General features: G+C 35.0%; 57 protein-coding genes (2 of these 57 cut by a window edge). 35 read left to right on the forward strand and 22 right to left on the reverse strand.

All coding sequences use genetic code 11. The features are described from left to right. On the forward strand, window positions 1-1,004 hold the 3' portion of the coding sequence (gene mltG / locus ACEN25_RS01210) for an endolytic transglycosylase MltG (RefSeq protein ID WP_441801271.1). Its footprint begins 40 nt before the window's first position; only the last 1,004 of its 1,044 coding nucleotides appear in the window; the start codon falls outside the window, past its left edge; the stop codon is at window positions 1,002-1,004. Window positions 1,005-1,235: 231 nt separating this feature from the next. Next, window positions 1,236-1,892, forward strand: a complete 657-nt coding sequence (locus ACEN25_RS01215; RefSeq protein WP_028375710.1) for a hypothetical protein — start codon at window positions 1,236-1,238, stop codon at window positions 1,890-1,892. Window positions 1,893-1,945: 53 nt separating this feature from the next. Here ACEN25_RS01215 and ACEN25_RS01220 read toward each other — a convergent pair whose 3' ends face one another. The 3 genes from ACEN25_RS01220 to dnaA all read right to left on the reverse strand — a co-directional run bounded on the left by ACEN25_RS01220 (window position 1,946) and on the right by dnaA (window position 4,646). Then, window positions 1,946-2,665 carry an SAM-dependent methyltransferase gene (locus tag ACEN25_RS01220; RefSeq protein WP_441801272.1) on the reverse strand — a complete coding sequence of 240 codons (720 nt, stop codon included), beginning with the start codon at window positions 2,663-2,665 and terminating at the stop codon, window positions 1,946-1,948. 18 nt (window positions 2,666-2,683) lie between these two features. Then, window positions 2,684-3,139, reverse strand: a complete 456-nt coding sequence (locus ACEN25_RS01225; RefSeq protein WP_441801273.1) for a low molecular weight protein-tyrosine-phosphatase — start codon at window positions 3,137-3,139, stop codon at window positions 2,684-2,686. Window positions 3,140-3,215: 76 nt separating this feature from the next. Next, window positions 3,216-4,646 carry a chromosomal replication initiator protein DnaA gene (gene dnaA, locus ACEN25_RS01230; protein ID WP_441801274.1) on the reverse strand — a complete coding sequence of 477 codons (1,431 nt, stop codon included), beginning with the start codon at window positions 4,644-4,646 and terminating at the stop codon, window positions 3,216-3,218. Between the two features lie 200 nt (window positions 4,647-4,846). Here dnaA and ACEN25_RS01235 point away from each other — a divergent pair, with 200 nt between their 5' ends. Further along, window positions 4,847-5,245, forward strand: coding sequence for an acyl-CoA thioesterase (locus tag ACEN25_RS01235; protein ID WP_028375706.1), 399 nt, complete (start codon window positions 4,847-4,849; stop codon window positions 5,243-5,245). Here ACEN25_RS01235 and ACEN25_RS01240 read toward each other — a convergent pair. Genes ACEN25_RS01240 through ribD form a run of 4 tightly spaced genes read right to left on the reverse strand, consistent with a single transcriptional unit; the run spans window position 5,242 to window position 8,390 of the window. Continuing rightward, window positions 5,242-5,859, reverse strand: coding sequence for an IMPACT family protein (locus tag ACEN25_RS01240; protein ID WP_441801275.1), 618 nt, complete (start codon window positions 5,857-5,859; stop codon window positions 5,242-5,244). The two genes, ACEN25_RS01235 and ACEN25_RS01240, sit on opposite strands and share 4 nt — an antisense overlap. A gap of 2 nt (window positions 5,860-5,861) precedes the next feature. After that, a complete protein-coding gene (locus tag ACEN25_RS01245; RefSeq protein WP_441801276.1) occupies window positions 5,862-6,734 on the reverse strand; it encodes an EamA family transporter in 873 nt (290 codons plus the stop codon). Next, a complete protein-coding gene (locus tag ACEN25_RS01250) occupies window positions 6,731-7,345 on the reverse strand; it encodes an HAD family hydrolase (protein WP_441801277.1) in 615 nt (204 codons plus the stop codon). The genes ACEN25_RS01245 and ACEN25_RS01250 overlap by 4 nt, the downstream gene beginning before the upstream one ends. Further along, window positions 7,338-8,390: a bifunctional diaminohydroxyphosphoribosylaminopyrimidine deaminase/5-amino-6-(5-phosphoribosylamino)uracil reductase RibD gene (gene ribD / locus ACEN25_RS01255; protein ID WP_441801278.1), complete on the reverse strand. Its 1,053-nt coding sequence runs from the start codon at window positions 8,388-8,390 to the stop codon at window positions 7,338-7,340. Before ribD ends, ACEN25_RS01250 begins: the two co-directional genes overlap by 8 nt. Before the next feature lie 34 nt (window positions 8,391-8,424). Between ribD and ACEN25_RS01260 the strand changes: the two genes are divergently transcribed. The 6 genes from ACEN25_RS01260 (at window position 8,425) to ACEN25_RS01285 (ending at window position 14,000) form a co-directional block, all read left to right on the forward strand. Next, entirely contained in the window at window positions 8,425-8,904 is a 480-nt protein-coding gene (locus ACEN25_RS01260; protein ID WP_441801279.1) for a GNAT family N-acetyltransferase, read from the forward strand. Then, window positions 8,905-9,753, forward strand: coding sequence for a peptide chain release factor N(5)-glutamine methyltransferase (prmC, locus tag ACEN25_RS01265; protein WP_441801280.1), 849 nt, complete (start codon window positions 8,905-8,907; stop codon window positions 9,751-9,753). It begins immediately after the preceding gene. Beyond that, window positions 9,753-10,343: a TIGR00730 family Rossman fold protein gene (locus ACEN25_RS01270; RefSeq protein ID WP_441801281.1), complete on the forward strand. Its 591-nt coding sequence runs from the start codon at window positions 9,753-9,755 to the stop codon at window positions 10,341-10,343. Before prmC ends, ACEN25_RS01270 begins: the two co-directional genes overlap by 1 nt. A 54-nt stretch (window positions 10,344-10,397) precedes the next feature. Continuing rightward, a complete protein-coding gene (gene ligA / locus ACEN25_RS01275) occupies window positions 10,398-12,389 on the forward strand; it encodes an NAD-dependent DNA ligase LigA (RefSeq protein WP_441801282.1) in 1,992 nt (663 codons plus the stop codon). A gap of 96 nt (window positions 12,390-12,485) precedes the next feature. After that, window positions 12,486-13,175: a hypothetical protein gene (locus tag ACEN25_RS01280; protein ID WP_441801283.1), complete on the forward strand. Its 690-nt coding sequence runs from the start codon at window positions 12,486-12,488 to the stop codon at window positions 13,173-13,175. 135 nt (window positions 13,176-13,310) lie between these two features. Next, window positions 13,311-14,000, forward strand: coding sequence for a hypothetical protein (locus ACEN25_RS01285; protein ID WP_441801284.1), 690 nt, complete (start codon window positions 13,311-13,313; stop codon window positions 13,998-14,000). Between the two features lie 3 nt (window positions 14,001-14,003). Here ACEN25_RS01285 and ACEN25_RS01290 read toward each other — a convergent pair whose 3' ends face one another. Both ACEN25_RS01290 and ACEN25_RS01295 read right to left on the reverse strand, forming a co-directional pair. Next, on the reverse strand, window positions 14,004-14,912 hold the full coding sequence (locus tag ACEN25_RS01290; protein ID WP_441801285.1) for a metallophosphatase: 909 nt from the start codon (window positions 14,910-14,912) through the stop codon (window positions 14,004-14,006). 5 nt (window positions 14,913-14,917) lie between these two features. Beyond that, window positions 14,918-15,667: a 5'-nucleotidase C-terminal domain-containing protein gene (locus tag ACEN25_RS01295; protein WP_441801286.1), complete on the reverse strand. Its 750-nt coding sequence runs from the start codon at window positions 15,665-15,667 to the stop codon at window positions 14,918-14,920. A 66-nt stretch (window positions 15,668-15,733) separates the two neighbouring features. Here ACEN25_RS01295 and ACEN25_RS01300 point away from each other — a divergent pair, with 66 nt between their 5' ends. From ACEN25_RS01300 to ACEN25_RS01360, 13 genes are all read left to right on the forward strand, one after another. Then, window positions 15,734-16,249, forward strand: a complete 516-nt coding sequence (locus ACEN25_RS01300) for a DUF6913 domain-containing protein (protein ID WP_441801287.1) — start codon at window positions 15,734-15,736, stop codon at window positions 16,247-16,249. Window position 16,250: 1 nt separating this feature from the next. Continuing rightward, window positions 16,251-17,132 (forward strand): 4-hydroxy-tetrahydrodipicolinate synthase, encoded by an 882-nt coding sequence (dapA, locus tag ACEN25_RS01305; RefSeq protein WP_441801288.1) that lies wholly within the window; start codon window positions 16,251-16,253, stop codon window positions 17,130-17,132. Window positions 17,133-17,168: 36 nt separating this feature from the next. Beyond that, window positions 17,169-17,975 carry an outer membrane protein assembly factor BamD gene (locus ACEN25_RS01310; RefSeq protein WP_441801289.1) on the forward strand — a complete coding sequence of 269 codons (807 nt, stop codon included), beginning with the start codon at window positions 17,169-17,171 and terminating at the stop codon, window positions 17,973-17,975. Between the two features lie 18 nt (window positions 17,976-17,993). Further along, the gene (locus ACEN25_RS01315) at window positions 17,994-18,320 is read left to right on the forward strand and encodes a DNA-directed RNA polymerase subunit omega (protein WP_028375691.1); all 327 of its coding nucleotides are present in this window, start codon (window positions 17,994-17,996) and stop codon (window positions 18,318-18,320) included. 2 nt (window positions 18,321-18,322) lie between these two features. Further along, window positions 18,323-19,534, forward strand: coding sequence for a bifunctional phosphopantothenoylcysteine decarboxylase/phosphopantothenate--cysteine ligase CoaBC (gene coaBC, locus ACEN25_RS01320; protein ID WP_441801290.1), 1,212 nt, complete (start codon window positions 18,323-18,325; stop codon window positions 19,532-19,534). Beyond that, entirely contained in the window at window positions 19,527-20,411 is an 885-nt protein-coding gene (locus ACEN25_RS01325) for a DUF4835 family protein (protein WP_441801291.1), read from the forward strand. The genes coaBC and ACEN25_RS01325 overlap by 8 nt, the downstream gene beginning before the upstream one ends. A gap of 88 nt (window positions 20,412-20,499) precedes the next feature. Then, a complete protein-coding gene (gene recN / locus ACEN25_RS01330; protein ID WP_441801292.1) occupies window positions 20,500-22,152 on the forward strand; it encodes a DNA repair protein RecN in 1,653 nt (550 codons plus the stop codon). 39 nt (window positions 22,153-22,191) lie between these two features. After that, a complete protein-coding gene (locus ACEN25_RS01335) occupies window positions 22,192-23,013 on the forward strand; it encodes an enoyl-ACP reductase FabI (protein ID WP_028375687.1) in 822 nt (273 codons plus the stop codon). Between the two features lie 102 nt (window positions 23,014-23,115). Then, on the forward strand, window positions 23,116-24,114 hold the full coding sequence (locus ACEN25_RS01340; RefSeq protein WP_441801293.1) for a glycosyltransferase: 999 nt from the start codon (window positions 23,116-23,118) through the stop codon (window positions 24,112-24,114). Window positions 24,115-24,136: 22 nt separating this feature from the next. Continuing rightward, window positions 24,137-25,081 carry a CdaR family protein gene (locus tag ACEN25_RS01345; protein WP_441801294.1) on the forward strand — a complete coding sequence of 315 codons (945 nt, stop codon included), beginning with the start codon at window positions 24,137-24,139 and terminating at the stop codon, window positions 25,079-25,081. Then, window positions 25,078-25,671, forward strand: a complete 594-nt coding sequence (coaE, locus tag ACEN25_RS01350) for a dephospho-CoA kinase (RefSeq protein WP_441801295.1) — start codon at window positions 25,078-25,080, stop codon at window positions 25,669-25,671. Before ACEN25_RS01345 ends, coaE begins: the two co-directional genes overlap by 4 nt. Before the next feature lie 66 nt (window positions 25,672-25,737). Next, the gene (locus ACEN25_RS01355; protein WP_441801296.1) at window positions 25,738-27,309 is read left to right on the forward strand and encodes a sensor histidine kinase; all 1,572 of its coding nucleotides are present in this window, start codon (window positions 25,738-25,740) and stop codon (window positions 27,307-27,309) included. Between the two features lie 3 nt (window positions 27,310-27,312). Next, window positions 27,313-28,032, forward strand: a complete 720-nt coding sequence (locus ACEN25_RS01360) for a response regulator transcription factor (protein WP_441801297.1) — start codon at window positions 27,313-27,315, stop codon at window positions 28,030-28,032. Between the two features lie 20 nt (window positions 28,033-28,052). Here ACEN25_RS01360 and miaA read toward each other — a convergent pair whose 3' ends face one another. The 8 genes from miaA to ACEN25_RS01400 all read right to left on the reverse strand — a co-directional run bounded on the left by miaA (window position 28,053) and on the right by ACEN25_RS01400 (window position 34,637). Next, the gene (gene miaA / locus ACEN25_RS01365; RefSeq protein WP_441801298.1) at window positions 28,053-28,964 is read right to left on the reverse strand and encodes a tRNA (adenosine(37)-N6)-dimethylallyltransferase MiaA; all 912 of its coding nucleotides are present in this window, start codon (window positions 28,962-28,964) and stop codon (window positions 28,053-28,055) included. Then, window positions 28,957-29,802: an ion transporter gene (locus tag ACEN25_RS01370; RefSeq protein ID WP_441801299.1), complete on the reverse strand. Its 846-nt coding sequence runs from the start codon at window positions 29,800-29,802 to the stop codon at window positions 28,957-28,959. The genes miaA and ACEN25_RS01370 overlap by 8 nt, the downstream gene beginning before the upstream one ends. Window positions 29,803-29,815: 13 nt before the next feature. Continuing rightward, window positions 29,816-30,196, reverse strand: coding sequence for a hypothetical protein (locus ACEN25_RS01375; RefSeq protein WP_441801300.1), 381 nt, complete (start codon window positions 30,194-30,196; stop codon window positions 29,816-29,818). Continuing rightward, complete coding sequence (locus ACEN25_RS01380; protein WP_441801301.1) at window positions 30,197-31,564, reverse strand: exonuclease domain-containing protein; 1,368 nt, start codon at window positions 31,562-31,564, stop codon at window positions 30,197-30,199. Between the two features lie 39 nt (window positions 31,565-31,603). After that, window positions 31,604-32,266, reverse strand: a complete 663-nt coding sequence (locus ACEN25_RS01385; RefSeq protein ID WP_441801302.1) for a YggS family pyridoxal phosphate-dependent enzyme — start codon at window positions 32,264-32,266, stop codon at window positions 31,604-31,606. Between the two features lie 249 nt (window positions 32,267-32,515). Further along, complete coding sequence (locus ACEN25_RS01390; RefSeq protein ID WP_441801303.1) at window positions 32,516-33,403, reverse strand: 3-hydroxyacyl-CoA dehydrogenase family protein; 888 nt, start codon at window positions 33,401-33,403, stop codon at window positions 32,516-32,518. A gap of 90 nt (window positions 33,404-33,493) precedes the next feature. Continuing rightward, entirely contained in the window at window positions 33,494-33,790 is a 297-nt protein-coding gene (locus ACEN25_RS01395) for a putative quinol monooxygenase (RefSeq protein ID WP_441801304.1), read from the reverse strand. A 16-nt stretch (window positions 33,791-33,806) separates the two neighbouring features. Further along, window positions 33,807-34,637, reverse strand: a complete 831-nt coding sequence (locus tag ACEN25_RS01400; protein WP_441801305.1) for an SAM hydrolase/SAM-dependent halogenase family protein — start codon at window positions 34,635-34,637, stop codon at window positions 33,807-33,809. A 110-nt stretch (window positions 34,638-34,747) separates the two neighbouring features. Here ACEN25_RS01400 and ACEN25_RS01405 point away from each other — a divergent pair, with 110 nt between their 5' ends. From ACEN25_RS01405 to ACEN25_RS01450, 10 genes are all read left to right on the forward strand, one after another. Further along, window positions 34,748-35,701 carry a PhoH family protein gene (locus tag ACEN25_RS01405; RefSeq protein WP_028375673.1) on the forward strand — a complete coding sequence of 318 codons (954 nt, stop codon included), beginning with the start codon at window positions 34,748-34,750 and terminating at the stop codon, window positions 35,699-35,701. A 19-nt stretch (window positions 35,702-35,720) separates the two neighbouring features. Beyond that, the gene (locus ACEN25_RS01410) at window positions 35,721-36,674 is read left to right on the forward strand and encodes a phosphoribosylaminoimidazolesuccinocarboxamide synthase (protein ID WP_441801306.1); all 954 of its coding nucleotides are present in this window, start codon (window positions 35,721-35,723) and stop codon (window positions 36,672-36,674) included. A 71-nt stretch (window positions 36,675-36,745) separates the two neighbouring features. Then, a complete protein-coding gene (locus ACEN25_RS01415; protein ID WP_441801307.1) occupies window positions 36,746-38,116 on the forward strand; it encodes an alanine/glycine:cation symporter family protein in 1,371 nt (456 codons plus the stop codon). A gap of 206 nt (window positions 38,117-38,322) precedes the next feature. Continuing rightward, window positions 38,323-38,739, forward strand: a complete 417-nt coding sequence (locus ACEN25_RS01420) for a response regulator (RefSeq protein ID WP_028375670.1) — start codon at window positions 38,323-38,325, stop codon at window positions 38,737-38,739. Then, window positions 38,739-39,305 carry a heme NO-binding domain-containing protein gene (locus tag ACEN25_RS01425; RefSeq protein WP_441801308.1) on the forward strand — a complete coding sequence of 189 codons (567 nt, stop codon included), beginning with the start codon at window positions 38,739-38,741 and terminating at the stop codon, window positions 39,303-39,305. The genes ACEN25_RS01420 and ACEN25_RS01425 overlap by 1 nt, the downstream gene beginning before the upstream one ends. Beyond that, entirely contained in the window at window positions 39,277-41,640 is a 2,364-nt protein-coding gene (locus ACEN25_RS01430) for a PAS domain S-box protein (RefSeq protein ID WP_441801309.1), read from the forward strand. Before ACEN25_RS01425 ends, ACEN25_RS01430 begins: the two co-directional genes overlap by 29 nt. 2 nt (window positions 41,641-41,642) lie before the next feature. Further along, window positions 41,643-42,776 carry an FIST signal transduction protein gene (locus tag ACEN25_RS01435; RefSeq protein WP_441801310.1) on the forward strand — a complete coding sequence of 378 codons (1,134 nt, stop codon included), beginning with the start codon at window positions 41,643-41,645 and terminating at the stop codon, window positions 42,774-42,776. Beyond that, window positions 42,777-43,859: a sensor histidine kinase gene (locus tag ACEN25_RS01440; protein WP_441801311.1), complete on the forward strand. Its 1,083-nt coding sequence runs from the start codon at window positions 42,777-42,779 to the stop codon at window positions 43,857-43,859. Then, window positions 43,843-44,163, forward strand: coding sequence for an Hpt domain-containing protein (locus tag ACEN25_RS01445; RefSeq protein WP_441801312.1), 321 nt, complete (start codon window positions 43,843-43,845; stop codon window positions 44,161-44,163). Before ACEN25_RS01440 ends, ACEN25_RS01445 begins: the two co-directional genes overlap by 17 nt. A gap of 11 nt (window positions 44,164-44,174) precedes the next feature. Next, window positions 44,175-44,903 (forward strand): LytR/AlgR family response regulator transcription factor, encoded by a 729-nt coding sequence (locus ACEN25_RS01450; RefSeq protein ID WP_441801313.1) that lies wholly within the window; start codon window positions 44,175-44,177, stop codon window positions 44,901-44,903. A gap of 943 nt (window positions 44,904-45,846) precedes the next feature. Here ACEN25_RS01450 and ACEN25_RS01455 read toward each other — a convergent pair. Further along, window positions 45,847-47,895 (reverse strand): tetratricopeptide repeat protein, encoded by a 2,049-nt coding sequence (locus ACEN25_RS01455; RefSeq protein WP_441801314.1) that lies wholly within the window; start codon window positions 47,893-47,895, stop codon window positions 45,847-45,849. Window positions 47,896-48,225: 330 nt separating this feature from the next. Here ACEN25_RS01455 and ACEN25_RS01460 point away from each other — a divergent pair, with 330 nt between their 5' ends. The 3 genes from ACEN25_RS01460 (at window position 48,226) to ACEN25_RS01470 (ending at window position 51,568) form a co-directional block, all read left to right on the forward strand. Next, window positions 48,226-49,482 (forward strand): sugar isomerase, encoded by a 1,257-nt coding sequence (locus tag ACEN25_RS01460; RefSeq protein WP_441801315.1) that lies wholly within the window; start codon window positions 48,226-48,228, stop codon window positions 49,480-49,482. Window positions 49,483-49,618: 136 nt separating this feature from the next. Beyond that, window positions 49,619-49,927, forward strand: coding sequence for a hypothetical protein (locus ACEN25_RS01465; protein WP_441801316.1), 309 nt, complete (start codon window positions 49,619-49,621; stop codon window positions 49,925-49,927). Window positions 49,928-50,353: 426 nt separating this feature from the next. Continuing rightward, window positions 50,354-51,568, forward strand: coding sequence for a glycosyltransferase (locus ACEN25_RS01470; protein ID WP_441801317.1), 1,215 nt, complete (start codon window positions 50,354-50,356; stop codon window positions 51,566-51,568). 69 nt (window positions 51,569-51,637) lie between these two features. On the opposite strand, the gene ACEN25_RS01475 is transcribed toward ACEN25_RS01470, so the two are convergent. From ACEN25_RS01475 to ACEN25_RS01490, 4 genes are all read right to left on the reverse strand, one after another. After that, the gene (locus ACEN25_RS01475) at window positions 51,638-52,246 is read right to left on the reverse strand and encodes an alpha-ketoglutarate-dependent dioxygenase AlkB family protein (RefSeq protein WP_441801318.1); all 609 of its coding nucleotides are present in this window, start codon (window positions 52,244-52,246) and stop codon (window positions 51,638-51,640) included. Between the two features lie 82 nt (window positions 52,247-52,328). Further along, entirely contained in the window at window positions 52,329-53,804 is a 1,476-nt protein-coding gene (locus tag ACEN25_RS01480; protein WP_441801319.1) for a cellulase family glycosylhydrolase, read from the reverse strand. Between the two features lie 53 nt (window positions 53,805-53,857). Next, window positions 53,858-55,045, reverse strand: coding sequence for a hypothetical protein (locus ACEN25_RS01485; RefSeq protein WP_441801320.1), 1,188 nt, complete (start codon window positions 55,043-55,045; stop codon window positions 53,858-53,860). A gap of 41 nt (window positions 55,046-55,086) precedes the next feature. Beyond that, on the reverse strand, window positions 55,087-57,671 hold the 3' portion of the coding sequence (locus ACEN25_RS01490; protein WP_441801321.1) for a hypothetical protein. It continues 517 nt past the right edge of the window; only the last 2,585 of its 3,102 coding nucleotides appear in the window; its start codon lies off the right edge, out of view; it ends in the stop codon at window positions 55,087-55,089.

Raw genomic sequence — 57,671 nt, forward strand, 5'->3', positions numbered from 1 at the left:
GACTTATCATAGCTGGTTTTTTTGCCTATACCATCTACGGAAAATTTTTAACACCAAATACTTCATTTAATAATGAGGAAGCACACGTATATATTCCAACTAATGCGACCTATCAAGATGTGAAATCAGAATTGGAGCCTCTTTTAAAAGATCACACATCTTTTGATGAAGTAGCACAACGTAAAGGTTATATAGGAAATATTAAAGCTGGGCATTTTATTATAAAGAGAGGAAGTAATAATAATGAAATTGTAAATGCTATACGTAGCGGAAACATTCCTATAAAAATTTCCTTTAACAATCAGGAGCGATTAGAAAATCTTGCGGGGCGTATTTCTCAGCAAATAGAGGCAGATAGTATTTCATTAATAAAAGCATTTACAGATGCTCAATTTCTTGAAAATAATAAGTTTACTAAAGAAACAGCTTTAAGTATGTATTTACCTAATACGTATGAATTTTATTGGAATACTAATGCAGAGGAATACCGTGACAGAATGTTAAAAGAATATCAGCGATTCTGGACAGAAGAACGTCTTCAAAAAGCAGAAAAGCAGGGTTTGACGCCAGTAGAGGTTTATACTTTAGCTTCAATAGTTCAAAAAGAAACCGCAAAAAATGATGAGCGACCACGTATTGCTGGAGTATATCTAAATCGTTTGCACAACAATTGGACGCTAGACGCAGATCCTACAGTTATTTATGCAGTAAAGAAAGAATCAAACAATTTTGATCAGGTCATTAAACGTGTTTTATATAAAGATCTTGAAACGGTTTCACCTTATAATACCTACAAATACGCAGGTTTACCGCCGGGGCCTGTTTTTATGCCAGATCTTTCTGCAATCAACGCGGTTTTAAATCCTGAAAACCATGAATACTATTTCTTTGTTGCAAACGTTTCTAAACCCGGCTATCATTTATTTGCAAAAACGATGGCACAACATAATGCAAATAGAAAGCAATATATAGACTGGATTAATAATCAAGGAATTAACAGATAATTGAAAAACGTTAAATGTTTGATGTTTGTGTAATAGATTAGCATTAATTTGTTAAAAATACCAACATAATCATTTAAAACTAAGGAAAAGTAACGAATAATCGCGAAAACCTTAAATTTATAAAAACCTTAACCAATTCATTATCAGTAACTTAATTACAAGTTGTATATTTGCCGGGTAATATAGACAGGTGTATTAGTAGCGTTTTACTACCGGTCTGAAAAATTATTTATGACAAGAAACATAGTAAAATTAGCAGCGCTCCCTTCTGTATTTGGTCTTGTAGCACTTAGTATGTCTATAAAAGATGCAGAAATGCCTCTCGATAACTCTACAGATGGGTTAGAACTTTTTTACACAGTTCCTCAGGCAGACGAGTTAGATTCTTCTACTATTTTTGATGAGACAAAAAATTCAAGTTTAGCAACAACCGGAAAATCTTTTACCGGCTTTAAAGAAGCTTTAGGCTTTAAAGAGTCACAAAACGATTACAAACGTATAAATCAGTTTGGCTATCTAGGAAAATATCAATTTGGTAGAAGTACATTATTGTTATTAGGTATTTCAGATACTGATGAATTCTTAGAAAATCCTGTTTTACAAGAAAAAGCTTTTGTAGCTAATGCATCACGCAATAAATGGGTATTACGTAAAGATATTAAGCGTTTTGCAGGTAAAACTATGAATGGTATTACTATAACCGAATCGGGAATTTTAGCTGCGGCACACTTAGCAGGACCGGGTAGTGTTAAAAATTATCTTCGCTCTGGTGGTGTTGATGGTTTTAGAGATGCTTTCGGTACTTCGGTTCACAGTTACCTTAAAAAATTTGGAGGCTATGATGTCTCTTTTATTGTGCCTGATAAGAATGCAAAAGTTAATTTATAAAGTTAATTTTTAATAACCATAAAATTATAAAACGACCAATTCTGGTCGTTTTTTTATGCCTGAATTATAAATAACGCCGGCCTTTTATGTATATCGGGTTGTTTAGTTTTCCATACAGAAATGGGCTTGGTTACAATAAATTCTGAGGCTAGAGTAATGTCGCAGGCAATACAAAGTCGGGTAGCGGGGTTTAAGGTGCTGCATAGCTCTTCTATAAGCTTGTTATTCCGATAAGGCGTTTCTATAAAAAGCTGAGATTGCCCGTGGTCTCTAGATATGTTTTCTAAACGTTTTAATTCCTGGCGTTTTTCCTTTTGATCTATTGGTAAATAGCCGTTAAACGCAAAGTTTTGACCATTCATTCCGCTACTCATCATTGCCATTAAAATAGAGGAGGGGCCAACTAAAGGAACCACCTGTATTCCTTTTTCATGGGCTAGGCGTACCACTTCTGCACCGGGATCTGCTATACCGGGAACGCCGGCTTCAGACATAAGGCCAACAGATTTACCTGATAAACACGAATCGAGATAGGCGGGAACCTCGCTGCTGTCTGTGTGCTTATTTAAAGGATGCAGTATAAGGCTGGGTTGCGATTTATCTCTGCATAGTTGTTTTATAAACCTACGCGCAGTCTTTTCATTCTCAACCACAAATTCATCAAGATCATCTACAATTTTCTGAACCATACCGGGCATAACCTCTAGCGGTGCAGTATCACCCAATGTTGTAGGTATTAAGTAAAGTTTGCCTAATTGGGTATTGATATGCATAACTGTAGATTTTAGAGGTTACTTAAGACGTTCTGCTAATTTAGTAATTGCTTCATCAAGCATTTCAAAGACATTATCAAAGCCTCTTAGGCTATCATTGTAAGGGTCTGGTACATCAACCTTCTCTCCAGGGAAAAGTTCATCTAGAATAAGACTAACTTTTTCTTTATCTGCTTCAGTGCGTGCCAGATTTATCACATCTTCATAATTATAAGTATCCATTACAAAAATATGATCATATACATCAAAAAATGCAGGTTTAAACTGCATACCGCGCTGATCTGTAATATCTATTCCGTTTTTTTGTGCTACAGAGATGCTTCTGGAGTCTGGCAAGCTTCCTATATGCCAGGAACCTGTACCGGCAGAGTCAACTTCAAATTTATTAGGGTCTAGCTTAGATTTTAATAAACCTTCGGCAAGTGGAGATCTGCAAATATTACCTAAACAGACCATTAGAATGCGTGTCTTCATCTCACGTATTTTTTATGAAAGTGTATATTTTATTCTTGAAAATACGGAATAGCGTTTCAGATTTTAAACAAAAAACTTACATCGTAAGTTTTTTGTTTAAATCTTCTACGTATTTTCTAAACTGCTTGTCTGTTGCAGAAAGGTTATCTACCGTTTTACAAGCGTGCAGCACAGTTGCGTGATCGCGTTTTCCTATTTGAGAACCTATACTTGCTAAAGAAGCCTTAGTAAGTTTTTTAGCAAAAAACATAGCTAATTGGCGTGCTTGTACAATATGTCTTTTACGTGTTTTAGACTGAAGTGTATCTACATCCATCTGAAAATAATCACTTACAACCTTCTGAATGTATTCTATAGAAACCTCACGTTTAGTGTGTTTCACGTAATTATCTACAATCTTTTTAGCGAGTTCAAGGTTAATCTCTTTTCTATTAAAAGAAGAATGCGCAATTAACGAAATAATAGCACCCTCAAGTTCTCTAATGTTAGTTTTGATATTGTTGGCTAAAAATTCTATAATATCTTCAGGCATTTCAACACCATCCTGATAGAGTTTGTTTTTTATGATTGATACACGTGTTTCAAAACCGGGCTGTTGCAATTCTGCAGAAAGCCCCCATTTAAAACGTGAAAGTAAGCGTTGCTCAATATCCTGCATATCTACAGGAGCTTTATCACTTGTTAGAACGACCTGTTTTCCATTCTGGTGCAAATGATTAAAAATGTGGAAAAATACATCCTGAGTACCCGCCTTGCCTGATAATAATTGAATATCATCAACAATAAGGACATCTATAACCTGATAAAAGTGAATAAAATCATTGCGATTATTCTTCTTAACAGACTCAATATATTGTTGCGTAAATTTTTCCGCAGAAATATAAAGAACCGTTTTTTCTGGATATCTGTCTTTAATTTGAATACCTATAGCGTGGGCTAAGTGAGTTTTTCCAAGACCTACTCCTCCAAAAATGAGCAAAGGGTTAAATGATGTACCACCCGGCTTATTTGCAACAGCCATACCTGCAGATCGCGCGAGGCGGTTAGAGTCACCCTCAAGAAAATTATCAAAATTGTAATTAGGGTTTAATTGAGACTCTATCTGGAGATTACGTATTCCAGGAATTATAAATGGATTCTTAAGTTCTGGATTTTTATTTTTAAAAGGTGCATCAACCTCCTGAGACTTCATTGTAGAAGGGCGATTTGTACTAGGTATTTTTTCAGTAAATGGCTGTCTGTTGCCGTAGGTGTTTTCCATACGTATAACATAAACCAGTTTAGCACTTTCTCCCAGCTCTTTTGTAAGTGACACTTTTAGAAGTTTAACATAATGTTCTTCTAGCCACTCGTAGAAAAATTTACTCGGTACCTGTATACTTAAAGCATTATCTGTAAGTTTAACCGCTTTAATAGGTTCGAACCAGGTTTTGTAAGCCTGCGGGGTTATATTGTCTTGAATAAACAAGAGGCAATTATCCCAAACTGTTTGCGCAGTCATACTCATTCTAATGATTAAATTTTAAGTTATTTCTAATTTAGATCACTTGAAAAGTGAGAAAATGTAGAGATCTTCGTTTCTTTCAGTGCGGGGCAAATATGTGAACAAAATATGTAATAAAAAAAGAAAATTACATTGGTTTTGTAGAATTTTTATCGCATACTCTGCATATTATAAATTAGCCTTTTTTATATGTTAATAAGTCTATGAAAACAAGCTCAACTAACGTTAAAGTAAGATACGCAGAAACCGATCAAATGGGTGTTGTACATCACGCTAACTACCCTATTTACCTGGAACTTGCTCGTATTGAATGGTTAAACGATATCGGAATTTCTTACAAAGAAATGGAGAAAGAAGGTGTAATGCTACCTGTTTATGATATGCATTTTTCTTTTCTAAGTCCGGCCTTTTTTGACGATACTTTAACGATAAAAACAAGTCTTAAAAAAATGCCGCGTGCAAGCATTGTTTTTGATTATGAAATCACAAATCAAGATCAAAAATTGATTACAAAAGCACAAACCACTCTGGTCTTTGTAGATATGAAAACAAACAGACCTACGCGTTGCCCAGATTACATATTAGAGCTTTTAGAAAATTAAGATTTTTCGGTATTTACAGTTAAGCCAAAAACAGCATCAAAACGTTTTTTAATTCTTTTTAGATCCTTTTTACGTATGGCCAGGGTAATTGAGCAACTCAATTCCATTTCTTGCGAGGAGATAGTTAATTGCTCTTCTTTAATTATGCGCATAACCGTATGAAGCAATGCATACTCAAAGTCTATTTGTAAAGCTTCAGTAATAACTGCTGTTTTTATTTTTGCGGTTTCTAAAGCTAATTGTGCGGCTGTTTTATAGGCTTGTATAAGACCGCCTACACCAAGATTTGTCCCGCCATAGTAGCGTATCACGGTAACTAATATTTGGGTGACTTCAAAAGATTGTAGCTGGCCGTAAATAGGTAAACCTGCAGAATTATTGGGTTCACCATCATCATTTGCCCTATAGTGCTCATAATTTTTACCCAGTTGCCAGGCATAGCATATGTGTGATGCTTTACTGTGTTTATTTTTTAATTCAGTTAGAATGCTTTCAATTTCAGCTTCATCTTTGACGGGATGTGCCTGACCAATAAATTTGCTTCCGCGATCTTTAAATAAACTTTCGGAGCTTTTTTTTGCAATTGTTTTATAGATGTCTATAGTTGTACTCATAACTAGGCTTTAACAATAGCTATTAGAATGATACTAAAAACAGCAAGACCAAACCCGATCCAGTTTTTTGTTGAAAGTTTTTCTTTATAGAACACAATTCCTAAAAGTGTTGCAAGCATCAATATACCCACATTGTTTAGTGTAAATACTGCCGAACTTTCTAAATTAGGGTTTCTGAGCGCTTGAACCAGAAAATAAATCGAGAAGTAATTGGGAACACCTAACGCGATTCCTCCTAATATATTTTTAAACTGAAGTTTTTGCTGTCTATAATATAACTGAAAAATAAACACTAGAAGGCCTAAGGTAAAGGCGGTCGCAAATATTACAGCAGAGAATAAGGGGACATCTTCTTTTGCTACAAAACTTGCTTCTAAAAACTTGATAGTTGTATCAATGATACCGCTTCCAACAAAAACCAAAATAGGAAACAACAAATCGTTTTTTGATATAGATTTAGCCGTTGTTTTTTTAAGAGAAACTAGATATACTGCTATGAGAGCTAGACCTATTCCTGTAAGTTTTAAAAATCCTGCAGCTTCCTGATAATAAAAGAGACCAAAGCAAATAGGTATAACAACACTCATTTTAGTAGAAACAGATACTACCGAGAGTCCACTGCGTTGTGTAGTTATTGCCATAAGATTGAAAATAACAATAAATAAAAACCCTAAGAAGATAGTGCCGGGAAACCAGGCGTATTGCGGAATGTTTATTAAAATTATAGGTTGCCCATAAGCAACAAGACCAGAAACGCAGGCAATGAAATAATTAACTACAATAGCCTGAAATGTGTTTATTTTAAACCGGTTAAAAAGTTTAAATACAAGAAAGATAATACTTGAAGCAAGTATGCTAAGCAATAAATAGATCAAAAGAGCTCCTGTTTTTTTTTAAACAATTGCGTTACATCTTGAATACCCGGTTCAAGGTGCCAGGTTCTAATATTCATAGAAGCAGCAGCGGCTGTATTTAGGACTGTATCATCTATAAACAGGGTTTCTTCAGCAATTAAATTATCGTTTGTAAGTACATAATCGTAAATCTCAAGATCAGGTTTACGCAGATTAATTTGTTGTGATAGATAAAAACGTTCAAAACAGTTTTGAAACTTAGAGTATCTAAGTGCTCCCATGTTTTTGATTACCTGCTCAATGTGTAAATCATTTGTATTGCTTAATAATAATAATTTGTATTTACCTTCTTCTTTGAGTTTTAAAATCCAGTCTAGGCGATGCTGCGGAAAATCTAGAATTATACTATTCCAGGCATTAGTGAAAGAGATTCTAGTTAATGACGGAAATTTATCCAGATAGTATTTAGTTAACTCTTCTGTAGTAATTAGTCCCTTCTCATAAGTATTATGCCAGTCAACCATATCATTGTCGATCTCACGAATACCCATTTTGGCTAAGGCTTGTTCGGGGGCTTTCTTGTCAAGGTTTATAAAAACATCGCCAAAGTCAAAGAGTAAATTTTTAATCATTCGTATTTATATAATAGGTTAAGAGATCACCGGTATAAGCTGTAGTTTTTAATTTTTTAAATGCCTTTAACTGCGGAGATTTAATGCCACTCTTAAAATCTAAGTTTCCTTTAAATACTCTGGCTTCGTCCCATAAACCTGCATTTATAAAATGCTGTAAGGTTTGTGTACCCCCCTCTATAATTACAGACTGTAAACCTTTTGTATGTAAGATGTCGCAAATCTGCTTAGGCAAATTAGAATTAAAATCTGCCTTGTAATATTTTTTGTTTTCTGAATTGATTGCCTCAGTTTCGGTTATAATTAATGTAGCAGTACATGCATCAAGCAAATGACTCTCATTACTAAGGCTTAAGTTTTTATCGATTACAATACGAGTGGGAGAGTTGCCATACCATTCTCGAGTTGTAAGACTGGGATTGTCAGTTTTTGCAGTAGTAGATCCTACAAGTATACTTTGTTCTTCTGATCGCCATTTGTGAACAAGTTGTTTGCTTACAGAATTGGTTATCCAAAAGGGTTCTTTTTTGTCTCTTCTAGTACTATCGGGCGCAATAAAACCATCTGCGCTTTCTGCCCATTTTAAGATAATATAAGGTCTTTTTTTATTGTGGAATGTAAAAAAGCGTTTGTTTAGTTCTTGGCATAAACCTTCTAAAACTCCCACCTGTACTTCGCAACCTGCCTCGAGTAATTTTTTTATGCCTCTTCCTGAGACTTCGGCAAAAGGATCTACGGTACCAATAATGACTTTTTTTATTCCTTTGGCAATAATTAAATCGCTACAAGGTGGAGTTTTGCCATAATGACTACAGGGCTCTAAGCTTACATAAATAGTTGATTCTGACAGAAGTTCCTTATGTATCACACTATTAATAGCGTTTACCTCGGCATGTGGTTCACCAGATTTTTTATGCCAGCCTTCACCTATAATTTTATTGTTATGCACAATTACACTTCCTACCATAGGGTTTGGGTAGGTGGTGCCCAGTCCGTTTTTAGCCAGTTGCACGCAGCGAACCATGTATTTTTCGTGTATCTTCACAAGCTCAAAAATACCAATTAAAACTAAGATACGAATGCCTCTTATTAGACCTGTAAAACTCAACGATAATTTAGCTTTAGCAAAAACCATACGAGCGGTTTTAATTGAAATGGGAGTTCCTAAAGTAGGAACAGCCTATGCAGATGAAGCTTTAGATTGTATGTATGAGACGTATAATGCTGCAAAGAAGGAATATTTTGTGATTGAGGATCAAAATAGGCTTCTGGGCGGGGCAGGAATCGCACCGTTAGCCAATTATGAAGGTCCTGTTTGTGAGTTACAAAAAATGTATTTTCTTTCAGAAATACGGGGAAAGGGTTTTGGTTTGCAAATGATGCAAAGGTGTCTTGACTTTGCAAAAGAGGCAGGTTTTAAACAGGTTTATTTGGAAACTATGCCGTATATGAAAGATGCTCAAAAACTGTATGTGAAATCAGGTTTTTATTATATAGATGCTCCTTTGGGCAATACGGGACATAGTGCCTGTCCTGTTTATATGTTAAAAGATCTGTAGATGAAATTAGTAAAGTTTAAAGCGCAGTTTTTTAGGCGATTAGCGCCTAATTTTCCGCAGAGCGAAATCACTGCTTTTTTTAAAATATTAATTCAGAAATACCTGGGAATTCAGCCTGTAGATCTTGTTTTAAATCCTGACAAAAACATTAAGATTAAAGAGTTAGAACTCCTTTTAGCGGCTAGAGAACGTCTGTTTAATAATGAACCGCTGCAATATATTATAGGTGAAACAGAATTTTACGGCTATAACTTTACAGTTACACCAGATGTACTTATTCCCAGGCCCGAAACAGAAGAACTAGTAGAATGGATTCTATTAGATCTAAAAAACAATGAAACTTCTCAATTAAAAATTTTAGATATAGGAACCGGCTCTGGATGTATAGCTGTTAGTTTGGCTAAAAATACAGATGCAAAAATAACAGCTCTTGATGTTTCTGATAAAGCATTACAACTTGCTGAGCATAATGCAGAATTAAATAAGGTTACTGTACAATTTGTTAAGGCTAACATATTAGAGATGGCAGAATTGCCTCAAAAGTATACTGTAATCGTATCAAATCCACCTTATGTGCGTAATCTCGAAAAAGCTGAAATGCATCAAAATGTGCTGCGCCATGAACCGGAGTTGGCTTTATTTGTAGATGATGATAATCCGCTTATATTTTATAAAAAAATAAGTGATTTGGCTTATAAAAGTTTAGAAGTTGATGGAGTTTTATATTTCGAAATCAATCAGTATCTTGGGGATGAGACAGTAAACCTTGTAAAAGAAGCAGGTTTTAAAACTGTAGAATTGCGAAATGATTTTGCAGGAAAACCTAGAATGATAAAAGCAAAACGCTAATGAATAATTTAAAATCTATCTGTGTTTTTTGCGGAAGCAGTGAAGGTACAGATTCGGCAATCATAAAAGAGTCAGAATTGCTTGGCGCTAAATTGGCAGAGCGCGATATCACGCTAATTTATGGCGGTTCTAAAATGGGCATAATGGGCAGGGTAGCTATAGCCTGCCTTGGTAATAAAGGAAAAGCTATAGGCATTATTCCTGGTTTTTTAAAAACAAAAGAAATTGTACACGAAGGTCTTGATGAGCTTGTTACTACAGAAAACATGCACGAGCGTAAGCTCAAAATGCAAGAAATGAGTGATGGGTTTATAACACTTCCTGGAGGTTTTGGGACGTTTGAAGAGCTTTTTGAAATTATTACCTGGAGTCAGTTAGGATTACATCATAAACCTATAGGGATTTTAAATACAAATGGCTTTTACGATCATTTAATAGCTATGCTAGACGAGATGGTGAATAGAGGTTTTCTTAAAGCTGAAAACAGAGCTTTACTCATAGAAGATACAGATGTTGATAGTCTGTTGAATAAGATGGAGCACTTTGTACCTGATTTAACTTCAAAATGGCTAAAGCCCGAAAATACTTAATACGTATCAAATTTTTCGTTTAAAAATAATTACACTACATCTATCTAGTTTTTAATGGATACTCAGCAAAAAATACAAACACTACGCGAAGAATTGCGCCAGCATAATTATAATTATTATGTGCTTGATAAGCCGGAAATAGATGATTTTACATTTGATCAAAAACTAAAAGAGCTACAAGAATTAGAAAAGGCTCATCCTGAATTTTTTGATGCAAACTCTCCATCGCTCCGGGTGGGCGGACAAATCACTAAGAATTTTAATACCGTTAAACATGAGACGCGTATGTATTCTTTAGATAATAGTTATTCACTTGAAGATTTAGAAGATTGGGAAAAGCGTATAAAGAAAATGGTAGATGGGGAGGTCGAGTATGTCTGCGAACTTAAATATGATGGAGCTTCAATAAGCTTAACCTATGAGAAAGGTGAATTAATACGTGCGGTTACCCGTGGCGATGGCGTACAAGGTGATGATGTCACAAATAATATTAAAACCATACGCACAGTACCCTTAAAATTAAAAGGTGATTTTCCTGAAAAATTTGATATTCGGGGAGAGATTGTACTTCCTTTAGCTGGTTTTGCTGCTATGAATGCAGAGCGCGTTGAAGCCGGTGAAGAGCCTTATAGCAATCCGCGGAATACGGCATCGGGGAGTCTTAAATTGCAAGATAGTGCAGAAGTAGCCAAAAGACCTTTAGAGTGTTTGTTGTATAGTATTGTAGGTGAAAATTTAAATATAAAATCGCAATTTGAAAGTTTAGAAAAAGCCCGTTCCTGGGGTTTTAAAGTGCCTGAAGTTGCAAAACTTACCGCTTCAACAGATGAGACTTTTAAATTTTTAGATTATTGGGATGTTCATCGTCACGAATTACCGTATGAGACTGATGGTGTGGTTATTAAAGTAAATAATTTTCAGCAACAAGAAGAGCTGGGTTTTACTGCCAAAGCACCACGATGGGCAATGGCGTATAAGTTTAAAACCGAGCAAGCCGAAACCCTATTAGAAAAGATAACCTATCAGGTAGGGCGTACGGGAGCTATAACCCCTGTTGCAAATTTGCAGGCAGTACAACTTGCAGGTACAATAGTTAAACGTGCTTCTCTACACAATGCAGATCAAATTGAAAAATTAGATATACGGGAAGGTGACACGGTTTATGTAGAAAAGGGTGGTGAAATAATACCGAAAATTGTAGGTGTAGATTTTGAAAAACGAAGTTCAGACTCAACTCCCACGCAATATATTACGAGTTGTCCTGAGTGTGATACTACGCTTGTGAGACAGCCTGGTGAAGCACAGCATTATTGCCCTAACGCAAGTGGTTGCCCTCCTCAAATTATAGGAAGAATACAACATTATATTTCTAGAAAAGCCCTGGATATAGAAGGTCTTGGAGGCGAGACGGTAGCATTGCTTGTAAATAATGGACTAATAAAAAACTATGCAGACCTTTATGATTTAAGAAAGGAAGATATTTTACCCTTAGATAGAATGGCAGAAAAATCTGCAGATAATTTAATAAAAGGCGTTGAGTCTTCTAAAAATATTCCTTTTGAGCGCGTGCTTTTTGGACTAGGAATTCGATTTGTGGGCGAGACTGTTGCCCGAAAACTTGCCAAACAATTTAAAAGCATCGAAGTTTTAGCTCAGGCCTCTTTTGACGAGTTGATAGCCGTAGATGAGATTGGGGAGCGTATTGCGCAAAGTGTTGTTGAGTTTTTTGCTTCCGAAGAGAATAAAGTTTTAATCGATAAACTTAAAAATTACGGCGTACAATTAGAGCTTGATGCTGCAGTACTTGAGAATCAAACCGAAAAGTTGAAAGGAAGTATTTTTGTAATTTCTGGAGTGTTTACACAGGTCTCACGCACCGAGCTGAAAAAAATAATTGAAGATAACGGAGGTAAAGCTTCGGGAAGTATTTCTTCAAAAACAAATTATTTGGTGGCTGGTGAGAATATGGGGCCAAGTAAACGTGAAAAAGCCGAAAAATTGAATGTACCTATTATTACTGAAAGTGAATTTCTAGCTATGATATAAGTTTATATTCAGTAACTTAAGAACTTAGACTAAGAAATTTGCGTAATTATAAATGAATATTTTATTTAATACCATTCAATTTTTAAGAACTCATAAATGAGATTAAAAGTTTTATTATTCTTATTCTTATTCCTTGGTTTTACTGAAATTATATTGGTTTCATTAGAAATTGGTAATTCTATAATATTACGACCTCTATGTGCGATATTGATTTACTCATTCTATTATCTTAACTCACATAGACATAATCTATATTTTATAATCTATTTAAGTTGTGAGTTAATTAATGAGACTTTTTTCTTAATTAACTTTGAACGCTATTTTTCATTAGTGCTAGGCGGTTATGTATTAGCTACATTTACGATGATTTATCATTTATGGCCTGTTTTTAAAAAGGTAGGTTTTACTCTAGATAGAGATGCTTTGTTTAAAACCATATTAGGACTTACGGGGATTCTTTATGCTTTTTGGGAGTTAACCCTACTGGTTTTTGATAATTTACCCGATAATGTTATTTTCTTTCCGGCATTGGCAGCCCTCATTTCATGGATATTCTTTTGTTCAATCATACCTATTAGAAACAGGCATCCAGACAATTTTTTATTATATCTTATGGGAGGATCTATGGCTGTAATGGCTCCTACGATGTTTATTTATACATTTTTATGGAGTTATGTTCCCGTATTAATTTTGTGTTTGCTTTCTATGATGCTCTTAAAAATTTGTATGGTGTGGTATTTAATTAAATTAGATGGCATTCTCAACTCAAAAGAATCTTACTTCTGAAAGAAAATTCACACATAAATTAAGGTTCGGTATTTTTTATTGATATAATATCTGTAATTTTTGTTATTTTACAGATAAATTATTAAGTATAATAAATAATTACCCTTAGCTGTGAATAAAACAATTAGCCTTTCTTTGAAGCCAATAAAATATTGGTATCTGGCAATAGTTAGTTGTTTATGCTATATTCTGGTTTCAGAATTAAAAATAGAGTGGGGATTTTACTTAAAGCCTGTTTATTTTATATTTTTTTATGCCTATTACTATTCATCTACTAAGAAGCATAATATTACCCTAATAGTGTTTCACCTTTCCTCTTTAATTGCCGAAATTTTTTTTCTATTAGATCTCAATCTATTTTTTGATGAGGTTCTTTATTTCTATATGATTGCAGTTTTTGCAATGTTTTTATTTTTTGCGCCTATTTTAAAAATAAGATCTCAAAAAATAACTAAAGAAATGCTGCTTGAGCCGGTGCTCGGCGTTCTGTTTGCTGCCTATTTAATCATACATCTTTTAGCGGTTTTTTATGAGAGCGTACCTAATAAATCGCTCTTTCTAATCGGAGGAATTTTATTATTTATTTTTACCGCAGTTTGCTCATTAATACCCTTAAGGCACAGAAGTCCTCATAATTATAAAACCTATATCATAGCTGCAGCTCTATTGATAGAATGCATCACAGGTTTTATTCATTATTACAGTTTGAGTATTCCTATAATTTTATCGTTACTCAACATAGCTATATGCTTTCATAAAGCGGCTGCAACATCTTATTTTGTAGATGTGCATAATGCACTAAATGACCAGAAAGATTATATATAATTTTTACACTTGAATAACAGTAGCTGCACTTGATTTATTTCCCGTAGCATCAAACTCAAAGTCTATTCTTCCTACATTTATACCGGCCCAACCTACTTGATTTACTAAAACATTTTTTTGATCTAGATTAGAAACAATTTCAGGCTTCGGAAGGAACGTGTGTGTATGACCACCTATTATTAAATCTATATTTCTGCTTTTTGCAGCAAGCGACAGATCTGATATTTTATCAAATTTGTATTCATATCCTAGATGAGACAGACAGATAATTAAGTCGCATTTGTGCTCTTCTTTTAAGATGCGCGTCATATCCTGGGTGATTTCAAGCGGATCTAAATATTTAGTCTCTTTTGATAATGCTTCGGTTACTAAACCTTGTAGTTGTATACCTAATCCAAAAACACCAATTTTTATTCCGTCTTTAATAAAAATCTCATACGGTTTTGTAAGTCCTTCCATCACCGTATTTGTGAAGTCATAATTAGAACTTATCATTTTAAAAGAAGCATTAGGCATTTGAGCAGCCAGACCACCTACGCCGTTGTCAAAGTCATGATTGCCTATAGTAGCGGCGTCATAACCCATCATACTCATAAGTTTAAATTCAAGCTCACCGCCATAAAAGTTAAAATAGGGCGTCCCTTGAAAAATGTCACCGGCATCAAGAACGAGCGTATTTGGGTTTTCATTACGTATGTTTTGAATAAGCGTAAGACGTCTTGCTACCCCACCTTGATTTGCAAAAGAAGGATCTTCTGCAGGAAAGGGTTCTATATGACTGTGCACATCATTAGTATGTAAAATTGTGATCTTGCGCGATTTTTTTGTACCAGCAAAAAGGTTGAGGCCAGGTGTAGCACTTAGTAAAGCGGTAGCAGCTCCTGTCTGAATTAAAAACTTTCTTCTTTCCATAGGACTTATTTTTTAATGAAACGGGTGTCACGCTTTGGTGCAATAGTATCTTGTTTTTTAAAATGATCAATTAATATAGTTCTCATTTTATAATCTAAAATCTCAATAGTTTTAGGATTAGTAAAGAAAACCATCCCGTCACCACCTTGTTGTAAATAATCGTTTGTAGCTATAAAATAAGTTTTACCATTTTCTATAGGTTTCCCATTTATCAAAGCAGAATCAATATCGTCCTTAGCATTAAGAATGAGTTGCATATTAGCAATAGGATGTGCTTTGCCAGATTTTAAATATTGAAACATAGCACGAGCCTCATCACTTGATATTTCAACAACCACTATACTATTTTCAAAAGGCATAATTTCATAAGCTGTGCCCATTGTAACATTACCTGCACGTAAAACAGAGCGAATACCGCCGTGATTTAAAACAACACCGTCAATGTGTTTGCCAGATCGTTTAAAAAATACAGGATCACAAAATTCTAAAACAGCGTCTGCCATCATATTTCCTATAGCAGTATTGTATGGGCCTTCTGACTTAGAAAGACTTTTAGGAGCATAGGCGAGTATTGCATTCATCTCTTCATCTATGCGCTTTTTATAAGGAGTTATATACTCTATAACCGAAAGATCTGAAGCGATACTGTCTGTAATGTTTATTTGTTTTCCTTGAATACTAGTAAGCGTAGCTTGTGATTGCTTGCAGGCGACTAGAAGAAAGCCTAAAAGCGCAAGAGAATATAATCTAATCATTTGGTATAAAAATTAGCGGTGTGCATTGAGGTATAATTGTCTACATTTGCCGCAAAACAAAGGTAAATGTTTTTGGACGGTTGGAAACAATATTCGCTTAAAAGTAAACTTCAAAAAAGTCTAAAACCCATCCAAAATTCTCAAAATAAAATTGGGGAAGGAGTGGGTGTTTTGTTTGATTCACGAGATTTTCAGGATGAAAAACAGTTAGAAGCGTTAGCAAAATGTGTTTCTGCAACTTCAGAAATCTCTTTATTTGTGTATATAGAGAATCAAAATCAAAGTAATTTTAGTGTTAGTGAAGTTTTTTCTAAAAAAGATTTTACAGTCTTGGGAGCAATTAAAAACGAAAAATTAAATGCTTTTATAGATAAACCTTTTAAGATCTTAATAAGTTATTACCACAGAGAAAATGTATTTTTGGAGTTTGTTACATCTCAGTCTAAAGCCAATTTTAAGGCAGGATTACCTGTTAAAAACAGTACTGTAAATGATTTAATCATTAAAACAGATTTAGCTGATGTTAAATTGTTTGAACAAGAGTTAGTTAAGTATTTGAAAATATTAAACCGCATAGAATAGCATGCAAGAATTAAAAGGAACAGGAGTAGCGCTGGTTACTCCGTTTAATAAAGATTTTAGTGTAGACTTTGATGGTCTAAGTCGTGTAATTGAGCATTGTATTTCTGGCGGGGTAGATTACCTCGTAATTATGGGTACTACCGCAGAAAATGCTACGCTAACAGAGGCTGAAAAGAAAGAAGTTATAGCTAAGTCAATAGCAGTGAATGCAGGTAGATTACCACTTGTTTTAGGTGTAGGAGGTAATAATACAGCTCAAATTGTTGAAGAGCTTCAAACCAAAGATTTAAGTGCGTTTACCGCAATTTTATCTGTATCTCCTTATTATAACAGACCCAGCCAGACAGGTATTTATGCACATTATAAAGCAATTGCAGAAGCTACAAAACTTCCTATTATTCTTTATAATGTACCGGGACGTACAGGCAGTAATGTTCTTCCGGAAACCATTATAAAACTTGCTAACGATTTTTCTAACATTATTGGCGTTAAAGAAGCAGCAGGAGATATAACACAAATGATGCGTATCATAAAAGATCGTCCAGAAAACTTTTTAGTCATTTCTGGAGATGATATGCTTGCGCTTCCTACAATAAGTGCGGGAGGTGATGGCGTTATTTCTGTATTAGGTCAGGGTCTTCCCAAACCCTTTTCAATAATGATAAATCAAGGTCTGGCAGGAGAGTTTAAGGAGGCTTACGCAACGCATTATGACCTTATGCTAGCTACAGATTTAATTTTTGCTGAAGGAAATCCTGCAGGAATAAAAGCATTATTGGCTCACAAAAGCCTGTGTTTAGATACGGTGCGCCTACCATTAGTAGCTGCCAGCGATACTTTGAAAAACAATATTGCAACATACTTAAATGACTTAGGTCTTTAAGTTTTTTAATCTATAGAAAAAACCTATTTTTGCACGATGTTTTCAAGTATAAGTAAGAAAATAATTATAGTAGCAGTTGCAGCAGTAAGTCTGGCTTCTTGTAGTGAATATCAACAGGTATTGAAGTCTGAAGATATGGGTAAGAAATATGCCATGGCAGACTCATTGTATGACTCTGGTAAATATCGCAAATCTTTAAAACTTTGGGAGCAAATAGTTCCGAGCTACAGAGGTAAGCCACAGGCAGAGCGTATTATGTATTTGTATGCAGATGCGCATTATCAGGTAGCAGATTACTATCTCGCAGGTTATCAATTTGATCGTTTTGTTTCTGCTTACCCAGATTCAGAAAAAGCAGAAGAGGCACAATACAAAGCAGCTTTAAGTTACGCTGAATTATCACCTAACTATCAATTAGATCAATCTGAGACTCAAAAAGGTCTTGACCAGTTGCAGCAATTTATTGCAAACTACCCAGAATCTGAATATGCTGAAGAGGCTGGCGAGCGTATTAAAGACTTAAGTGTTAAGATGCAGAAAAAGGCTTACGAGATTGCAAAAGGTTGGCATAAAATTATGGACTATCCTACCGCTATTTCATCTTTAGATGATTTTATTTCAGATTATCCCGGTTCACCATTTCGTGAAGCGGCATTCTTTTACAAGTTAGATTCTCAATATCAGTATGGCTCAAATAGTATAAATGTTCTTGTAAAACCGCGTTTAGAAGAAGCGATTGCAATGTATGAGACATTAATACGTTATTTTCCGGAAGGAGAATACAGAGTTCAGGCAGATGAGATCAAAATGGATATTGACAAAATATTAGAAAATTATTCCTAATTAAATTAATAAATTATTATGGACGTTAAAAATATGGAAGCACCAGTAAATACAATAACTCTAAATAGAAGTGAGATTGACGCTCCTACAGGAAATATTTACGAAGCAATCTCAATTATAGCAAAACGTGCTACTCAAATCAACACAGAGATTAAAAAAGAATTATTAGAAAAGCTTGATGAGTTTGCTACCTATAGCGATAGCTTAGAAGAGATTTTTGAAAATAAAGAACAAATAGAAGTATCTAAATTCTACGAGCGTTTGCCTAAAGCTCATGCGATGGCGGTTCAAGAATGGTTAGATGATAAGATATACTTCCGCGATACGACTGCACCAACAGAGTAGTCATGTCTGTTTTAAGCGGAAAAAAGGTTTTACTTGGTGTAACCGCCGGAATAGCTGCCTATAAAGCAGCTATTTTGGTTAGAGGTTTTATCAAAGCTGGGGCAGAGGTACGGGTCATTATGACTCCCGAGGCTAAAGATTTTGTAACACCCTTAACGCTTTCTACGCTATCAAAAAATGAGGTGTATTCAACGTTTGTCAGCGATGATAACGAGAATGCGGTATGGAATAATCACGTAGAACTCGGCCTTTGGGCCGATTTCTTTGTTATAGCCCCGGCCACAGCAAATACCCTTTCTAAAATGACTTCAGGAGCAAGTGACAATCTTTTACTTGCTACGTATTTATCTGCTAAGTGTCCTGTATATTTTGCCCCGGCAATGGATCTTGACATGTATAAACATCCCAGTACGCATCACTCTTTTGAAACCTTAACAAGCTACGGAAATATTATGATTCCTGCGACTAGTGGTGAACTTGCCAGTGGATTGGAGGGTCAGGGTAGAATGGCTGAGCCTGAAGATATCGTGCGATTTATTGAAGATGATATCTTAAGTAAATTACCTTTAAAAGGAAAAAAACTGCTTATTACTGCCGGTCCTACTTATGAAGCTATAGATCCTGTTCGATTTATTGGAAATCATAGTAGTGGTAAAATGGGCTTTGAGATAGCAGAAGCTTCAGCACGACAAGGTGCAGAAGTTTTTTTGATTACCGGTCCCACACACCTGCAAACAAAAAGCAAGTTGATTACTACTATTCGGGTTACTTCAGCAGGTGAAATGTTTGATGCTGTGGCTAATAAATTTGATCAGGTTGATATTGCTATCGCGGCAGCTGCAGTGGCAGATTATAGACCATCACGTGTTGCAGATCAAAAAATTAAGAAAAAAGAAAGTGCGCTGGTAATTAATCTGGAACCTACTCAAGATATTTTAGCATATATGGGTTCGGTTAAAAAAAATCAATTTCTGGTTGGGTTTGCATTAGAGACCGAAAATGAAGTTGAGAATGCTCAAGGGAAACTGCAAAGAAAAAATTTAGACTTAATTGTTTTGAATTCGTTAAATGATACCGGAGCAGGCTTTAAAACCGAAACAAATAAAGTAACTTTCATAAAACAGGATGGCACTGTTTTGCCTCAGGATTTAAAGTCAAAAACCGAGGTGGCAGAAGACTTACTTAATTTAATTCTAAAAGAAATTCATGTATAAACTGATTGTTTTTTTTCTCTTTTGCGGCATTGGTTTACAGGCACAGGAGCTTAATTGTTCGGTTACAATTAATGCAGAACAAACGGGGCAAAGCAATCTTCAGGTTTTTAGAACTTTAAAAAGTGAGCTTACCGAGTTTATGAATAACACCACGTGGACAGATCTTAATGTAAAGCAGCAGGAGCGTATAGATTGTAGTCTTGTAATAATCGTTTCTAATATAAATTCAGACTCATTCACAGCTTCGGTTCAAATACAATCTTCAAGGCCGGTTTTTAATTCAACCTATAATACGCCGGTTTTTAATTTTAATGATAAGCAGTTTAATTTTAGATATACAGAATTTCAACCTTTAAACTACAATCCTAACAACTTTGATTCAAACCTTATTTCTGTTCTTTCTTTTTATGCCTACACCATTATAGGTCTTGACGCGAGTACTTATGAGTTAGGTGGTGGGGAGCCATATTTTGAAGAGGCAAAGCGTATTGTAAATACCGCTCAACAACAGGTTAGTGATGGCTGGTCTGCTCAAAGTGGCACACAATCAAGATACAGGCTAAATCAAGATTTATTGTCTCCTAATTTTAGAGAGTTTTCAAATGCGCTCTACGCGTATCATAAAAACGGTCTAGATTATATGGCAGATAATACTAAAGAAGCAAAGCAATCTATAGCAGTTACCTTGCAACTCTTTAATCAACTGTATTCAAACAGACCTAATAATTTTTTGTCTCGTGTTTTTTTTGATACTAAGGCAGAAGAGATTGCTAGTATGTTTTCAGGCGGGCCACAAATTAATGTAAGTAATCTTGTAACCGTTTTAAATAAAGTAGCGCCAACAAAGTCGTCCTACTGGCAACAAATCAAATTATAAGAGACATCTTAAATTCTTTGATTGTGGTGATTTTCTCTCCTATATTTACCTATAAATTTTCAGTTTAAAAAATTAAATAAAACTTTAATTGCTCAATTCAATACACATAAAAAACTACGCATTAATTGAAGAGGTAAATCTCAAATTTAATGATGGGTTTACGGTAATTACTGGTGAGACGGGAGCCGGTAAATCTATACTTTTAGGGGCTTTAGGTCTTATTTTGGGTAAACGGGCAGATATAAGTAGTATAGGTAATCCTGACGAAAAGTGTGTTATTGAAGCACATTTTGACATTACTACCTATAATTTAGAAGCTCTTTTTGCTACAGAAAACCTCGATTTTGAGCCACAGACCATTATTCGCAGAGAAATTTTAGCTAGTGGTAAAAGCAGGGCCTTTATAAATGATACGCCCGTAACTCTAAACCAGTTGTCAGCTTTAGGATTACGTCTTGTAGATATTCACAGTCAACATCAAACAATGGAAGTGACAGATGTTGATTTTCAGTTTCAAGTTTTAGATGCATTTGCTGAAAATGGAAAAATCTTAACTACCTACTCAGAGCTTTATGCTGCTTTCAGGAAAAAAGAAAACCAGTTGAAGAAACTGGTAAAGCAAAAAGAGGAAGCTCAAAAAGAAGAAGAGTATAAAATATTTTTGCTGGAAGAATTACTTGCTGCAAATTTAAAAGCAGGTGAGCAGGAACTCATTGAAACAGCACACGATACGTTAAATAATGTAGAGCAAATTACGGAAGGTCTGGCAGAAGCTTATCAGATTTTGAGCAGGGAGGAAGTAGGCGTTAATGAAATGTTGCTTTCTGCTAAAGTACGATTGTCTAAATTGTCTGGGTTTAGTCCAAAACTTAAAGAATTATGGGAGCGACTTGAGGCTGTAACCATAGAGCTTGATGATGTTTCAGAAAGTATAAATGATCTTGCTGCAGACACAGAGGGTGATCCTACAGAATTAGCCCGACTAGAAAGTAGATTGAAGTTGTTTTTTGATCTTCAGAAAAAGCATCAGGTGGATAGTGTTGAAGGGCTTATTGAGATACGAGATGCGCTTGATGAAGAAGTACAGTCGCTAAATAATTTAGATCAAAGTATTAGTAAGCTAGAGCGGGAGATTACTCAGGCTAAATTAGAGTTAGAAAAACTTGCGGTACAGCTTACAAGTAAACGTACAAAAACTATAAAACCATTAACTGAAAAGCTTCAGAGTATACTTGCTAACCTGGGGATGCCTAATGCACGTTTTGAGGTAAGCCTATCAGAGAGTCCGTCATTTTTAGATAATGGTAAAGATCAGCTTCATTTTCTTTTTACAGCAAATAAGGGAATGCGCGCTCAGGAACTTAAAAAAGCAGCCTCGGGTGGTGAATTATCACGTATTATGCTCGCTATAAAATCTGTTCTTAGTGATTATGCACATTTACCTACACTAATTTTTGATGAGATTGATACCGGGGTAAGTGGAGAAGTCGCTTTAAAAATGGGCTATATAATGAAGGCGATGGGCAATCGCATGCAGCTCATAAGTATTACCCATTTACCGCAGATAGCCGGGCAGGGAGCACATCACTTTAAAGTTTTTAAAGAAGATAAGCAACAAAAAACAACAACGGGGATCAAAGTATTAGATCGTGATCAACGCATTGCAGAGTTGGCTGAAATGCTGGGTGGAAAAGCATCTTCTGATGCTGCTTTTGACCACGCAAGACAACTACTCAATTAATAAAATAGTATATTTGACCACTTAAATTAAACAACGATTATGTCCTATAATTTATTAAAAGGAAAACGAGGAATCATTTTTGGAGCGCTTGATGAGAATTCAATCGCCTGGAAAACCGCTGAGCGCGTTCACGAAGAAGGTGGAACTTTTGTCTTAACAAATGCACCTATAGCAATGCGTATGGGAAGCATTAACAAGTTAGCAGAAAAAACAGGTTCTAAAATCATACCTGCAGACGCTACGTCTGTTGAAGATCTTGAGAAACTTGTAGCGGGAGCAGTCGAAGAATTAGGTGGTAAACTCGATTTCGTTTTACACAGCATAGGTATGTCTATAAATGTACGTAAGGGGCGTCATTATACAGATCAGAATTACGACTGGACTCAAAAAGGTACAGATGTGAGTGCAATGTCTTTTCATAAAACAATGCAGGTTCTATATAAGCAAGATGCTATGAATGAGTGGGGAAGTATTGTTGCATTAACTTATATGGCTGCACAACGTGTTTTCCCAGATTATAATGACATGGCAGATAACAAAGCCTATTTAGAAAGTATTGCACGTAGTTTTGGTTATTTCTTTGGGCGTGATAAAAAAGTGCGTGTAAACACAATTTCACAATCACCTACACCTACAACAGCTGGACAAGGCGTAAAAGGTTTTGACGGTTTTATTGCATACGCAGAAAAAATGAGTCCGTTAGGTAACGCTACAGCTCAGGAGTGTGCAGATTATACTATTACATTATTTTCTGACCTTACTAAAAAAGTTACCCTTCAAAACTTATTCCACGATGGTGGATTTAGTAATATGGGTGTAAGCAATGAAGTAATGGAAGCATTTGTTAATGAGCAAAAATAAATTTTAAATACCCTTATAAAAAATGCCCGAAGCGACACTTTCGGGCATTTTTTATATGATTTATTTTCGCTAATAGCATCTATTTTATAAAATTCTAAATTGATGAACCTTTTTTTTTCAGTAATTGTACCGGTGTATAACAGACCTCAGGAAGTACGAGAGTTGTTGCAGAGTTTAAGAACGCAAACTTTTAGTAAACCTTTTGAAATTGTAATTGTTGAAGATGGTTCTATAGAAACTTCTGAGGATGTTATAGAAGAATATTCAGATTTAAACATCACTTATTTTATAAAAGAGAATACAGGTCCCGGTGATTCCCGCAATTATGGAATGCAGCGTGCCATAGGCAATTATTTTCTAATTTTAGATAGTGATTGCGTCTTGCCAGAAAGTTATCTGAAGCGCGTAGATGACAGTCTTACTAAAAAGTTTTCAGACTTTTTTGGAGGTCCAGATGCAGCTGAAGAAAATTTTACAATTCTTCAAAAAGCCATTAACTATGTGATGACCTCTTTATTAACCACAGGAGGTATACGGGGTAGAAAAGAAGCTTCTTCGAGTTTTGAACCACGTAGTTTTAATATGGGAATTTCAAAAAAAGCCTTTGAGGATTCAGGAGGTTTTGGTAAAATACATCCTGGTGAAGATCCCGATTTAACGATTAGGTTATGGGATCTGGGTTTTAAATCTCAATTAATTACCGAAGCTTTTGTTTATCACAAGCGTCGTATATCGTGGGCTAAGTTTTACAAGCAGGTACGCAAATTTGGGTTAGTTAGACCTATACTCACGACTTGGCATCCACAAAGTTCTAAACTTACGTTTTGGTTTCCCAGTCTTTTTACTTTAGGATTGATTACAGCATTTATTTTAGCGCTAATAGGTTTCTATATACCAGTTTGTCTGGTAGCTTTGTATTTTGTGTTTATAGTTTTAGATTCTACAATTAAAAATAAAAATATAACGGTAGGTTTACTTTCTGTTTGGGCTGTTCTTGTACAATTTACGGGATATGGTTTTGCATTTGCAGAGTCAACCTATTATATACGATATCTCAAAAAGGATCCCCGCAAAAAATATCCTCACTTATTTTTTGATTAATTTTAGCATCAATAACATTTTCATGTCAGATAAAAAGAAGCGCAGCAAAAATTCAAACCTTCGGGTTTTTGTAACCATTTTTTTAGTGGTTGCTGCTATTTCGATTATGATTAAGTTGAATCGTAATTTTAGTTTTACGGTTAAAATACCATTAACTTTTCAGAATCTGTCTGAAGATTACATACTCAAGAAAAGTTCTACAACCTCAGTTAAAGTAACGGGTAAAGCAAGTGGGTATGATTATTTTAAATATAGATTTTTCTCTCAGGCATTTCCTATAGACCTATCAAATCTACCTAAAGATGGTAGCAGATCTTACTATGTTTTTACTGCGGAAAGTGATGCGTTAAAAGGAAGTCTAAGCGGTAGTGAAATAACAGAATTTGAACCCGATACTGTTTATTTTACTTTAGATAGAAATTATGATAAACGCGTACCTGTAATTTCTAATTTTGAAATTAGTTATGCACCGGGTTACGGAAGTTTTCAGGGAATGGAAATCAAACCAGACAGTATTACAGTAAGAGGTCCCGAGTCTGAGGTAGATACGATTACCAAGGTATATACGAGTGCAGAAGTTTTTGAGGATATTAGAGCATCTAAAGAAGGTAATGTTTCGTTGCATTTGTTTAAAAAAATACCCAACGTAGAATTACTGCCTAATACAATCGCTTATAATTTACATGTAGATAAATTTACTGAAGGTTCTGTGTCTGTTCCGCTTCAATTAATAAATGTACCGCCAAATGTGTCTGCAAAGGTCTTTCCGAAGCGTATAAATGTAATTTTTAATGTAAATGTTACCAATTATGACCGGGTAAAGTCTTCAGATTTTAAAGTTGTTGTAGATTTTGATGAGGCAGATAGTCTTTCAACCTCCCTGACACCGCAGGTTATCGAAATACCAGAATTTGTAAGGGATGTGCGTATAAGTGAAAGTACAGTTCAATATCTTCTAGTAAAATGAAAATTGTAGGTATTACAGGAGGTATAGGAAGTGGCAAAACCACCATAGCTCGTTATTTTAATGAACGATTTGATATTCCGGTTTATTATGCAGATACTGAAGCTAAAGCACTTATGCAAACTGATTTATTAAGAAGTCAAATCATCAATCTTCTAGGTAATAAAGCATACACAAATAATATTCTCGACCGTAAATATGTAGCGTCAAAAGTTTTTAAAGATTCAAAATTACTAGAGCAACTTAATAAAATTGTACACCCTGCAGTAAAAGTGCATTTTGAAGAATGGAGTGTCGTTCAAGAAGCACCCTATGTTCTTAAAGAAGCGGCTATTCTTTTTGAAAATGGAACGCATACTTCGTGTGATTTTGTCATTTTAGTTACAGCTCCAGAAGATGTACGAATTCAACGTGTACTAGATAGAGATCATACCAGTGTAAAAGAAATTAAGAATAGAATAGACAAACAGTGGGAGGATTCTAAAAAGATTCCACTGGCAGATTTCGTTATTGAGAACATAGATCTGGAGATTAGTAAAAAAAAGGTTTTAGAAATACACCATCAACTCTTGGAAACCCCTTTAAATACATAGCTTATTCTTGTTAACATTTGGTTAAACCAATAATCCCCTAAATGTTAAAATCATACATTTGGGCATATGAATAAAAAACTCTTTGTGCTACTTGTTGTGTTGATGAGCTTGTCCCTCATAGGCATTATATTTGTGCAGGGTTACTGGATTTCAAATAGTATAGAAGCAAAACGAGGGCAATTTGGTTTTAATGCCAAGCAAGTGCTTAATACTGTGGCTCGTGACATACAGATTAAGGAAGTAAATACCTGGTATAATCCTGTTTTAAAAATGCGTGACAGTCTGGGAATTCCAGACGATGTTAGTTTATATGATCTTATTTATAAAGAAGAAGATTCAATTACTAACGAGTCGTATGTTTTTAGAAACAGTATTGTAGAGCAAGATTACAAATTAAGTGCTCCTATTCTCGATTATGAAGTAGATAGTATCAAGTTTAAAAAATATCTTCAAAGACAATATACAGAGATTATTGATAAAAATGATCTGGATAAGGCAGAGGTAGACCGTACTACGATTTTTACCAGAATGTCTGATTTAAGTGACATCGAACGTTACAATATTGAACAGGCGGTTATGTATATCACCCGTAAAATTCCTATTCACAAACGTGTAGATACCAAAGAATTAGAGCGTTTACTCACAATGGAATTGGCTGAACGCGATATGGAGACCAATTTTGAATATGCCATATACAGTAATAATTTAGTTACTAATGTACGCTCTGAAGATTTTGATATTCAATCACCAGATCAAAATTTTAGTGTTCCGCTTTTTGCAGATGATGAAGGAAATAGTGATTATCAACTAGTTGCTAATTTTCCGGGAGAGAAAAAGTATGTCGTATCTTCTGTGATAGGTATGGGCGGTTTAAGTATCTTATTTACTTTAATTATAGTAATTGCTTACAGTAGTGCACTTCAGCAGTTAGTAAAACAGCGTCAGATTTCAGAAATCAAAACCGATTTCATCAACAACATGACGCACGAGTTTAAAACGCCAATAGCTACAATAAATCTAGCGCTTGACGCAATAAAGAATCCTAAAATAAATGGGAATCCTGAAGCATTAACCCGATACATGGGTATGATTAGGGAAGAGAATAAAAGAATGCACGCTCAGGTAGAGAACGTACTTCGTATTTCAAAACTAGAAAAGAACGAGCTCGACATTAAAAAAGAACGGCTAAAACTTCACGATTTAATTGAAGATGCAATTATGCATATAGAATTGATTGTAGAAGATCGTCAGGGGTACATTAAGACTCATTTGGGTGCGTTAAAAAGTTCTGTTCTTGCAAATGAGTCGCATTTTACAAATGTGCTGGTAAATATTCTTGATAATGCTGTAAAGTATTCATCAGATGTGCCTAAAATAGACATTTATACAGAGAATCTTAAAAACTTCATTTTGATTAAAATTAAAGATCAGGGTGATGGGATGACAAAACAAGTACAAAAGAAAATTTTTGATAAATTTTATCGCGAGCACACTGGCGATATACATAATGTAAAAGGACACGGTCTGGGTCTTGCATACGCAAAACGTATAGTAGAAGATCACGCAGGTGAAATCTGGGTACAGAGCGAAAAAGGCAAAGGCAGTACCTTTATTATTAAACTACCACTAATATCTTAAACAATGGAAACTGAAAACAAAAAAATCTTACTCGTAGAGGACGATCCGAACTTTGGGACGGTATTGAAAGATTACCTTTCAATGAATGACTACGATGTAACTCATGCAAAAAATGGAATGGAAGGATTTGAGAAGTTCAAGAAGGACGACTTTGATCTTTGTATTCTAGATGTAATGATGCCATATAAAGATGGTTTTACACTTGCAAAAGAAATTCGCGAAAAAAACGAGGATGTGCCTATTATTTTCCTGACTGCTAAAGCGATGAAAGAAGATGTTCTTAAAGGCTATAAAGTAGGTGCAGATGATTATTTAAATAAACCTTTTGATAGTGAAGTGCTTTTAATGAAAATTAAAGCGATCATGATGCGTAAGGCAACAGATTCTGTAGCAGATAGTAAGCAGTTTGAATTTCAAATAGGTGGTTTCTTCTTAAATTCAAAATTACGTTTCCTTACTTATAAAGAAGATGAGCAAATAAAGCTTTCTCCTAAAGAGAATGAATTATTACGTCTTTTAGCTTTACACGAGAATGACTTAATGCCTCGCGAATTAGCACTTACAAAAATATGGAGAGATGATAACTACTTTACTTCTAGAAGTATGGATGTTTATATCGCTAAATTACGTAAGTATTTAAAGCGGGACGAAACAGTAGAAATACTTAACATACACGGTGAAGGTTTCCGCCTTGTGGTTAAGAGTGACGAAGAGAAAAAATAGTGGTATTTGTAAAACGCCTCTTAATGCAGAGGCGTTTTATCTTTTATCACCGCTATAATTTCTTCAACAGGTGTTTTGTAATCAAACCATAACACAGATTTATCTCTACGATACCATGTTAATTGTCTTTTAGCAAAACGTCTGGTATTTTTCTTGATTTCTTCAATGGCAGTTGCCAGGTCGTAGCGACCATCAAAGAAGCTAAATAGTTCTCTGTAGCCTACAGTTTGCAACGCATTTAGATGTTTGAGTGGGTATAGCTTTTCAGCCTCTTCCACAAGACCATTTGCAATCATTAGATCTACGCGCTGATTTATACGATCGTAAATAATTTCTCGATCTGCATTCAATCCTATTTTTAAAGATTGAAAATTTCTACTTATCGTATTCTTAGCTAAGAATGAAGAATATGGTTTTGAGGTGCCTCTACATATTTCTAAGGCTCTTATAAGACGTTGCTTGTTATTTAAATCTATAGAGGCATAGTGCTTAGGGTCACGTAGCAAAAGCTCTTCCTGTAAAGCTTCAATACCTTCATCTTCTAAAAGCTGTATTAATTCTGGTCGTATTTGAATATCAACCTCAGGAAAGTGATCTAAACCATTAAGTACAGCGTCTACATACAAACCAGAGCCACCCACTAAAATAGCAGTGTTATGTGTAGTGTAGAAATTGTTTAACTGTGCAATACATTCCTGTTCAAACAGACCTACATTGTAAGTGTCTTGTATAGAAATATGCTGAATAAAATGGTGTTTAGCTGCTGCGAGTTCGTGAGGGTCAGGTACTGCAGTACCTATGGTCATTTCTTTAAAAAATTGTCTTGAATCTGCCGAAAATATTTCAGTATTGAAATATTGAGCCAGTTTTATTGATAAGGCTGTCTTGCCTATTGCTGTGGGCCCTACAACAGCTATTAATGTTTTAATCATAATGCAAGCTACTTCCGCATTTGTGGCAATATTGCGCTTCGTCCTGATGTTTTCGGGCTCCGCAGTTGTGACAAACCTGAGTGTTTAGACTTAAACCTTTTTGGTCAGGTTCTACAGTATCTTTTTTAGCCATTTCGGCACTTACAATACCGGTAGGTACCGCAATAATGCCATAACCTAAAACCATAATAACCATAGCTATAAACTGTCCTAAAGCCGTAACCGGCGCTATATCTCCAAAACCAACGGTGGTCAAGGTTACAATACACCAATAAACACTCACAGGAATGCTTTTAAAGCCATGTTCGGGACCTTCAACGATGTACATCAACGTGCCCGCAATTACCGATAATATCATCACCGCAAATAGAAAGACCAAAATTTTAGGTCGGCTGTCTTTCAAGGCTTTGGTTAATTTATTCCCTTCACCAATATATCGTGTAATTTTAAGTATCCTAAATACACGTAACAGTCTCAAGGCACGTATGGTAAGTAAAGCGTTTGTACCTACAATAAAAAATGACAGGTAAAGTGGAATTGTTGAAATAAAATCTATAAGACCATAAAAGCTAAAAATATAAGCTGAGGGTTTTTTTATTGATATTACTCTTAAAATGTATTCTATTGTAAAGAAAATCGTAATCACCCATTCTCCAATATAGAAATAAGTACCATACTTAATTTGCATATTAGCAACGCTTTCTAGCATTACCAAAGCCACACTTAATAAAATAAGTATTAGAAGAATTACGTCAAAAATTTTTCCTGCAGGTGTGTCTGCCTCGTAGATAACCTCGTGTATTTTTGATTTCCAGGTATGTTTAGCAGGTTGTGTCAAAAATGAAAAGATTTTAGTAGGTAGTTGTTATAACTTCCAGATTTTCTGTAGAAAATTCGTTAAATGCCTCTGATTCAAATTCTAGTTCTATAACCCCGTAGTCTCCTAAATCTCCGTACTTAGAGGTCTTTTTTTTAGGTTTCAAAATTCTGATCGACTTAACCCATTCTGACTTTAATTGATGAAAACCATTTTCTGTAATGTTATATTTTTGGTCATTAGCAATTAAGACAAATAAAGGACGGTTCGTATGAATATGAGCAGAAACACGACATAAATAAATAATAGAATCCTTTTTTAGGATATTAGAATTTTCTGTTTTTTGCGCTTCCTGAGCAAATAATGTTGAAGTGCTTAAACCAATGGTAAATAAAATATAAGTAAATGCTTTCATCTAATTTACAAGTTGGTTTAAATCAACTGTTTTAATTATTTTTTTTACACGTAGATAGCTTTGAATGATATGTTTAGCGTCAAGATTATCTTGCATAGGTGTGATTATACGATGTAAAATTTCAGGATTATTCAGTTGAAAATTTAAATTATAGAAACCTATTCCCATAAACTTACCATCTTCAATTAAGATAAGACTACGCTCATCTGAAGTTCTACCCCGATCAATAAGTGCAACACTACGATTTTTAAAACTGATTGAATTTATAAATTCGTCAACACGTTTATTATAATCTTCAGAACTTTCTTCTTCAAAGCAGGCTCCACTGCAGCTTTTATCTGTGCATCGGTCTTTTTGCGTATTGAGATTTGTCTTTGCTGCGCATAAATTATATTCTTCTATGATGCGCTCTAAATTTGTTTTAGCTACGTGAGCAGTCGCAAAAGTTGCAATACTGTCTTTGCGTGCGTCTGCCTTTTCTATGCTCAGGTTTATGTAACCTTTATCGTCTATAAAACTTACTAATTGGGCTTTAAATTTTAATCTTCGATACGTGCGATTGTGAAGCGGTTTGTTTTTTTTAACCTCCTCGTTTTCCTTTAAAAGAGCGATAAGTTCGCTGCCGGTTTCTTCATAACTAATCGCCTGTACATCTTCCTGAATCTGTTTTGATTTGCGATTATCATTTGTAAAATGCTGGGTAACGCGTTTCTTTATGTTTCGGCTTTTGCCAATTAAAATAATTTTACCATTTGAATTATGCATATAAAAAACACCGGTTGTGCTGGGTGTTTCTGCTATTAAATCCCTTAGTTTAGTGTCTATTTTCTTTTTAGGATTAAGCTTTATGGCTTCCTGAATGATTATTTTTTGACTGTCTTTTGCTAATAATAATTTAAAAAGTTTTACGGTGGCTAATGCATCTCCGCTGGCACGATGACGATCTGTAATAGGTATTCCCAGGTTTCTCACCAGCTTACCTAAACTATAACTTTCCTGATCGGGTAGTAGGCTTTGAGCTAATTCTACAGTACATAAACTTTTACGCTGATAATCATAACCCAGACGATCAAATTCAAGCTGTAAAATTCTATAATCAAATTGAGCATTGTGGGCTACGATGATGCAATCCTGAGTAATCTCAATGATGCGTTTAGCAACTTCGTAAAACTTAGGTGCATTGCGCAACATCTCGTTATTTATGCCGGTGAGACCTACTACAAAAGCTTGTATAGGACGCTCAGGATTTACAAGACTTATAAATTGATCTACAATCTGGTGCCCGTCATATTTGTAGATAGCAACCTCGGTAACTCCCTCTTCATTATATTTTCCTCCTGTGGTCTCTAAATCGAGTATTGCATACATAAATTGCCTTCTATCTTAAAACTGTATTTCAGTAATTCTTTAATTATAATTACGTTCTCCAAAAATAGCACTTCCTATGCGTACCATCGTACTGCCGTGGCTAATAGCTAATTTATAATCGCCGCTCATTCCCATAGAAAGGGTATTAAAGCCGTGCTTAGTTCTAAATTGCTCATAGATTTTTTCTAATACTGAAAATTCACGTTTTAGTTGGTTTTCGTCATCAACAAAAGAAGCCATTCCCATAAGACCTATAACTTCTACATTAGGATAATTAGTCTTTAATTTATCACCGGTTAATAATTCTATAGCTTCAGTAGGTTTCATACCAAATTTACTTTCTTCTTCTGCAATTTTAATTTGAAGTAAAACACGTATAGTTCGGTCGTTCTTTGCAGCCTCTTTGTCTATTTCTTTAAACAACTTTAAACGGTCTGCGCTGTGTATTAAACCCACGTATGGTGCCATATACTTTACCTTATTGGTTTGTACGTGACCTATCATATGCCAGTCAATATCTTTAGGAAGCGACTCCCATTTATCGGTCATTTCCTGAATTTTATTTTCTCCAAAAACACGTTGTCCTGCATCATAAGCTTCTTGTAAATCTGCATTAGGCTTTGTTTTTGAGACAGCAACTAGCGTAACATTTTCGGGTAAACTTTGTTTTATAGTTTTTAAATTTTCAGAAATAGAAGGCATAACTATCTGTAATTATTTTGTGTAAAGGTAAGCAATTGCCTTGGGAGCGCATTGTTAGCATTTGCAAATTCAAAATGCCATTTATAGCAAGCAGTTACTTCACTTTATTGAAAATTAAATTTTTTAAACGGAAAATAAGCTAAATCAATTTTGAATCCATCTTAAATTGCAGAAGCCCCATAAAGAATTTATGAGGCTTCTCTTTAATGTATTTTGAAATAGGCTAATTAAGGATTCTAAGCTTTTAATTTATGCAAACTGTGCTGAAACCCTTTCTGCCTTTCTGCTTTCACTATAATCATAAAAGCCTTCACCAGATTTGACACCTAATTTACCTGCACGTACCATATTAACAAGTAAGGGGCAAGGCGCATATTTGGGGTTTTTAAAACCGTCATACATCACTTCAAGAATAGATAAACAAACGTCAAGACCAATAAAATCTGCTAATTGTAACGGTCCCATAGGATGTGCCATACCTAGTTTCATAACGGTATCAATTTCTGCCACCCCCGCAACATCATTGTAAAGTGTTTCTATAGCCTCATTAAGCATAGGCATTAAAATACGATTTGCTACAAATCCCGGATAATCATTCACCGATACCGGATTTTTACCCAGCTGTTCAGATAATTTGGTAATAGTACTCAGAGTTTCTTTAGATGTGCTGTAGCCGCTAATAATCTCTACTAATTTCATTACCGGCACAGGATTCATAAAATGCATACCTATAACCTGTGAGGGGCGCTTAGTCGCTGCAGCGATCTGCGTAATTGATATTGAAGACGTATTACTTGCCAGAATTGTAGATGGCTTACAAAATTCTTCAAGTTTTTTAAAAATATCAAGCTTGATGGTAAGGTTTTCACTTGCTGCTTCTACAACTAGATCTGCATCTTCAACTCCCTCTTTAAGTTGCGTTAAAGGCACTATATTTAAAAGCGTTTCGTTTTTCTTAGCTTCATCAATAAGTTCTTTAGAAACCTGTCTGTCAAGATTTTTTGTTATGGTTTGAATTCCATTTTTTAAAGAGTCTTCAGAAATATCAATCAGGTTGACTTTAAAGCCATTTTGAGCAAATGTATGTGCAATGCCATTGCCCATTGTGCCGGCACCAATTACAGCAATATTCTTCATTAAAAAAGTTTTTTCAAATTAGCTAAAAATTACAGGATTCCTGTAATTAGCTAAAGTAATTTATAAATTGTGTTAAATACCTTAGTGGTATTACTGTAAAGTTACGAATTTTTCAACGCTCCAGGCTTCGGGTTTTGCGTTAAAAAGAACTTTAGTTTTGGCCCAGGTAGTTTTAAAAAGTTCACTGTTTCGATAGACTTCAAGTGCTTCAGTGCTGCTCCAATAGCTATGGGTGAAAAATATGTTTTCATTTTCGGTACCATTTAAAAGCTCTAGAAATTCACAACCCTCAAATTTGCGTATGTGTTCTTTAACCTCATCAAAAAGAATTTTAAAATTCTCAATTTCTTCAGGTTTAAATTCCATTTTTACAAGACGTACTATCATAATTAGCAGACTAGAATTATTCAAAATTTACGGTTATCGTATCTCGATAATCCAGACCAAAAAGGGTAGAAGCGCTTCCTACCGTGCTGGGGTTACTCTTGTAAATTGCTAGTTCCAGGTAACCGGAAGAATTGAATAGCGCTATTTTTTTACCGTCTTCTTCGCGTTTTGTTTTTTCGATGTCAAAATTTATAGCATCACTGTATTTGTCGTAGATCTTTTTAAAATGAGCACGGCGCGCCTGAATTGTAAAAACGCGGCTTTTACCTACTTCATCAAATAAACGGCGTGTAATATTTGTGATTACATTTCCGTAGTTATCTACATAAATGACATTGCCTATAATCTGTTTTTGTTCATTATTAATAACAGGCATCAGTCCGGTAATTGCGCGTATTTCTTTAATGGGTTTGCCAATAACGCCTAAAGTACCACCTCGCGCAATGTGACAGGCGACCTGTACAAAAACATCAAGTTCTGTGAAATTTGTTTTAATACGGTCGTGTATATTAATTTCAACAACTTCTTCAGGAACGATGGTGCGTGTAATCATAGACATAATCCCATTATTTGCACATATAAAATAGTGACCGTCTAGCTTTACTGCAATATGTTTATTTTCTGGAGTTTGCTCAGAGTCTATACCTATAATATGAATGGTGCCTTCGGGAAAATTACGATAGGCATTTTGTATAATATATGCGGCTTCAGTTATATGAAAAGGTGATACGTTATGCGAGATATCAACAATTTTGGCATCAGCCATTTCAGTATAAATAGCGCCTTTAACCGCACCGGCAAAATGGTCTTTTAAGCCGAAGTCTGTGGTTAATGTTATAATGGGCATAGGCGGTTTTGTTGATATTTTTAAAGGGTAGAGTAACTTAAATTAGTTACATTTGTTTCAACACAAAACTAAAGATAATTAACTAGTTTCTTTATAAAATTCTTCCGCTTTTGAACGAACTTATCATTGAACTTTCAGAGATTACGCCAAGAGATTTTTTTGGTGAAAATAATATTAATATTGAGCTCCTTAAGAGGTACTTTCCAAAATTAAAAATTGTCGCCAGAGGTAATAATATAAAAGCTTACGGCGATGAAGATCTTTTAGAAGAGTTTGATAAACGCATGACGATGCTTCTCGAGCATTTTGCTAAGTATAATAAACTTGATGAAAACTCAATAGAACGCGTTTTAACCAGTGAAAGCCGTGCAGATTATGAAACTTCACCGGCAAGTGGTGAGATTCTTGTGCACGGGGTAGGTGGTAAGCTTATTAAAGCACAAACAGCAAACCAGCGTAAAATGGTAGATCTTACCCGTAAAAACGATATGGTTTTTGCGATAGGACCCGCTGGTACCGGTAAAACTTATACAGCTGTAGCTCTTGCAGTAAAAGCGCTTAAAGAGAAGCAGGTAAAACGTATTATTCTTACAAGACCGGCAGTAGAAGCAGGTGAAAATCTGGGTTTCTTACCGGGGGATTTAAAAGAAAAGTTAGACCCCTATATGCAACCCTTATATGATGCGCTTCGTGATATGATTCCACACGAAAAATTAGAGAGCTTTATAGAAAAAGGAGTAATACAAATTGCACCTATGGCATTTATGAGAGGACGCACACTTGACAATGCCTATGTGATCTTAGATGAAGCACAAAACACCACGCACGCCCAGATGAAGATGTTTTTAACGCGTATGGGCAAACACGCAAAATTTATGATTACCGGTGATCCTGGTCAGATAGATTTACCCAGACGTGTGATTAGTGGATTAAAAGAAGCATTACTGGTGCTTAAAGATGTTAATGGTGTGGGTATGATTTATTTAGATGATAAAGATGTAATACGCCACCGTCTTGTAAAAGAGGTTATAGCAGCTTATAAAGCCATAGAAAATAGAGATTAATATAGACGACTTATATTCCATGTCAAATAAAACCATCACCGATACCAATTATAATTTTCCTGGTCAGACACACGTCTATAAAGGGAAAGTACGGGAAGTTTACAGTCTTGAAAATGATCAATTAATAATGGTCGCTACAGATCGGCTGAGTGCCTTTGATGTAGTTATGCCAAAGGGAATACCGTATAAAGGTCAGATCTTAAATCAAATCGCCACAAAAATGATGCGCGATACTCAGGATATCGTACCTAATTGGTTAGAAGCAACACCAGACCCTAATGTTGCTGTAGGTAAAAAATGCGAACCTTTTAAAGTTGAAATGGTTATTCGCGGATATATGAGTGGTCACGCTGCTCGTGAATACAAAGCAGGTAAGCGTATGCTATGCGGTGTTGCACTTCCTGAAGATTTGCACGAGAATGATAAATTTCCTACTCCTATTATCACACCGGCAACTAAAGCCGAAATGGGAGATCACGATGAAGATATCTCCAAAGAAGATATAATTAAACGCGGTATTGTATCGGCAGATGATTATGCAGTTCTAGAGGATTATACCTATAAATTATTTCAACGGGGTACCGAAATTGCCGCTGATCGCGGACTTATATTAGTTGATACTAAGTATGAATTTGGGAAAACTACAGATGGAAAAATTGTATTAATTGACGAGATACACACACCAGACTCTTCACGTTATTTTTATGCTGAAGGATATGAAGAACGTCAAATAAAGGGAGAAGCACAAAAGCAGCTTTCTAAAGAGTTTGTACGCCAATGGTTAATTAGTAATGGTTTTCAAGGGCTAGAAGGACAGAAGCTTCCCATAATGAGCGATGCCTATATTGAAACGGTTTCTGAGCGCTATATTGAGTTGTATGAGAATATTACTGGAGAACCATTTGTTAAAGCAGACCTCTCTAATATAGATAAACGTATAGAAGATAATGTTTTAAGTTATCTTAACGGTTGATTTTTAGTAGATAAACAAAAAATTAATGAACCGAAAAGCCTATTTTCCTTTTCGGTTTTTTTATTTGGAATATGGTAGAACTTAATAATTTTTTTTCAGAAGCGGCATCTTTTGTATGGGGACTTCCGCTTTTGATTTTATTAATAGGTGGTGGCACCTATTTACTTATTTATTCACGTTTTCTTCCTTTTAAATATTTTGGTCACGCAATTAATGTTTTGCGGGGTAAGTATGATAATCCTGATGATCCCGGTGAGATAAGTCATTTTCAGGCTTTAATGACGGCACTTTCTTCTACTATAGGTATGGGTAATATTGCCGGTGTTGCAGTAGCCATAGCCATAGGAGGTCCGGGAGCTGTTTTCTGGATGTGGGTAAGTGCAATTGTAGGAATGAGTACTAAGTTTTTTACCTGTACGCTTGCTATTTTATATAGAGGAAAAGACGATGCAGGAGAACTTCAGGGTGGTCCTATGTATTTTATTATGGAAGGTCTAGGCAAAGCCTGGAAACCACTCGCCATATTATTTAGTGTTGCAGGTCTGGTAGGGGCCTTACCGGTTTTTAACGTAAACCAGCTCACCCAGGCGATAAATGATATTCTGCTCGTTCCTAATGGATTTGCTAAAAGTTTTTCTACAGATTTGATTATAGGTATTGTACTTGCGGTAATTACCGGCGTTGTGGTTTTAGGAGGCTTAAACCGAATAAGTAAAACTGCATCGCGTATTGTACCTGTAATGGTAGGTCTCTATTTTATTGCTGTTCTCGCGATTTTATTTATTAATGCTTCGGAAGTGCCCTTGTATTTTAAACTCATCTTTACAGATGCTTTTGCGGCTAATAATTACACGGGTGATCCTATGTTTGGTGGTGTTGTAGGAGCATTAATTGTGTTAGGAATTCGCAGAGGTGCATTTTCTAATGAAGCAGGTATAGGTACGGCTCCTATGGCTCACGGTGCAGCAAAAACAAATGAACCTATACGTGAGGGTTTGGTAGCAATGTTAGGCCCATTTATAGACACCATTATTGTTTGTACACTTACGGCATTAAGTATTTTAGTAACTGGTGTCTGGCAGACTAGTGAGGCAAATGGAGTAAGTTTAACCGCAAAAGCATTTTCTGATGCTATGCCTGGTTTTGGAGCGTATGTATTGTTAATTTGTATAGCTGTTTTTAGTATAAGTTCGTTATTTTCTTACTCGTATTATGGTACAAAATGCCTTTCTTTTATATTTGGAACGAAGTATAAATACCTCTATAATTACTTTTACATAGGTAGTATATTATTAGGTGCGACTACATCATTAAGTTTAATGATTAATCTTATCGATACATTTTTTGCATTAATGGCGATTCCTACGATGCTTACTACACTTATTTTAGCTCCTAAAGTTATGGTTCGCGCCCGAGAGTATTTTAAAAAGGTAAGGGTATAATCTATTGAAACTTTGTAGTATTTAAGCTTTAACACTGCATTATTTATAGCTTTGACCATTGTAGAAATGTACAAGTAATAACCACTCAACTATAGTTAAATGTCATTCGTCTACAGTAAAACGTCTGGTTAACGTTTTTTATCTGGTACAAGGTTAAGTTTTTTGCAACTTTACCCGATAACAATTTCCCATCTTATAGCTACCGAATGAAAAAACGAGTTTTATCTATATTACTTATTGAAGATGACCGTATTGAAGTCATGAAGCTAAAACGTGTTTTGAGCAAAAGTGATTTAAAACATCACTTAGTTGAAGCAAAAAATGGAGAGGAAGCGTTGACTATATTACAGGACAAAAGTAATTTGCCAGATATTATTCTTTTAGATCTCAATATGCCGAAGATTAACGGTATTGAGTTTTTAAAGATTTTAAAAAACGACTCTTACCTTAAATATATTCCTACGGTTATTTTGACAACTTCTAATAATCATAATGATGTAAAGGAATGTTATGAGATTGGTATTGCCGGTTACGTTTTAAAACCCTTAAAATACGAAGACTACGTAGAGAAAATAGAGAGTTTATTAGCGTATTGGAGTGTAAATGAACTTATACATATTTAATGAAAGGTGTAGTTTTTACTGAGTTCTTAGAACTTGTCGAAATAAAGTTTGGTATGCAGATGGTAGATGACATCATCACTGCTTCAGACCTGGAATCTGGAGGCGCTTATACTGCAGTAGGTACCTACAAGTTTGGTGAGATGGTTAGTCTACTTACCGAATTGAGTAAGCGAACCCAATTATCTATTGATGATTTGCTTTATACCTATGCACAGCATTTTTTCACCGTAATAAAATCAAGTTATCCTGGTTTTCTTGAGAGTTATTCAGATCCTATAGAGATGTTATCGTCTATAGAAGATCATATACACGTTGAAGTGCTTAAAATTTATCCTGATGCGCAATTACCTACATTTAAAACACTAGAAAAGTCAGAAAATACATTAACTTTAGATTATCTATCTAGTCGTGCCATGTATAGTTTTGGCTTAGGTCTAATGCACGAAACATTTAAATTTTTCAATATAGATTTTGATATTCGATTAGAGAAACTAAAAGAAGACGGTACACACGTAAGATTTTTTATTGAAAGAAAAAATGGATACAGTAAATCTAGAAGTCTATAAGCGCATTATTGAAAGAGAGCGTGCAGCTCGAAAAATGGCCGAAAGTATTCTTGAGGCAAAATCGTCTGAATTGTATTCGATTTCTCAGGAACTTAAAAAATCTAATGATCGCTTACAATCCTCTATTTATCAAAAAAATTCAGAGTTAAAAGGATTATTTGAAAGTCTTGTTGATGCCTATGTTGTAATAGACTTAGAAGGTTATGTACTTAAGATGAATAGTGCGGCTGTAAAACTTCTAGGTTATGATGCAACTCTTGAAACTGTATTCTTACCTAATTTAGTTCCTGCAAGCGAGAAAGATAAAGTTGCAGCAGGTTTTAAAGATTTAATCAAGACCGGTAACATCACAGACTTTAAGATTACTATCGTTACTAAAGAGCAAAAAAACTGTTTGGTACATATAAATGCAAGTGTAATTTGTGATGAAAATGGTAATATCGTTGCTGCACAGGGTATTGTGAGAGATATTACTTCAGAGGAAAAAAAGGCCCAAATAATAAAAGAACAAAAGCGCCAATTAGAGTTTATTGTTAACAGTTCTCCGCTAGGTATTGCACTAACTACAAATGGTCTAATAGATCATTGCAATGCCAGTTTTACCCGTATACTTGGTTATTCCGAAGAATATATAAAAGGAAAAAGTCTAAAATCTATAACTGTAGCTGCAGAACAATCTGATTATGAAGAGAAGAGCGCTTTACTACATCAAGGAGATTTAGATTCTTTTTCAACCACCATTAAATACATCACTAATTTAGGTGAGATCATAACCACAAAAATTAATGTAAGTAGTGTTAAAGATCATAATGATCTGAGATTACGTCAGGAGGTGGTTACTATTGAAGATGTTACAAAAGAACTCTTAGCTCAAGAAAAACTTAAAGAGTCTGAAAATAGGCTTTCTGCACTCATTCTTAAGTTACAAAGTGGGATTTTACTGGAAGACGAAAATAGAAAAGTAGTGCTCACAAACCCTATGTTTTGTAAAATGTTCGGAGTACCTATGACACCTGAAGCTATGATAGGTATAGATTGTCAAAATGCTGCAGAACAAGCTAAAGATTTATTTACTAACCCCCAGGATTTTATTAATCGCATAGCTGAAATATTAGAAGATCGGCAATTAGTCACTGGAGACGAACTGGTTCTTAAAGACGGTAGAATATTTTCTAGAGATTTTGTCCCCGTCTATTCTAACGAAAAATATAAGGGTCATCTTTGGAGTTATACAGATGTTACACTTAACAGACGCTATAAAGATAATCTTCAAAAACAAAAAGAAAAGTACAGTAGTATTATTGCAAATATGAACCTGGGGCTTCTTGAAGTTGATATTGAAGATCGAATTTTAATGGTAAACCAAAGTTTTTGTGAACTTAGCGGTTATAGTGAAGAAGAACTTTTAGGAAAACAAGCAGCTCAAATATTTCTCAATGAAGATAGTGCCACTGTAATTAAAGAAAAACTTGCTGTGCGTTCTAATGGTGTATCTGACTCGTATGAGGTAGAAGCGATCATTAAAAACGGAGAACGTCGAAACTGGTTAATTAGTGGCGCTCCTAATTTTGATATTAATGGTAAACTTATAGGAAGTATAGGTATACATCTTGATATTACAGATTTAAAAAACCTCGAGCAACAGAAAGAGTCCCTTCTAAAAACACTTGAAAAAAGCAATCAGGAATTAGAAGAATACGCGCACGTGGTCTCACACGATTTAAAAAGTCCGTTGCGCAGTATCAATGCATTAGCAAGTTGGATAAAAGAAGACAATGCAGCTATTCTTGATGCTCAAAGTTTAGAGAATTTTGAAATCCTGGAAAGCACACTGGAAAAGATGGAAAATCTAATTTCAGGAATTTTAAATTATAGCAGTATTCAAATTGAGAATATAAAAGATGAGAATACAGATGTAAATGTAATTATAAAGGATATTCAAGAATTAATTTTTGTACCAGATCACATTAACATTATTACAGCTACAAATTTACCTACTATAAATGTTGATAGAACAAGGCTTCAGCAGGTTTTTCAAAATTTAATAGGCAATGCCATTAGATATAGTGATAAAGAAGAAGGTGTTATTGAAATAGGGTATCAGGAAGATGCAGAATATTATATATTTTCTGTTAAGGATAACGGTATTGGTATTGAAGAGAAGTATCACGAAAAAATATTTAATATTTTTCAATCACTTACAGATCACAAAGAATCAACAGGAATTGGTCTATCTATTGTTAAAAAAATTGTCAATCTATATCAAGGTAGAATATGGGTTGAAAGCACACCTACTGTAGGTAGTACTTTTTACTTCAGCCTTAAAAAAAGTTAGCGATGCATATTAAACAGGGAATTTTAGACAGCGAGGGGAATTGGAGTCATTTAAACAGCGATGTTTTATTAAAAAATCCGCTGGTTCTTATTTTTGCTAACAGATATGTGCTTGAAGACGAAGCAATATTTAATATAATGCGCGATCTATTTCCCGACGGGCATTTAATTTTTGGATCTACAGCTGGAGAAATATTAGGTTCTCAAGTAAACGATGGCGGACTTGCATACACAGCTATTGAATTTGAGAAGTCGTCATTCAATATACTTTCAGAAAACATACTCAATCATAGTAAAGATGCGGTTGCTGCCGGTAAGGCTTTAGGTCTTAAAGTAAATAAAGAGGGTCTCAAGCATATTTTTGTAATTTCTGAGGGAAGCTTTGTAAACGGTAGTGAGCTCATTAAAGGTATAGAAAGTGTTTTACCAGATGAGGTCGCTATAACGGGCGGACTTTGTGGTGATGATGCACGATTTAACAGAACACTTGCAGGATACAATAAGCCGGCGGCTGAAGGAGAAATTATAGGTATTGCACTTTACGGTCAAAGTTTAGAAATAAGCTTTGCCAATTATGGGGGTTGGTTTCCTTTTGGTCCAGAACGTATTATAACTAAGTCTAAAGGCAATGTTCTTTATGAATTAGATCATAAACCGGCATTAGATCTTTACAAATCCTATCTGGGTGATAAAGCCGCAGAGTTGCCCACATCTTCTTTATTTTATCCTCTAAGTGTTCAATCTCAGTTAAAAGAAAGACCATTAGTACGTACCATTTTAACAATTGATGAAGCCGAGAATACGATGATTTTAGCGGGAGATGTTCCCGAAGGTTCTAAGGTTAAATTAATGATGGCTACTGTAGATGGTATAATTGATGGGGCTTGTGAAGCAGCAAAAGAAGCCACTAAAAACCGAAAGGCAGACGCCCAGTTAGCGATACTCGTTAGCTGTGTAGGTCGTAAACTGATGATGCATCAGCGAGTAGAAGAAGAGGTAGAAGAAGTTATTGAAGTTATAGGTAAACAGGCAGTTGTAAGCGGTTTTTATAGTTATGGGGAGATGGCGCCGTTCTCAGATAATAATCAATGTGAGTTACATAACCAGACGATGACGTTAACCTTAATAAGTGAATAAATGAATACACTCTTAAACAGGCAAATACGCAAGCACTTATTAAGTAAGGGAATTGAAGTTAACGCAGAGCTTAACTCCTTTTTAAGTGCAATTGACAGCTCATACACGAATTATGAAGAGCAGTTGGTTATGGTACAACGCGCCATGTCTTTAAGTTCAGACGAACTTTCTGCTGCTAATCTTAGTCTTAAAAAAGAGATGAGCCAGCAACAAGAAATTATACAAAGTCTAACTAAAACTATTGCTACACTTCATAAATATGGTAATAACGATACTCCCGTAAATGTAGCAGATAATGTAGATGTAGAAAATGATGGTCTGGAGCTTGCTCGTGTTATAGATAATCAAACGCGTGAGATTATTGCTTCTAATGAACAACGCGATAAATTGCTGGAAGAGTTAGAACGACAAAATAAAGAACTAAATGATTATGCACATATTGTTTCTCACGATCTAAAATCACCTTTAAATAGCATAAATGCGCTAACAAGCTGGATTATTGAAGATTATAAAGGTATTTATGATGACAACTGTGGAATAAATTTAAATTTAATTTTAGAACACGTTGAGCATATGAATAGTTTGATTGAAGGCGTCCTGGAGTATTCAAGTATAGATAAAAATCAGGGAGAATCTTATGAGGTAGATTTGAATGAAATGTTGATGCGTTTAATCACAAATATGAGTATACCAGACCATTTTACTATTACTGTGAATAGTAAACTTCCTGTGGTTACCGGTAACTCCTACCGTTTTCAACAACTGTTTCAGAATTTAATTCAAAACGCAATAAAATACAACGACAAAGAATCTGGTACGATATCAATTGATTTTATAGAACTAGATACAAATTTTCAATTTAGTATAGCAGATAATGGTATAGGCATTGAAGCTAATTATTTTGATAAAATTTTTCAGCCCTTTCAAACATTAGAAAATGATTTTAAGTCAAAAGGTATAGGTTTATCTATTGTTTTAAAAATTATTAAATTTTATAAGGGTAGTATTTGGCTTGAATCTGAATTGAACACGGGAACGACGTTCTATTTTACCTTACCGAAACATTATGATGGAAAAGCCTGATTTAGAGAAAATAAAGCAAATAGCAGGTGATAGCGATGAACTCGTTCAGCAATTTATCGCAATTATTAAAGAAGAACTTCCGCAGGAAATAAAACTTTACAAAACTCATCTTAAACATAAGGATTATTTAAAATCTGCCGAAGATGTACACAAATTAAAACATAAAATAAGTATATTGAATCTTAGTTTGGGATATGAGTTGGCGATTGCATATGAAAATGAATTGCGTGCCGGAAATTCTGAATCTGCGGTTGTTTTTGAAGATGTTCTTACAGCAATGACCCAGTTTATAGATAAATTTTAAAAAGCATATTTATGAATTGTATTATAATAGATGATGAGGCATTAGCACGAGCGATCATAAGCAGTCACTGCTCAAAAGCCGAAGATCTTGATATAGTTTCAGAATTTGATAATGCTATTGCAGCAATAAAATATCTAAATCAACATACTGTAGATTTGATATTTCTAGATATTCATATGCCAGATTTTACGGGGTTTGACTTTATACAAACATTAAAAAATCCGCCTAAAATAATTTTGACTACTTCAGACCGCAACTTTGCAATTGAGGCTTTTGAATACGAGTGTATTGTAGATTATTTAGTAAAACCGGTAGAACTCCCTCGTTTTTTAAAAGCGGTTGAGAAAGCTAAGCAGGTACAAACAGCTGTTGCTTCAACTCCGGTACGACAGCCTCCTTCTAATTTTAAAGAATCTAAATCTGAAGAAGGTTCAGACTTATATGTAAATATTGACCGTAGGTTAATAAAAATCAACTTTGATAGTATATTAATTATTGAAGCAAAAGGTGATTATATACTTATTAAAACAGAAACAAAAAACTACACCGTTCATTCTACACTAAAGAAAATTGAAGATAAACTGCCAGATAGTAAATTCTTAAAGATACACAGGTCGTTTGTAATTAACTTTCATAAGATTATAGATATAGAAGACAATAGCGTTTTAATTGCTAAAGATGTCATACCCATTAGCCGTTCTAACAGGCCTATACTTATGAAACGTCTTAATTTACTTTAAAGAGTAAAACCTACCACTGGTCTACACTTAAAAACCATCTAACGAATTCTCGAATTTCAATTCTGAATCTTCTCTAAATTTGGATTAAATACCAGATTAAGAGAACACAATCTCTTGTCATATTCTTAAACACGCTTTTCAATTAAGCATAAAAACGCTGTTGTATAGAAAGGTTTCTAGATTTTAAACTTAATAGTTTAGTGACTCTAGGAGATTGTATGAGAATATAGATTTCAATTCTGGTTTGTATTTATTTTCCGGAAAATATTCCAATATAAGTACAATTACAAATATTATGATTCAGCTTAATATGATGATTTTGATTTTATAGTTTAGTTAGTTGGTTTGTTTATTTAAGCAGCGTTTGGAGAGGCGCTGCTTTTTTATGCTTTATAGTTAAATAGTTATAATCATTAACCGGTTTAAGAGATATAGTATTAGAAATGTAACCACCGTACTCACAAAAATAGATCCCTGCCAGAAATAAAGTCTAGATCCCTATTGTTTGTGATTTTTAGCTCCTAGAATATTTATGTTATACCTGCTCATAATTTTCCAATAAAGTACAGTGACAACTAAGAAAATAGATACTGCCAATATTACAATCCAGATCGAACCCATATTTTTAGTTTAGATAAAATAAGAATTTAATCATTAAGCGTTTATTGTTAAGCTAATAGGTATTTTCAAAAAATTGAGCTTAAATCAAAACCTTATGGGTAGATCACTTTATATTATAGGCATCAAGTCTGTTCTAGTACCTCACTGTGGGCTTTACAGTCAATGCATATTCTCTAGATTTTCGTTTCTTTTAGCTAAATTATAATAAGAGAATCTGAACTTTAGTCTCTAATATTTTTTCTAATAAAGTAAAAAGCCTGTTGTTTCCTAAAATAGGAGCAACAGGTTTTTATATTCAAAATACTAGCTAAACCAGTTTATTTTATTTCTTAAATATTGGTTTGTCAAAGGGTAACCAGCGCACGAGTAGACCTACCTCACCAAATTCAAAACCACTTGCGAGTTCAGAAGCGATATTACTGTACTTGCCGTATGCTGAAATTTGCAATTGCGACGATGCTGCATAGGTGACATTTAGTTCTGCTCTAAAAAGTGAAGTACCTTTTAAGTCTTCTACAAATTGATATCCACCGGCAGCAATTGCGTGAATATTGAATTTGTTTATTTTCTGAAGCATTAAGTCTGCAAAAATCTCTGTTGCCTGGTATTTTGACGGACTAAAATACAATTCATTAATCTGTTCCTTATAACCTAAATACTGGTAGTTAAAACCCATTTTTAATGCAGGTTTTTTTGTTAAGCCGTAGTATAGTGATGTAAATAAAAGTTTACGGTTGTTTTCGTCAGACTGAGCCGTATATATCATTGAGGTGTACCATCCCAGGCGGGTTGTTATACCCCAATTGTAATTCAATAAATAGTTGTTTAATGCAATTTTTTCTTCAATCAATTGGGCATTAAAGTTTTGTAATTCACGTTTGTAGCCTATTTCTAGATTTTGACGTTTAAACGGTTTTGTTTTAAGACTAATACTTGCTTGCCAGTCTGTATAATCCCGGTCAAATATAAGTGCTTTAATTAAACCAGCACTGGTTTGTAAATCATAGCCGGGAGCAAAGTTATAATTTAATTTAAGTCCCATTTCGTACGCCTGTGCTTCCTGTCCACTAATGCCATTTTTTGTGATGCGATAGCCATAATTAGCTTCGGTTTGAAAGGATGTTGACAGCGGTAATGCTGCGTTAAAACCATAACTGTATGCTGTATTTTCCCCGTTGTCTTTAGTGATTGAAGCACGTGCTCCCAGAACCGGTGCGTAGGTAAGATCTAAGGTTTTAACTAGCCCCTTAGCATCTGTCTGTCCTTCATAAAACTCTAAAGTTTTATTTGCAAATTCGTAAGATTTTAAAGGCTCGTCATTTGCGCGATACGCGTTTGCAATTCCTAAATTTCCATCAAAAGATGTTGTATCCTGAGCTAAAATAGTCTGGTAGGTTGTAATTGATGTTTTAAAATCTCCTGTGTACATCCCCAGCATAGCTTTTAAAGCCAGTATAGATGTATTTGTAGGATATTGAGTTACTAAATTTTCAATTTTAGATTGAGCCTCCTTGTATTTTGCATTCCATATTAAAGCTTGGGTATAGCGTTCTGCAGCAGGGATAAATACTAGCGAGTCATTTTTAAATTCCTGAGCCATTTTATAGGCATCCGCGGCAGTACTCAAAGCTAATTTTTCATTTTCAGCAAGGTGATGTATCAGGGAGATCCCTATCTTACCTGTAATGCTATCTTTTTTTGATCCTGTAAAACTAGTATAGATAGCAGTAGCATCTTCAAAGTTCTTTTCTTTCAAAAAAATATTAAGCTGATTAAGCTGTGTATCGCGATCTCTAGGAAAATCTACCAGATTAGAATCGAGTAGAGCAAGTGCAGATGCAGTAGCACCTTGTTTAGCTAGTTCTCCGGCTTTTCCCAGCCGTATATATTTACGGGAAACTAAAGCGTTAGGATTGCCAGGGCTTACCTCAAGCGCTCGCCTAATATAATCTAATGCCGGGTCGTATTTTTTTAAGTTAGAAAGTGTGTTTGCATAACCCAGTAAAGCTCCAAAGTTTGTGGGATTATTTACAACTAAATTTTTATAGTAAGGAGCAGCTTCCTCAAATTTTGAGTTCCATAATAAGGCTTCAGCATAATTTAATTCTATTTCTAAATCATTAGGAAACTCAACAAGCATTTTTTCAAAAAGTGATAAGGCTTCTGCAGGATTACTTCCTAAACCTAAGGCACGTGCATAACACAATTGGGCGGTTTTATTATCGGGGTATTGTTTTAATACTTGGGCAAAGAAAACTTGCGCTTCGGCATTTTTGCCTTCTTCTAAATAAGTAAAGCCTTCCTGCATGTCTTGTGCAGTGGTAGTAAAGATTGTAAAAAAAAGAATAACGAGTGTAATTGTAAATTTCATGACTTCGATTTGGTTGATGCAATTTAGGGGTATAATTGCCAATTTTAATCTATAGCGTATAACCATTCATCTATACTTATCTGCCACTCACGGTATTTGTGTATATCAGCGTTCTTATTAAATCAAGTCTACAGCTTTATTTAGGCTAAGTTATTAGCTTTTAGTAGTTAAGAATCGTTTTTTAAAATTTTTATTGAATAACGAAGTTTAGCCACCATTCAACTACAGTAAATCACCATCTACCGAAATTCCTCAAATTTAAATCCCTTCCTTATAGAAATTTGCATCATAATATATAAGCCGCAGCTTATTTAGAAACGACCTATAAAAATGATCGCAATTCCTTTTGTACAGAAAAAAATTACGCCTCAACAACTTTTTATGTTGAGCGCGCTTATAGTAAATGCAGGAAACTATGTTTATAATTTAGTCTTAGGTAGATTATTAGGCCCTGCAGCCTTTGCAGATGCGGCGATAATTATAACGTTACTGTTAGTGTTATCATTTGCAGCGATGACTTTTCAATTAGGTACAGCGCGGTATATGGTTCTATTAGAGAATCAGGATAAAATCTCATTTTTAAATACTATAAATAAATGGGGGTTGCGGGTAGGTCTGGTTCTGGGAGCTTTATTTGTTGTTTTTGCCGAAAATTTACAGCTGCTTTTTCAAACGGAATCTAAAGCGATGTTTATCGTATTTGGAATAGCGGTCCCACTGTATTTTATTATGAGTGTTAACCGTGGAGTTTTTCAGGGGAACCAGGATATGTTGTCGCTTGCAAAAACGTATCAATTTGAGATGTGGAGCAGACTAGTACTTACATTACTGTGTATTTTAATATTTAAAGATAATCCAGCCATTGGGGTAGCAATAGGCGTAGGGCTTTCGTTATTTATCGCCCAGTTTCCTAAAAGTAAACAAAAACAAGCTACCGAAGAAGCTACAAAACTTGATACCGAATTAAAAGCTGAAGTGTTACGCTTTTTTTTAATAACTGCATTTTATGAAGGTACTCAAATACTCATTAACAATAGTGATATCCTTATGGTGAAGCATTACTTTGATAGTTATGAAGCCGGTTTATATGCCTCTCTGGCACTTATAGGACGCGTTGTTTATTTTGTAGCCTGGATGTTTGTAATGGTTCTGTTACCAGTAGTAGTGGAGAAGCACAAAAAAGGGGAAGACACTAAAGCGATACTTTTAAAATATGTAGGTTATATAACTATACTTGCGGTTTCGATTATACTTATTTGTTTTGCAGCACCTGAACTTATCGTAAGTCTGTTATTTGGAGAAGCATATTTAGAAGTTGCATCCTTACTAGGTCCTTATGCACTGGCGACGGGTTTATTTGCAATCGCTAACCTTTTTGCATACTATTTTCTTTCCCTTGGAAAATACGTACCAGTATTTATAGGTCTTGTAGGAGGAATCTTTCAAATATCTTTTATAATATTTTTTCACGATAGTTTACTCGAAGTAGTAATCGCTCAGAATGCAGCTATGATTTTACTAGTTACTGCTCAAATTGGTTATTTCCTATTATTCAACAACACTAAAAATTCATCTACACGGTTGTAGGAAATATAAAGTAGAAGGCTATTATTCTGTAAGAATATGTTAAAATAATTAAATTAACACGTATTTCATCGAATATAATTGCTTGTTAAAGATAAACGGCGTTATATTTACGGTGTAATACAAAACAAACCCACTTATGTCTAAAATATTTTCTGTTATCTTATTTTTATTTGCGTGCTCTTTAAGTTTTGCAAATACATCTGTAACTGGTATTACTTCAAAAAAAAATAACAAATATGCTGTGCAAGAACTCATTACGTTTGATGAGTTACAGGTAGATTCTATAAATAACAATTTAAGTATTTCTAAGAATATTGTGTCAGAATTACCTGATGCTGTATTACGGTTACACGATCTTAAAAAAGTAAAATTTAGAGGTGAAATTATTTATACCCGTTCACCCTTAGAACTCTCAACCTTAAAATCGCATATTAAAACAGCATAATTTAAATTAGCCAGTGATCCCCAAATCATAGTGAACCCAAAATAAATTCTTAACCCAAATTATAATAGATTATTACAATTACAACAAATCCCTAATTTTAAATTAATACCGCTCACAGAACCCCAAATCAAGTGTATTTAATTTAAAAAACAATTACAGCGATTACCCCAAATCGTAATAGATTATTAAGAATTTAAGTTGGGAGAAAGGCCCGTTGCGCAAGCACGGGTTTTTCATTTTATACCTATTAGTATACTACCTATCACTTTCTTCAAGTGAAACAAGCATTCTCAGTCCAGCTGATTAAAATTCCATTAAACGCCTTTAAAATACCACTCGTCTACATAGTATTACGTGCTAACGTTTTTTAACCGAAAACTTTTCTGCATAGTTGCAAATTTGTATCAGAATTAAAAAACAAATCAGATGAAATTAGCAATCGTTACTGCATTCCCTCCAAGTAAAGTGACTTTAAATGAATATGCCTATTACCTGGTAAAAGCATTTAGAGCTAATCAAGAAGTATCAGAACTGGTTCTTCTTACAGATGTGTCTTCAGAAATTGCTAATACACATTTAGATGTAGAAGGCTGTCAAGTGACTGTAAAATCGTGCTGGAGTTTTAACAGCTATTCAAATATTGTCACTGTAGTGCGTGCATTAAAAGAAACAAAGCCAGACGCGGTTCTATTTAATCTTCAGTTTATGAAGTTTGGAGATAAGAAAATACCAGCAGCATTAGGTCTTGCATTGCCGGGAATTTGTAAGCTTATGGGATTGCCTACAGTCGTATTGTTACACAATATTATGGAGCAGGTAGATCTTAATGAAGCGGGTTTTACAGCAAATAAATTTTTGCAGCGCGCTTATAATTTTATAGGCACCCAGCTTACTAAAATGATTCTAAAAGCAGATTTTGTAGCCCTTACTATAAGTAAATATGTTAGTATTCTTCAAGAAAAATATACCGCCAGTAATGTAGGTCTTATACCGCACGGAACGCTAGAATTACCTGCAGAGCCTAGCTATGAACTTCCTGCAGGGCCTTTACGTGTAATGACCTTCGGAAAATTTGGAACGTATAAGAAAGTTGAAATGCTTATTGAAGCGGTAGAACACCTTCGTAAGGTTGTAGATCTTGATATTGAAATAGTTGTGGCCGGTACAGATAATCCTAATGTAAAAGGCTATTTAGATGGTGTACAAAAACGTTATGCGCACGTAAAACAATTAGTTTTTACAGGTTACGTTGCCGAAGAAGATGTTCCTAAACTTTTTGAAGAGAGTTCTGTTGTAGTGTTTCCATATACTTCTACAACAGGAAGTAGTGGTGTGCTGCATCAGGCGGGTAGTTATGGTAAAGCAGTGGTAATGCCAGATTTAGGAGACTTAGGAATACTTTCTCGGGAAGAGGGGTACGAAGCTCGCTTTTTTGAGCCAAATAATGTAAAAGATCTTGCAAAAGCCTTGAGTGAAGTTCTTGTAGATCAAAATTATAGAACACGTATGGGGCAGGCAAATTATAAGGCTGCCACAGCATTACCTATGGATGCTATTGCCCAAAAATATATTGAAGTTTTCAAACAAATCATCAGCCGTAAAGAACAAAAAGCAAGTAATGATTTAATAATCGTTCGGTAGTCTTTCGCCCCCAATTGATTTGGTTGAACTCCTTTCGCTTTCCCTAGAGCGTTTGGAGTTCTTTTGATTTTAATGATTTATAGTCCTAAATGTTAGATTAACACGCGGTTCAGCAACTCGCTTAGTGGGAGGTAATCTATGTAACCAGTGGTCTTGCGTTTGATCTTTCATTATAAGTAGGCTTCCATGCTCCAGAAATACATCAATGCGCGCTTTAGTATCTTTGTGTTTGAAGGCAAATTTTCGACCAGCGCCAAGACTTATTGAAGCGATTGCTCCGTGTTTTTGGAGATCTTTCTCAGCATCACTGTGCCAGCCCATTCCTTCATTGCCATCGTGATAAAGATTTAATAAACATGAGTTAAATGTTTCTCCGGTTCGTTGTTCTGTTTTTTCTTTTAACTCTAGTAATTCTGCTGTCCAGGGTAAGGCAGACTTGGTTGTTTTAGAGTAGGTATACTCAAATGGTTTGTCACCATACCAGGCAACTTTACGTTTTGTAATAATTTTTTTACCAAAAATTAAGGCTTCATCATTACGCCACTCAATTGTAGCCAAGAGTTGATTTAAATAATCGTTAGCAGCTTTTTCGTCTATGAGCTTTCCGTAATAATTTACAGTACCATCCAGGGGTAGTAAATTTTTTGTTGCATCTGGTTCAATATCGAATAGTTTCATTTTCCTTTTTGGAAAAATATACGATTTCCAGCTATTTTTGAGCAGGACATATAAATAATAAGTTGATTTTTCTATTTAAAAACTAAGGAGCTTTAGTGTGTTGCTTAATAACTTCAACAGCTTTTTTAGCTTCGCCATTTTTTTTATAAAGACCAAAATGTTTTTGCTGGGCTTTACGCCAGGGCAGTCTACCCACGACAGAAGTAGGGATTTCTGTAAAATCATACAACGTCCAGAGTGTATAACTCAATTTATTTTGATTAGCAAAGCTTAAAAAATCTGTATAATAATCGGCTTGTTTTTGTTCACTGGCGCCCAGCGGATTCCAGATTCCAAAATAGGTAGAGAGTCCAAATTCCTGTAACATTAAAGGCTTATTCGTTTTTGACTTCAATTCCTGAAATTCGCTTTTAAAACTTTCAAAACTTTGATAGGAGTGAAAAGAAACGAGATCTACAGACTCAAGCAATAAGTGAGCCGATTGTAAATTTGACCAGCCTATAGTGACGTCTGTTTGAGGATCAAGCTGTTTTAGATGTGCTAAATGACTTTTTAACCAAAACAGCACCAGTTGTTCACCTCGCGAATCAAAATCAAGATTAGGTTCATTTTTTATATCCCAACAAACGAGTGCCGGGTGTCCCTTTAAAGCGTTTACAATTTTTCTAGAATGCTTGAAGGTATTAGACCAGTCGATTACAGAATAATCTCCATAAAAATCAAATAAGGTAACAATAACCTGAAGTTGTTCTTGTTGAGCAACATCCATTAAAGTTTTTAGTTTTTCTAATTTTTCGGTTTTAATATCTGCTTCTCCAAAATCTTTATAGCCTACAAAAACTCGAATTGTATTAAAACCTAGAGATCTAATTTTTTTAAAATCTACACGCAACGTGTTTTGATCAAAGGTTTCCCCAAAAGTGTCCCACGGACTATTTTCAGGATAATAATTAAGTCCATTATAGTGTTTGGTTTTTTTATTAACGGCTATTCTTTTAGTAATAGAGGCACTAGTTTTTGATGGAATTTTCACAAATTGTCTGATGCGCCAAAAACCATCTTCTAAAAGCATTACCACACGGTAGCTTGCGCTAGTTTTTTCTTCTAGAAGTAATTTTTCTTCTTTAAACACACGCTTTACCTCTTCGACATTATTATCTGTAAAACTTATTAATTGACCATCTGCGCTGTAAAACTCTAGTTTGAGATCGTGACTTAATGTTGTGGCTTCGATACGCGTATTTGCCGAATTGTTTAGAGTTATGAGTGAGTCAATTTTTTTTCTGGCACTCTCTGTATAATAATCTTCAAGTCCTTTTTGCTCACCGCTATTAAATGCTACTTCACGTACATACCACGCATTAAGATAATCTTGTGCTACTCTTTTCTGAGTAGGTTTTTCTAAAGGTCTGCTGGGGTTTAGTGTATCACTCCATATTAAATGGGGCTTGTATACGCTTTCACTCTTGAGAGATAGGTTTAGCATTTTACTTTTGTCTGCTCCAGTATTTAAGTAGGTAATGATCTGGCTAATCGCCGAAACGATTAAAAGATTCAAACCAATAAAGGTTAAAATTAGCAGAGCTCTGTATATGTTTTTAGTTTGATTTTTCACAACAGTTCTACAGCTTCTAATTTATGAGTAACTCCTAAAACTTCAAGTGTAAGTGTGTAAATACCAGATTTATAAAAATCTTTTTTAAGCTCAAATGTAACACTACCTGATTCTGTTTTTTTAGTAACAGTATCTGCTTTACCGTCTGACCCCATAATGTTTAAAGTAACCAAAGTCCCTTCTGCGAGTATTTGATTAAGACGTCCTTTTAAGGGGCCTACTTTTAAAATTCTAGTGTTAGAATCCCAGTTGGTTATAATTTCTGTCAACGCGGGTTCGTACGTAATGCTTATTGTGTTGCTTTGAGCAACACCGGTGATGTAGGCGGTAACTTGCCAGATTTCTGATTTAGCAGGATGTAATAATCGAGCTTGTGCACGACCATTTATTGTATTTCCAGTGGTTTGTAAAACATCACCGCTACTGGTATGTACCACAAAATTTACCAGAGTAGCATCCGGAATTATATTTCCGTAAGTATCTTTTATGATGCTTGATTCAAAGGTGGTAATCTGATCACTATCTGCAAATCGGTTTGGTCGCGAATAGTTTATTTTAAATGGTGTAGCTAAACCTGCGTCTACGTAAATGGTTTGTAATTTTGAAGTAATACCGTTGCTGTTAGCTGCGGCAAATAGACGACCCGATTTAGTAGTAGAATAGATGTTTTTCCAACTTATAAAATTCTGAACCTTTAAATTCTCCTGCTTTTCAGTGGTTTCAAAAGCAGTTGTGAATGTAACTACGGTATGATCTGGTAAGGGATTATCAAATTGATCTGTAGGTAGAAGTGTAAGCTGAGCAAAATCATTGCCGCCGGCAGCAATGCGCTGTGGTCCCAGATAGGATTCTAGTTTTGCTACAGTTTCAGGTTTTGTGGTGATATTTAAGAATCCATCACTTATTTTTTCAGAATTACTCACTAAAACCCAGTTTAAAATACCGCTCATCTTGCTTAACGGACTTCCGATTGTAAATTTAATTTGCTCGTTTAAATCTGTAGAATCTGGCTCTATAATTACCGTAGCGAGTGCCGTGGAAATAATAAGATTTAAATTTTCAGCATTTCCTTTAAATCGTAGCTGTATGGGTTTTCCGGCTTCAAATTGATTTTGGGTTGTAAGTAGTTCTATGGTAGCAGACTCAACGGTATCCTGAGGTTTTATCGAAAAACCTAATAGCAAAAGGCAGCAAATTACCCATATATGTGTTGAGAATTTTTGAATCATCGCGGATTACCAAGATAACTATTGATTTCTACTTTAAGAAAACCACCATCAGAAAGCTTGACTTTTGAAGCACTTTCCTGGTTTTTATTTCGGTTAGGAACGACTTTACGTGCTATTTCTGTGTTCGGAAGCCCATTTACAAAAATAGCCTGCATCGATTCACTAATTAGTTGAGTTTTAATATTGTCTAAGGTCAGGGTAAGACGTTGTTTACGTTGCTGGCGAACCCCTTCTTGTAAAAAATAATGTGATACCCATTGTAACTCATCATCTGCATTGTAATACGACAAGAGCAATTGCGGTATTGTTGCTTGCTGCGTACCTGTATTAAAGAGGGTCGTGGTAAGCGTATCTTTAGTGATTTCAAGGCTGTTTATTGTTACTCTTTTGTAAAGATCTGTATTTGCAACATTTGCCGAAACGTGAAGGTCAAAATTTACTGGTTTTCCCGCAAGCTCTACTGGGGTAAATTGATCTGGGTTGAAGGTAAGCGGGGCGTGATCATCCTGATTAATCCAGGCCGTACCTTCAAATTCTATTTTAAATGAAGTAATCTCTTTTGGCATTAGTTTATGCTTCATCTCATACTTGGCATTATAGGTAGCTAACTCTTGATTTTGCTCATCGTACAACGTTCCTTTTACAGAGACATCTGCGGGAACATTGTCTACATTTTGAATTTCACCCACGATGATATAGTCATTCTCTACTTTTAATAATCTGGCGGAAAGAACCTCGAGCACCGGTTGCTTCAATATATCCTCGTGATAGGTTTGTTCAGAAGTGATACGACGTCTTCCGTGGTTATAAAAATCGGTTTCATTTACGGTGATTAACTGGTCTGGCGGAAGATCTAATTCGGGTTTCTTAGGTTTTATATACCATTTTCCTTTTCTTTTAATCAATTCAAAATCTTCTTCAGTATCTATAAGTTCTAGTGGCGTAATCCATTTTGCTTTTGCAGTAGCCAGCGCGCTGCTATCGGTTTCTTTATTTAGTGTGATAGCAATGGCATCTAGTTTTGCGTAACTGTTTAACAGGCCATCTGTAACGGCAAACTCGAGCATAAACTGATCTAGTGACTTGTCACTTTGCGGGTCAAAATAAGAATACGCCCGTTCTAGCTCTTTAAAGTCTAATGCGTCAAAATAAGCCTCCAAAACATTTTTAGGGGCAATCTGGTCTGCATTTTTGAGATAAAAGGTGTAAACCCCAAATGCAAAACAGCAAACGACTATAAACCCATATAAATGGGCGATAGTAAATAATAATTGAGAGCGCTTTTGAGGTGTTTTCGCAGTCGCGGAAACATCTATTTTCCATTGCATGTAGGGAGGTTTTTTGGGTTTTTTTGACCGAAGCGCACGTACCCAAATAGATTGAATGTTTATAACAAAGGCAATTAGCACTGTTAACAGCGGAATGATCCCCCACATTAAAATAAGAAAGAGCGGAATATCATCTTTGGGTAAAATTTCAGCAAGAGGCGGTACGCCTAATTTTTCCCAAACCATAATACCATTTTCTAGCAAACCCAGCCGTTGCCAGCCGGCGAAATATAAAATAGGATCGTAAAACTTATCGTTTGAAAATACATATTTGAGATTGTATTTTTCAGGAACAGTTAAAAACTGCTGAAGCGAACCAATACCTTCTACACCTCTAAATTTTGAATTTTCAAGACGTTCAATAGCTCGTGTAGTCAATTCTGGCAATCTGCGTGCAGAATGGTAATTACCGTCAACCGTCATCGCGTCTGTTTGCGCAGAAAGCCACGCAATTTGATCGCCAAAACCTAAGGGTAAAAAACGCCATTTATAATGCATATCCTGATTGAGGAAGTTTACTATAGGCAGCATTTTTATAGGTTTAGGCTGTGAAGGCCTAAAGTTACTTAGAGTCATCGTAAAAATTGTAGTTCCTAAAAACACTGCTGCCATAAACCCGGCAAGAATACGATGATACAATCCACCTAGTTTTGTACTTAAAAAGGTTTTATAATCCCCTTCAGCAAAACGATAGACAAATTCTCCAAAAAGGGGTAAAACCATAATACTTCCCCATAAGGTAAAGCGGTCTAAGGTTAAGATATTAAATGCATTATCACCCAAAATAATTTTAGGAATAGGAGTCGTACCACCGGTTCCTAAAATTGTAAGCATTGTAAGCGAAAGCCCAAAAAATAAATAACGTTTGCTATAATACCGGTAGAAAAAATAGGGCATAAGCAGCAATAAAATACCCCAGGGAATCAAAAAGAAAACGAGACCGCTGGAGGTTATTTCTAAAAAATTATCACGAGACCCATGTGGAATAGGAACCTGAGTTATGGGGTTATTTTTAGTATTTACCCAATACGGAAGAATACAGGTGATGATAAGAAACAATGCTGATACACCGAAGGCTATCATGCGCTTCAGCAATTTAAAAAATGCTTTTAAAAATACCTTGAAAGTAATCTCTTTCATAGTAGTTACCTGCGATCTGGCTTGATCCATAACCGCCATCCCTATTAGCGGAAATATAAAAAAGACCATTCCAAATATAGGAGTTACGTGGTGTGAACAGACGGTAACCGCTA

It is taken from the genome of Leeuwenhoekiella sp. W20_SRS_FM14, from assembly GCF_052119605.1.
GTDB lineage: Bacteria > Bacteroidota > Bacteroidia > Flavobacteriales > Flavobacteriaceae > Leeuwenhoekiella.

Excerpts from the sequence above, each read along its gene's own strand:
- ACEN25_RS01415 (WP_441801307.1), top strand. The coding sequence starts at position 36,746 with ATGGTAGAACTTAATAATTTTTTTTCAGAAGCGGCATCTTTTGTATGG.
- ACEN25_RS01465 (WP_441801316.1), top strand. The coding sequence starts at position 49,619 with ATGTCTAAAATATTTTCTGTTATCTTATTTTTATTTGCGTGCTCTTTA.
- dapA (WP_441801288.1), top strand. The coding sequence starts at position 16,251 with ATGCAAGAATTAAAAGGAACAGGAGTAGCGCTGGTTACTCCGTTTAAT.
- ACEN25_RS01225 (WP_441801273.1), bottom strand. The coding sequence starts at position 3,139 with ATGAAGACACGCATTCTAATGGTCTGTTTAGGTAATATTTGCAGATCT.
- dnaA (WP_441801274.1), bottom strand. The coding sequence starts at position 4,646 with ATGAGTATGACTGCGCAAACAGTTTGGGATAATTGCCTCTTGTTTATT.
- coaE (WP_441801295.1), top strand. The coding sequence starts at position 25,078 with ATGAAAATTGTAGGTATTACAGGAGGTATAGGAAGTGGCAAAACCACC.
- ACEN25_RS01445 (WP_441801312.1), top strand. The coding sequence starts at position 43,843 with ATGATGGAAAAGCCTGATTTAGAGAAAATAAAGCAAATAGCAGGTGAT.
- ACEN25_RS01475 (WP_441801318.1), bottom strand. The coding sequence starts at position 52,246 with ATGAAACTATTCGATATTGAACCAGATGCAACAAAAAATTTACTACCC.
- ACEN25_RS01410 (WP_441801306.1), top strand. The coding sequence starts at position 35,721 with ATGTCAAATAAAACCATCACCGATACCAATTATAATTTTCCTGGTCAG.
- coaBC (WP_441801290.1), top strand. The coding sequence starts at position 18,323 with ATGTCTGTTTTAAGCGGAAAAAAGGTTTTACTTGGTGTAACCGCCGGA.
- ACEN25_RS01390 (WP_441801303.1), bottom strand. The coding sequence starts at position 33,403 with ATGAAGAATATTGCTGTAATTGGTGCCGGCACAATGGGCAATGGCATT.
- ligA (WP_441801282.1), top strand. The coding sequence starts at position 10,398 with ATGGATACTCAGCAAAAAATACAAACACTACGCGAAGAATTGCGCCAG.
- ACEN25_RS01260 (WP_441801279.1), top strand. The coding sequence starts at position 8,425 with ATGCCTCTTATTAGACCTGTAAAACTCAACGATAATTTAGCTTTAGCA.
- ACEN25_RS01235 (WP_028375706.1), top strand. The coding sequence starts at position 4,847 with ATGAAAACAAGCTCAACTAACGTTAAAGTAAGATACGCAGAAACCGAT.
- ACEN25_RS01355 (WP_441801296.1), top strand. The coding sequence starts at position 25,738 with ATGAATAAAAAACTCTTTGTGCTACTTGTTGTGTTGATGAGCTTGTCC.
- prmC (WP_441801280.1), top strand. The coding sequence starts at position 8,905 with ATGAAATTAGTAAAGTTTAAAGCGCAGTTTTTTAGGCGATTAGCGCCT.
- ACEN25_RS01295 (WP_441801286.1), bottom strand. The coding sequence starts at position 15,667 with ATGATTAGATTATATTCTCTTGCGCTTTTAGGCTTTCTTCTAGTCGCC.
- ACEN25_RS01425 (WP_441801308.1), top strand. The coding sequence starts at position 38,739 with ATGAAAGGTGTAGTTTTTACTGAGTTCTTAGAACTTGTCGAAATAAAG.
- ACEN25_RS01360 (WP_441801297.1), top strand. The coding sequence starts at position 27,313 with ATGGAAACTGAAAACAAAAAAATCTTACTCGTAGAGGACGATCCGAAC.
- ACEN25_RS01375 (WP_441801300.1), bottom strand. The coding sequence starts at position 30,196 with ATGAAAGCATTTACTTATATTTTATTTACCATTGGTTTAAGCACTTCA.
- ACEN25_RS01290 (WP_441801285.1), bottom strand. The coding sequence starts at position 14,912 with ATGGAAAGAAGAAAGTTTTTAATTCAGACAGGAGCTGCTACCGCTTTA.
- miaA (WP_441801298.1), bottom strand. The coding sequence starts at position 28,964 with ATGATTAAAACATTAATAGCTGTTGTAGGGCCCACAGCAATAGGCAAG.
- ACEN25_RS01310 (WP_441801289.1), top strand. The coding sequence starts at position 17,169 with ATGTTTTCAAGTATAAGTAAGAAAATAATTATAGTAGCAGTTGCAGCA.
- ACEN25_RS01460 (WP_441801315.1), top strand. The coding sequence starts at position 48,226 with ATGATCGCAATTCCTTTTGTACAGAAAAAAATTACGCCTCAACAACTT.
- ACEN25_RS01430 (WP_441801309.1), top strand. The coding sequence starts at position 39,277 with ATGGATACAGTAAATCTAGAAGTCTATAAGCGCATTATTGAAAGAGAG.
- ACEN25_RS01335 (WP_028375687.1), top strand. The coding sequence starts at position 22,192 with ATGTCCTATAATTTATTAAAAGGAAAACGAGGAATCATTTTTGGAGCG.
- ACEN25_RS01470 (WP_441801317.1), top strand. The coding sequence starts at position 50,354 with ATGAAATTAGCAATCGTTACTGCATTCCCTCCAAGTAAAGTGACTTTA.
- ACEN25_RS01325 (WP_441801291.1), top strand. The coding sequence starts at position 19,527 with ATGTATAAACTGATTGTTTTTTTTCTCTTTTGCGGCATTGGTTTACAG.
- ACEN25_RS01345 (WP_441801294.1), top strand. The coding sequence starts at position 24,137 with ATGTCAGATAAAAAGAAGCGCAGCAAAAATTCAAACCTTCGGGTTTTT.
- ACEN25_RS01455 (WP_441801314.1), bottom strand. The coding sequence starts at position 47,895 with ATGAAATTTACAATTACACTCGTTATTCTTTTTTTTACAATCTTTACT.
- ACEN25_RS01450 (WP_441801313.1), top strand. The coding sequence starts at position 44,175 with ATGAATTGTATTATAATAGATGATGAGGCATTAGCACGAGCGATCATA.
- ACEN25_RS01220 (WP_441801272.1), bottom strand. The coding sequence starts at position 2,665 with ATGCATATCAATACCCAATTAGGCAAACTTTACTTAATACCTACAACA.
- ACEN25_RS01435 (WP_441801310.1), top strand. The coding sequence starts at position 41,643 with ATGCATATTAAACAGGGAATTTTAGACAGCGAGGGGAATTGGAGTCAT.
- ACEN25_RS01280 (WP_441801283.1), top strand. The coding sequence starts at position 12,486 with ATGAGATTAAAAGTTTTATTATTCTTATTCTTATTCCTTGGTTTTACT.
- ACEN25_RS01315 (WP_028375691.1), top strand. The coding sequence starts at position 17,994 with ATGGACGTTAAAAATATGGAAGCACCAGTAAATACAATAACTCTAAAT.
- ACEN25_RS01215 (WP_028375710.1), top strand. The coding sequence starts at position 1,236 with ATGACAAGAAACATAGTAAAATTAGCAGCGCTCCCTTCTGTATTTGGT.
- ACEN25_RS01400 (WP_441801305.1), bottom strand. The coding sequence starts at position 34,637 with ATGCCCATTATAACATTAACCACAGACTTCGGCTTAAAAGACCATTTT.
- ACEN25_RS01270 (WP_441801281.1), top strand. The coding sequence starts at position 9,753 with ATGAATAATTTAAAATCTATCTGTGTTTTTTGCGGAAGCAGTGAAGGT.
- ACEN25_RS01440 (WP_441801311.1), top strand. The coding sequence starts at position 42,777 with ATGAATACACTCTTAAACAGGCAAATACGCAAGCACTTATTAAGTAAG.
- ACEN25_RS01420 (WP_028375670.1), top strand. The coding sequence starts at position 38,323 with ATGAAAAAACGAGTTTTATCTATATTACTTATTGAAGATGACCGTATT.
- ACEN25_RS01385 (WP_441801302.1), bottom strand. The coding sequence starts at position 32,266 with ATGCCTTCTATTTCTGAAAATTTAAAAACTATAAAACAAAGTTTACCC.
- ACEN25_RS01340 (WP_441801293.1), top strand. The coding sequence starts at position 23,116 with ATGAACCTTTTTTTTTCAGTAATTGTACCGGTGTATAACAGACCTCAG.
- ACEN25_RS01300 (WP_441801287.1), top strand. The coding sequence starts at position 15,734 with ATGTTTTTGGACGGTTGGAAACAATATTCGCTTAAAAGTAAACTTCAA.
- ACEN25_RS01395 (WP_441801304.1), bottom strand. The coding sequence starts at position 33,790 with ATGATAGTACGTCTTGTAAAAATGGAATTTAAACCTGAAGAAATTGAG.
- ACEN25_RS01380 (WP_441801301.1), bottom strand. The coding sequence starts at position 31,564 with ATGTATGCAATACTCGATTTAGAGACCACAGGAGGAAAATATAATGAA.
- ACEN25_RS01250 (WP_441801277.1), bottom strand. The coding sequence starts at position 7,345 with ATGATTAAAAATTTACTCTTTGACTTTGGCGATGTTTTTATAAACCTT.
- ACEN25_RS01240 (WP_441801275.1), bottom strand. The coding sequence starts at position 5,859 with ATGAGTACAACTATAGACATCTATAAAACAATTGCAAAAAAAAGCTCC.